49 protein-coding genes and 4 pseudogenes (1 of these 53 running past the window's edge) are annotated in these 56338 nt (G+C 37.1%); 20 read left to right on the top strand and 33 right to left on the bottom strand.

Annotation, left to right across the window (positions count from 1 at the left end; all coding sequences use genetic code 11):
* The 5 genes from lptC to purB all read left to right on the top strand — a co-directional run.
* Positions 1-143: LPS export ABC transporter periplasmic protein LptC (gene lptC, locus RICGR_RS08160; RefSeq protein ID WP_420806109.1), on the top strand; the 143-nt coding region annotated here is incomplete at its 5' end.
* Between the two features lie 9 nt (positions 144-152).
* The gene (gene lptA / locus RICGR_RS07265; RefSeq protein ID WP_006034684.1) at positions 153-674 is read left to right on the top strand and encodes a lipopolysaccharide transport periplasmic protein LptA; all 522 of its coding nucleotides are present in this window, start codon (positions 153-155) and stop codon (positions 672-674) included.
* On the top strand, positions 667-1392 hold the full coding sequence (gene lptB / locus RICGR_RS07260; protein WP_006035684.1) for an LPS export ABC transporter ATP-binding protein: 726 nt from the start codon (positions 667-669) through the stop codon (positions 1390-1392). The genes lptA and lptB overlap by 8 nt, the downstream gene beginning before the upstream one ends.
* Positions 1393-1602: 210 nt before the next feature.
* Entirely contained in the window at positions 1603-1938 is a 336-nt protein-coding gene (gene hpf, locus RICGR_RS07255; RefSeq protein WP_006034658.1) for a ribosome hibernation-promoting factor, HPF/YfiA family, read from the top strand.
* 20 nt (positions 1939-1958) lie between these two features.
* Complete coding sequence (gene purB / locus RICGR_RS07250; protein ID WP_006035407.1) at positions 1959-3329, top strand: adenylosuccinate lyase; 1371 nt, start codon at positions 1959-1961, stop codon at positions 3327-3329.
* Positions 3330-3348: 19 nt separating this feature from the next.
* Here purB and clpB read toward each other — a convergent pair whose 3' ends face one another.
* Positions 3349-5955: an ATP-dependent chaperone ClpB gene (gene clpB / locus RICGR_RS07245; protein WP_006034805.1), complete on the bottom strand. Its 2607-nt coding sequence runs from the start codon at positions 5953-5955 to the stop codon at positions 3349-3351.
* A gap of 243 nt (positions 5956-6198) precedes the next feature.
* On the opposite strand from clpB, the gene RICGR_RS07240 reads away from it, so the two are divergent.
* Both RICGR_RS07240 and RICGR_RS07235 read left to right on the top strand, forming a co-directional pair.
* On the top strand, positions 6199-7158 hold the full coding sequence (locus tag RICGR_RS07240; RefSeq protein ID WP_006034901.1) for a S49 family peptidase: 960 nt from the start codon (positions 6199-6201) through the stop codon (positions 7156-7158).
* Positions 7159-7250: 92 nt separating this feature from the next.
* The gene (locus tag RICGR_RS07235) at positions 7251-7643 is read left to right on the top strand and encodes a type IV pilin protein (RefSeq protein WP_006035672.1); all 393 of its coding nucleotides are present in this window, start codon (positions 7251-7253) and stop codon (positions 7641-7643) included.
* Positions 7644-7966: 323 nt separating this feature from the next.
* Here the strand turns inward: RICGR_RS07235 and RICGR_RS07230 are convergent, their stop codons facing one another.
* The 6 genes and pseudogenes from RICGR_RS07230 to RICGR_RS07205 form a co-directional block, all read right to left on the bottom strand.
* Positions 7967-9220, bottom strand: coding sequence for a hypothetical protein (locus tag RICGR_RS07230; protein ID WP_040615672.1), 1254 nt, complete (start codon positions 9218-9220; stop codon positions 7967-7969).
* 76 nt (positions 9221-9296) lie between these two features.
* A pseudogene (locus RICGR_RS07765) lies at positions 9297-9551 on the bottom strand (transposase); the annotation flags it as partial.
* 106 nt (positions 9552-9657) lie between these two features.
* Positions 9658-10446 (bottom strand): TauD/TfdA family dioxygenase, encoded by a 789-nt coding sequence (locus RICGR_RS07220; protein ID WP_006035107.1) that lies wholly within the window; start codon positions 10444-10446, stop codon positions 9658-9660.
* A gap of 69 nt (positions 10447-10515) precedes the next feature.
* Positions 10516-11736 carry an IS256 family transposase gene (locus RICGR_RS07215; RefSeq protein WP_006034785.1) on the bottom strand — a complete coding sequence of 407 codons (1221 nt, stop codon included), beginning with the start codon at positions 11734-11736 and terminating at the stop codon, positions 10516-10518.
* Between the two features lie 437 nt (positions 11737-12173).
* On the bottom strand, positions 12174-15146 hold the full coding sequence (locus RICGR_RS07210; RefSeq protein WP_006034889.1) for an inverse autotransporter beta-barrel domain-containing protein: 2973 nt from the start codon (positions 15144-15146) through the stop codon (positions 12174-12176).
* Between the two features lie 206 nt (positions 15147-15352).
* Entirely contained in the window at positions 15353-18868 is a 3516-nt protein-coding gene (locus tag RICGR_RS07205; RefSeq protein WP_006035620.1) for an inverse autotransporter beta-barrel domain-containing protein, read from the bottom strand.
* A gap of 851 nt (positions 18869-19719) precedes the next feature.
* Between RICGR_RS07205 and RICGR_RS07200 the strand changes: the two genes are divergently transcribed.
* On the top strand, positions 19720-21057 hold the full coding sequence (locus RICGR_RS07200) for a hypothetical protein (protein ID WP_006035382.1): 1338 nt from the start codon (positions 19720-19722) through the stop codon (positions 21055-21057).
* 34 nt (positions 21058-21091) lie between these two features.
* Here RICGR_RS07200 and RICGR_RS07195 read toward each other — a convergent pair.
* Positions 21092-21397 (bottom strand): annotated as a pseudogene (locus RICGR_RS07195) (integrase core domain-containing protein); the annotation flags it as partial.
* A gap of 69 nt (positions 21398-21466) precedes the next feature.
* On the opposite strand from RICGR_RS07195, the gene RICGR_RS07190 reads away from it, so the two are divergent.
* From RICGR_RS07190 to RICGR_RS07165, 7 genes and pseudogenes are all read left to right on the top strand, one after another.
* Positions 21467-21769, top strand: a complete 303-nt coding sequence (locus tag RICGR_RS07190; protein ID WP_006035826.1) for a transposase — start codon at positions 21467-21469, stop codon at positions 21767-21769.
* A complete protein-coding gene (locus RICGR_RS07185; RefSeq protein ID WP_006035121.1) occupies positions 21769-22377 on the top strand; it encodes a DDE-type integrase/transposase/recombinase in 609 nt (202 codons plus the stop codon). Before RICGR_RS07190 ends, RICGR_RS07185 begins: the two co-directional genes overlap by 1 nt.
* Before the next feature lie 73 nt (positions 22378-22450).
* Positions 22451-22669, top strand: a complete 219-nt coding sequence (locus tag RICGR_RS07180) for a transposase (protein WP_050764048.1) — start codon at positions 22451-22453, stop codon at positions 22667-22669.
* 97 nt (positions 22670-22766) lie between these two features.
* Positions 22767-23231, top strand: coding sequence for an IS3 family transposase (locus tag RICGR_RS07575; RefSeq protein ID WP_240992252.1), 465 nt, complete (start codon positions 22767-22769; stop codon positions 23229-23231).
* 72 nt (positions 23232-23303) lie between these two features.
* A complete protein-coding gene (locus RICGR_RS08155; RefSeq protein WP_081441729.1) occupies positions 23304-23549 on the top strand; it encodes an integrase core domain-containing protein in 246 nt (81 codons plus the stop codon).
* Between the two features lie 416 nt (positions 23550-23965).
* Complete coding sequence (locus RICGR_RS07170) at positions 23966-25945, top strand: hypothetical protein (RefSeq protein ID WP_040615258.1); 1980 nt, start codon at positions 23966-23968, stop codon at positions 25943-25945.
* Between the two features lie 116 nt (positions 25946-26061).
* A pseudogene (locus RICGR_RS07165) lies at positions 26062-27092 on the top strand (IS481 family transposase).
* 156 nt (positions 27093-27248) lie between these two features.
* Here RICGR_RS07165 and RICGR_RS07160 read toward each other — a convergent pair.
* The 13 genes and pseudogenes from RICGR_RS07160 to RICGR_RS07100 all read right to left on the bottom strand — a co-directional run bounded on the left by RICGR_RS07160 (position 27249) and on the right by RICGR_RS07100 (position 38137).
* A pseudogene (locus RICGR_RS07160) lies at positions 27249-28461 on the bottom strand (IS256 family transposase).
* Between the two features lie 17 nt (positions 28462-28478).
* Complete coding sequence (locus tag RICGR_RS08000; protein ID WP_006034729.1) at positions 28479-28676, bottom strand: hypothetical protein; 198 nt, start codon at positions 28674-28676, stop codon at positions 28479-28481.
* Positions 28677-28699: 23 nt separating this feature from the next.
* Positions 28700-28993, bottom strand: coding sequence for a transposase (locus RICGR_RS07150; RefSeq protein ID WP_006035399.1), 294 nt, complete (start codon positions 28991-28993; stop codon positions 28700-28702).
* 131 nt (positions 28994-29124) lie between these two features.
* On the bottom strand, positions 29125-29796 hold the full coding sequence (locus RICGR_RS07145) for a DUF4304 domain-containing protein (RefSeq protein WP_006034807.1): 672 nt from the start codon (positions 29794-29796) through the stop codon (positions 29125-29127).
* Positions 29797-30206: 410 nt separating this feature from the next.
* Complete coding sequence (locus RICGR_RS08150; RefSeq protein WP_081441717.1) at positions 30207-30368, bottom strand: leucine-rich repeat domain-containing protein; 162 nt, start codon at positions 30366-30368, stop codon at positions 30207-30209.
* Positions 30369-30767: 399 nt separating this feature from the next.
* The gene (gene ispH / locus RICGR_RS07140) at positions 30768-31718 is read right to left on the bottom strand and encodes a 4-hydroxy-3-methylbut-2-enyl diphosphate reductase (RefSeq protein WP_006035965.1); all 951 of its coding nucleotides are present in this window, start codon (positions 31716-31718) and stop codon (positions 30768-30770) included.
* 138 nt (positions 31719-31856) lie between these two features.
* Positions 31857-33077, bottom strand: a complete 1221-nt coding sequence (locus RICGR_RS07135; protein WP_006034785.1) for an IS256 family transposase — start codon at positions 33075-33077, stop codon at positions 31857-31859.
* Positions 33078-33085: 8 nt separating this feature from the next.
* Positions 33086-33835: an ankyrin repeat domain-containing protein gene (locus tag RICGR_RS07130; RefSeq protein WP_006034925.1), complete on the bottom strand. Its 750-nt coding sequence runs from the start codon at positions 33833-33835 to the stop codon at positions 33086-33088.
* A 24-nt stretch (positions 33836-33859) separates the two neighbouring features.
* Positions 33860-34255 (bottom strand): response regulator, encoded by a 396-nt coding sequence (locus RICGR_RS07125; RefSeq protein ID WP_006035024.1) that lies wholly within the window; start codon positions 34253-34255, stop codon positions 33860-33862.
* 187 nt (positions 34256-34442) lie between these two features.
* Complete coding sequence (gene ubiB / locus RICGR_RS07115) at positions 34443-36095, bottom strand: ubiquinone biosynthesis regulatory protein kinase UbiB (protein ID WP_006035231.1); 1653 nt, start codon at positions 36093-36095, stop codon at positions 34443-34445.
* Complete coding sequence (locus tag RICGR_RS07110; RefSeq protein WP_240992250.1) at positions 36095-36691, bottom strand: ubiquinone biosynthesis accessory factor UbiJ; 597 nt, start codon at positions 36689-36691, stop codon at positions 36095-36097. Before RICGR_RS07110 ends, ubiB begins: the two co-directional genes overlap by 1 nt.
* Positions 36688-37434 (bottom strand): bifunctional demethylmenaquinone methyltransferase/2-methoxy-6-polyprenyl-1,4-benzoquinol methylase UbiE, encoded by a 747-nt coding sequence (gene ubiE / locus RICGR_RS07105; RefSeq protein WP_006034671.1) that lies wholly within the window; start codon positions 37432-37434, stop codon positions 36688-36690. Before ubiE ends, RICGR_RS07110 begins: the two co-directional genes overlap by 4 nt.
* Before the next feature lie 124 nt (positions 37435-37558).
* Positions 37559-38137, bottom strand: coding sequence for a hypothetical protein (locus RICGR_RS07100; protein WP_006035917.1), 579 nt, complete (start codon positions 38135-38137; stop codon positions 37559-37561).
* 119 nt (positions 38138-38256) lie between these two features.
* On the opposite strand from RICGR_RS07100, the gene typA reads away from it, so the two are divergent.
* From typA to acnB, 3 genes are all read left to right on the top strand, one after another.
* On the top strand, positions 38257-40071 hold the full coding sequence (typA, locus tag RICGR_RS07095) for a translational GTPase TypA (protein ID WP_006034798.1): 1815 nt from the start codon (positions 38257-38259) through the stop codon (positions 40069-40071).
* Between the two features lie 110 nt (positions 40072-40181).
* Positions 40182-41561 (top strand): glycine--tRNA ligase, encoded by a 1380-nt coding sequence (locus RICGR_RS07090; RefSeq protein ID WP_006035396.1) that lies wholly within the window; start codon positions 40182-40184, stop codon positions 41559-41561.
* A gap of 99 nt (positions 41562-41660) precedes the next feature.
* Positions 41661-44213, top strand: a complete 2553-nt coding sequence (acnB, locus tag RICGR_RS07085; protein WP_006035198.1) for a bifunctional aconitate hydratase 2/2-methylisocitrate dehydratase — start codon at positions 41661-41663, stop codon at positions 44211-44213.
* A 55-nt stretch (positions 44214-44268) separates the two neighbouring features.
* Here acnB and RICGR_RS07080 read toward each other — a convergent pair whose 3' ends face one another.
* Positions 44269-44985, bottom strand: a complete 717-nt coding sequence (locus RICGR_RS07080; RefSeq protein ID WP_006035971.1) for an SDR family NAD(P)-dependent oxidoreductase — start codon at positions 44983-44985, stop codon at positions 44269-44271.
* 96 nt (positions 44986-45081) lie between these two features.
* Entirely contained in the window at positions 45082-46026 is a 945-nt protein-coding gene (locus RICGR_RS07075) for a LysR substrate-binding domain-containing protein (RefSeq protein WP_006035349.1), read from the bottom strand.
* 266 nt (positions 46027-46292) lie between these two features.
* Here RICGR_RS07075 and RICGR_RS07070 point away from each other — a divergent pair, with 266 nt between their 5' ends.
* The gene (locus tag RICGR_RS07070) at positions 46293-47687 is read left to right on the top strand and encodes an amidase (protein WP_006034768.1); all 1395 of its coding nucleotides are present in this window, start codon (positions 46293-46295) and stop codon (positions 47685-47687) included.
* A gap of 69 nt (positions 47688-47756) precedes the next feature.
* Entirely contained in the window at positions 47757-48212 is a 456-nt protein-coding gene (locus RICGR_RS07065) for a host attachment protein (protein ID WP_006035101.1), read from the top strand.
* 42 nt (positions 48213-48254) lie between these two features.
* On the opposite strand, the gene glmU is transcribed toward RICGR_RS07065, so the two are convergent.
* The 10 genes from glmU to RICGR_RS07015 form a co-directional block, all read right to left on the bottom strand.
* Positions 48255-49625, bottom strand: a complete 1371-nt coding sequence (gene glmU, locus RICGR_RS07060; protein WP_006034870.1) for a bifunctional UDP-N-acetylglucosamine diphosphorylase/glucosamine-1-phosphate N-acetyltransferase GlmU — start codon at positions 49623-49625, stop codon at positions 48255-48257.
* 104 nt (positions 49626-49729) lie between these two features.
* Entirely contained in the window at positions 49730-50161 is a 432-nt protein-coding gene (locus tag RICGR_RS07055; protein WP_006035885.1) for a F0F1 ATP synthase subunit epsilon, read from the bottom strand.
* 15 nt (positions 50162-50176) lie between these two features.
* Positions 50177-51583 carry a F0F1 ATP synthase subunit beta gene (gene atpD / locus RICGR_RS07050; RefSeq protein WP_476705461.1) on the bottom strand — a complete coding sequence of 469 codons (1407 nt, stop codon included), beginning with the start codon at positions 51581-51583 and terminating at the stop codon, positions 50177-50179.
* Between the two features lie 22 nt (positions 51584-51605).
* The gene (gene atpG, locus RICGR_RS07045; RefSeq protein WP_006035381.1) at positions 51606-52466 is read right to left on the bottom strand and encodes a F0F1 ATP synthase subunit gamma; all 861 of its coding nucleotides are present in this window, start codon (positions 52464-52466) and stop codon (positions 51606-51608) included.
* A gap of 7 nt (positions 52467-52473) precedes the next feature.
* Entirely contained in the window at positions 52474-54018 is a 1545-nt protein-coding gene (gene atpA / locus RICGR_RS07040) for a F0F1 ATP synthase subunit alpha (protein WP_006034778.1), read from the bottom strand.
* A 15-nt stretch (positions 54019-54033) separates the two neighbouring features.
* Positions 54034-54570 (bottom strand): F0F1 ATP synthase subunit delta, encoded by a 537-nt coding sequence (locus RICGR_RS07035; protein WP_006035079.1) that lies wholly within the window; start codon positions 54568-54570, stop codon positions 54034-54036.
* Complete coding sequence (locus RICGR_RS07030; protein ID WP_006035692.1) at positions 54570-55040, bottom strand: F0F1 ATP synthase subunit B; 471 nt, start codon at positions 55038-55040, stop codon at positions 54570-54572. The genes RICGR_RS07035 and RICGR_RS07030 overlap by 1 nt, the downstream gene beginning before the upstream one ends.
* Before the next feature lie 25 nt (positions 55041-55065).
* A complete protein-coding gene (atpE, locus tag RICGR_RS07025; protein WP_006034871.1) occupies positions 55066-55371 on the bottom strand; it encodes a F0F1 ATP synthase subunit C in 306 nt (101 codons plus the stop codon).
* Between the two features lie 27 nt (positions 55372-55398).
* Positions 55399-56211: a F0F1 ATP synthase subunit A gene (atpB, locus tag RICGR_RS07020; RefSeq protein WP_006035417.1), complete on the bottom strand. Its 813-nt coding sequence runs from the start codon at positions 56209-56211 to the stop codon at positions 55399-55401.
* Between the two features lie 8 nt (positions 56212-56219).
* Positions 56220-56338, bottom strand: the end of a protein-coding gene (locus RICGR_RS07015) for an ATP synthase subunit I (protein WP_006035416.1). The gene runs 289 nt beyond the window's last position; 119 of the gene's 408 nt are visible here — the last part of the coding sequence; its start codon lies beyond the right edge, outside the window — the gene reads right to left on this strand; the stop codon is at positions 56220-56222.

Raw genomic sequence — 56338 nt, 5'->3', positions numbered from 1 at the left:
TAGCGGATACGTCCGCACCGGTTCGCATCACGCGGATGAACCAAGTCATCCATGCGGTAGGACTCCATGCTAATTTCAATACCAAAACAATTCGACTTTTATCTCAGGTAAAGAGTCAATTCATGCCCGAAAAAAGTAAATGAGGTTTACTCTTGAATGCACTTGAACAAAAAATATTTAAAATAAAGAAAGCTTATTTATTGTTCGTCAATCTATCGATCGTGTTTTGCCTGTCGACTGTTGCTTGCGCACACTCCAATGATCTTGCTTATTTTGAATCGGATAGTGTGACCTATAATAATAAAACGAAACAAGGCATTTATCGAGGACATATTAAACTGACCCAAGGTTCAGCCGTCCTCACTGCAGATTATGCGACCAGTTATTTCGATCAAAATGGCCAAATTAATAAGATAATCGCCATAGGAAATCCAGCGCGATATCAAGCGTTTATATTTCCTCATCGTCCTCAATTAATCGCTACCGGAAAAACGATTTATTATTATCCAAAAAAAGAGTACTTAGAAGCCATAGGAAATGCTGAAATGGTACAAGGAAAAAATCATTTTAAAGGGTATCAAATTAATTACGATTTTAAAACGAAAACGATCGGTTCTCCTTTATCACCAAAAGGACACACTCAAATTACAATAGCACCCTTGAATCATGAATAAATTAAACGCTATCCATTTAACGAAACGGTATCATTCACGTATTGTTGTCGAAAATGTTTCGCTTGAATTAGAAACCGGAGAAGTGATTGGTTTACTCGGCCCCAATGGCGCAGGAAAAACCACAAGCTTTTATTTAATTGTCGGTTTAGTGACCTGCACACAAGGAAAAATTTTACTCAATAATCAGAACATTACGCATTTGCCGATGCATGCTCGCGCTAAAGCAGGGATTGGTTATTTACCACAAGAACCTTCGATATTTCGCAAATTAACCGTGGCTGATAATATTCTTGCTATTCTTCAATTACGTCATGATTTATCAAAAGAACAACGCAAACAACACCTTGAAAATTTACTTCGCGAGTTTCATATTACACCTATCCGTGACACGCTAGGCATTCGTTTATCCGGCGGTGAACGCCGGCGTGTCGAAATAGCGCGCGCTTTGGCGATGGAACCCAAATTTATGCTATTAGACGAACCTTTTGCAGGAATCGATCCGATTTCTGTTGTTGATATTAAACGCATGATTATTCACTTAAGCCAACGGGGTATAGGCGTTTTGATTACCGACCATAATGTCAGAGAAACACTCGCGATTTGCAAACGGGCTTATATCGTGAATGAGGGAAAAACAATCTATGTAGGCACACCACAGGAAGTATTGAAGAATCAACGGGTCAGAGAAATTTATTTAGGACATGAATTTGATCTATAACCTTAATAATAAATACAAGGCAAAATTGGTTTAATTTTTAATCAGTTTTTACAAACCAACTCATTTTGACGCTCATTTTTCATAACACGCAATCGATTTAAAATGGATCGATAACGCTCACCCTCTCCACAGGAGAGCCTAATCTAAGGTATAATCGGGTGGGCATTTTTTAGAACATTATTTAAAACAATTAATTATAAAGAGGGCCTTATGCAAATTACGATTACAGACGATGGCATTAAAGTGACCGATGCTTTAAAACAATATATTTTAGATAAATTTAAACGACTGGAACGTATAACGCATAAAACCTCAACATTACATATTACTTTAAGTCTTGAACATCTAGATCAAGTCGCTAAAGCGTTAATGCATACCCATGGTAATGAATTTTATGCCCGTGCTAAAAATGAAAATCTTTACACGGCTATTGATGAATTAATTGATAAAATAGAGCAGCAAATCAATAAACATAAATTAAAAAGTAAAGAAAAACGACATGATCGATCCGAAAAATATGATCCAGAGGGATCCGAAGAACTGTAAATAAATTTATCGAGGCCTTTGTGCAACTTAATTCTTTAACTGCGATTTCCCCAATTGATGGACGTTATTCTGATAAAACCGATAGTTTGCGTTGTTTATGCAGTGAGTATGGTTTATTTTATTTTAGAGTATTGATTGAAATACGTTGGCTACAAACATTGGCTCATGAACCTCATATCAAGGAAATTCCAAAGTTTTCCTTAAAAAGCCAACAACAATTAGAGGCTATCATTGAAAAATTTAGTTTGAAAGATGCTGAAAAAATTAAAACGTTAGAAAAAACGACGCGGCATGATATTAAAGCCGTCGAATATTTTTTAAAGGAAAAATTAACTAAAATCCCTTCATTAAAACCTATTCGCGAGTTTGTACATTTTGCGTGTACCTCAGAGGATATCAATAACCTGTCTTATGCCTTAATGCTCAAGGAAGTACGTACTCAACATTTATTACCCGCTATTCAAAAACTGATTACGTGTTTAAAAAAATATGCACATCGCTATGCATCACACCCCATGCTTAGCCGCACACATGGTCAACCGGCTGTACCGACCACCATGGGTAAAGAATTGGCCAATTTTGCGAATCGTTTAATCGAACAAAAAAAATTATTGATGGCTATTAAACTACGCGGTAAATTTAATGGTGCGATTGGTAATTATAATGCACATCGAATTGCTTACCCTGATATTAACTGGCCTGCACTCAGCAAAAAATTCGTAACCCGTTTAAATCTAGATTGGAACGCATATACCACCCAGATTGAACCACATGACACGATTGCGGAATACTGCGACAATTTAAAACGAATCAATAACATATTCATAAATTTAGCCGCTGATTGTTGGGGTTATATTTCTCTCGGTTATTTCAAGCAAAACACCGAACCTGGTGAAATAGGTTCTTCGACAATGCCTCATAAAATTAATCCTATCGATTTTGAAAATGCAGAAGGAAATCTCAGTTTAGCAAATAGTCTTTATCAACATTTTTCCAGAACCTTGCCTATTTCCCGCTGGCAGCGAGATTTAAGAGATTCAACATTACTTCGCAATCTAGGATCAGCGTTCGCATACACGCTAATCGGCTATAACAGTTTATTATGTGGTTTAAAAAAAATTTCCGTTGATGACACAAAACTTTTGGAAGATCTGAATCAGCATTGGGAAATACTGGCCGAAGCCATACAAACCGTTTTAAGACGTTATTCCGCTAACCTGCCTTATGAGCAATTAAAACAATTAACCCAAGGAAAAAAGGTTGATCAAAAAATGCTTCACCAATTTATTAACGATTTAAAAATACCCAATCATGCTAAAAAAAGACTACTCCAATTATCTCCGACCAATTATTTAGGTTATGCAACAGAATTGGCGCAATCCATTGGATAGTTTTATCGTTGTTTATTTTTTATTTCCTCATTTTTTGACGTTGTTTTTTTGCGGTTAATTTTATTTTATCGTCACTATAATCCACAAAAATTTTGTCCCCCGGCAGAAATTTTTCTTCAAGCATTTCCTTGGCAATGGGGTTTTCCAATTCTTGCTGAATCGTCCGTTTTAAAGGTCGTGCGCCATAAACAGGATCGTAACCCATTTTAGCAATATGGTTTATGGCAGCTTCGCTCACTTCTAAGTGTAAGTCTCGTTCACCAAGACGTTGACGGAGGCGTTGTAATTGAATTTTTGTAATCGAATGAATTTGTGTTTCATTTAAGGCATGAAATACAACCACTTCATCAACGCGATTAATAAATTCAGGTCGAAAATGTTGCGCAATGATATCCATTAATGTACTTTTTAAAGCGGCATAGTCCTGCTTTGAAGTAAATTCTTGAATAATTTGCGATCCTAAATTCGATGTCATAACAATCACTGTATTTCGAAAGTCGACGGTACGTCCATGACTATCGGTTAACCGACCATCTTCTAATACTTGTAATAAAATATTGAATACATCCGCATGTGCTTTTTCAATTTCATCCAAAAGCACCACAGAATAAGGCTTTCGACGCACTGCTTCAGTAAGATAGCCGCCTTCTTCGTAACCCACATAGCCTGGAGGAGCACCAATTAACCGTGCGACCGAATGTTTTTCCATAAATTCGGACATGTCTAAACGCACCATCGCCTCATCGGAATCAAATAAAAATCCTGCTAAAGCTTTGCACACTTCAGTTTTACCCACACCCGTAGGTCCTGAAAAAATAAATGATCCGATGGGACGATTCGGATCAGAAAGTCCTGCGCGAGACCGCCGAATGGCATTGGCTACCACAGAAATCGCTTCATCTTGACCCACCACCCGTTTATGGAGTGCGTCTTCCATCTGTAATAATTTTTCTCGTTCACCCTCGAGCATCTTCGCAACAGGGATACCGGTCCATTGTGAAACAATTTCTGCAATTTCTTTCTCGCTTACCTTATTGCGTATTAAAGCGGGTTGTTCTTTTTTTTCTATTTTTTGAGCGGCCACTAATTTTTTTTCTAAAGCAGGAATATGGCCATATTGGAGTTCAGACATTCGATTCAAATCGCCCGAACGGCGTGCTTTTTCTAACTCAAATTGAGCCTTTTCCAGTTCACTTTTAATTTTTTGCTCGCCTTGTAAGGTTGCCTTTTCAGCTTTCCAAATCTCATTCAGATCGGCATATTTTTTTGAAAGTTCAGTAATCTCATTGTCTAAATTTTTCAATCTGATTTTGGAGGATTCATCGGTTTCTTTTTTGAGTGCTTCTCGTTCAATTTTTAACTGAATTAATCGCCTATCTAATCGATCTAATTTTTCGGGTTTAGAATCAATTTCAATTCGAATCCGACTCGCCGCTTCATCAATCAGATCAATGGCTTTGTCCGGTAAATTTCTATCTGAAATATAACGATGCGATAACGTTGCGGCCGCAACAATAGCAGAATCCATAATTTCGACGCCATGATGAATTTCATAACGTTGCTTTAAACCCCGTAAAATAGCGATCGTATCTTCAACATTCGGCTCATCAACCAGAATTTTTTGAAAACGACGTTCTAATGCAGCATCCTTTTCAATATAGTTTCGGTATTCATTTAATGTCGTTGCACCAATACAGTGTAATTGACCTCTTGCTAAAGCAGGTTTTAGCATATTCCCCGCATCCATAGCCCCTTCCGCTTTCCCTGCCCCCACCATGGTATGCAACTCATCAATAAATAAAATAATTTGCCCTTCTTGCTTTGCAAGTTCATTTAATACCGCTTTTAATCGCTCTTCAAATTCACCACGATACTTAGCCCCCGCAATCAATGAACCGATATCTAAAGCCAGTAAACGTTTATTTCTTAATCCTTCTGGAACTTCGTGATTAACAATACGTTGAGCAAGCCCTTCCACGACAGCCGTTTTACCCACTCCAGGTTCACCAATAAGAACCGGATTATTTTTGGTTCGTCGTTGTAACACTTGAATGGTTCGACGTATCACATCATCTCGACCAATCACCGGATCTAATTTTCCTTGTGACGCTTGTGTTGTCAAATCAATGGTATATTTTTCTAAAGCCCCTCGACGACCTTCCGCTTCAGGATCATTCACGGTCTCGCCACCTCGTATATCCTTTATTGCTTGTTCAATCATTGTTTTATCAGCACCTGCTTTCCTTAATAACTCACCTAAAATACTTTTATCCCCCACTGCGGCCAATACAAATAATTCACTGGATAGATACTCATCCTGTCTTTGTTGTGCAAATTTATCGGTTATATTCAATAAACGAGTAAAATCTTTAGAAGGATAAATTTCACCTGGTGTTGAAGTTTCTACGCTCGGCAAGTGTGCGATTGCTTCATCTACACTTTTCGTTAATTGATTTAAATTAACGTTCGCTTTACTTAATAGAGGCCTCACCGTACCCTTTTCTTGTCGTAATAAAGCAGACATCAAATGAATAGGTTCAATAAACGCGTTATCATGCCCTATTGCGATTGATTGCGATTCGGCCAACGCATTCTGAAATTGACTTGTTAATTTATTAAGACTCATATTACCCCTCGAATGATCATTCAATTGGATGACTGTCTTCTCAATAGTTTAGTCTAATTCGGAAAAATCAAGTCAACTCTGGAAAAATTTCAGATCATTCTAATAGAACATCAATACCCAATACCACTGCACAAGTCGATGAATAGAAAGTCAATGATTCATTTTTAGATCAATATGTCCCCTGTCATAAAAAAGAGGTAAACTAAGCGAATTTACCTATTTAACGTTTCAGCAGGGGTTTATATGGCAGAAGAATTATTAAGTGATCCAACGTGGCAACGTAAAACCCTGGAAAAATTACTTTTTGAGGCCTTAAAAGAACAACGACGTAAAAGACGATGGAACATTTTTTTTAAATTTTTACTTTTTTTGATTTTTTTAAGCTTTTTGCTTATTTTATGGCCATCAACGCCTAACCTTCCAACGACTTCTAAAGCCAAAGCACACATTGGACTTGTTGATATCAAAGGGATCATTAACGATAACTCAGCGGCTAATGCGGACAATGTTATAGAAGGTCTACAAAATGCCTTTGAGGACAAAAATACCCGTACCGTTATTCTTCGCATTAATAGTCCCGGTGGAAGTCCAGTGCAAGCCGCACAGATCTATCATGAAATCCGTTATTTACGTCATCAATATCCCAAAACCAAGCTCTATGCGGTCTGTGATGATCTGTGTGCATCGGCGGCTTATTACATCGCCTCTGCAAGTGATCGTATTTATGCGAATCCCTCAAGTCTCGTCGGATCAATTGGTGTTTTAATGGATGGATTTGGTTTTGTAGAGACGATGAAAAAAGTCGGCGTCGAACGTCGTTTATTAACCGCTGGCGATCATAAAGGTTTTTTAGATCCATTTTCACCAGAAAAATTAGATGAAAAACGGATTGCCGAACGTATGCTTGCCAATGTTCATCAGCAATTCATTCATGCGGTTAAACAAGGCCGCGGAAATCGTTTAAAAAATAATCCTGAATTATTTTCAGGATTAGCCTGGACCGGCGAGGAGGCATTACCTTTAGGGTTAATCGACGGTTTTGGAGATTTAAATAGTTTATCCCGTGAATTAATTAAAAATAAAAACATTGTCGATTACACGGTTAAACCCGGCCTTCTACAACAACTTTCTGATCGTATTGGCGCGGCGTTTGCACAACAACTCAGTACGAATCTGGGCATTTTACCTCATGGATTTCGTTAACAAAAAAATACAATCCGTTTTTGATAAATAACTTGTATAAACTCTTTTATTATGTTTATTTTTATAATAAAGCATAATAAGGAGTTTATAGCGTGAATACTGCTGGATTTACTTTATTTGAATTACTGATCGTCTTAGTGATAATCGGCATCTTAACGACTTTCTCCACCCCTATTTACAGACATTTGGTAAAAAAAACGCGTCGTAGCGAAGCAAAAATTGCCTTAATTAATCTTGCTCAACATATGGAAATTTACTATCTTGAAAATAATAATAGTTATGAAAAAGCCAGTTTTAGCAAACTCCATTTAAAGAACATGACTGAAAAAAAATTTTATCAACTCACTTTAAAAAGTACCTCTAATACGTATCAACTATCCGCCAAAGCACAATTTACTGATCCAGAATGCTATCTTTTTATGCTGAATCAATTAGGTGAAAAAACCAATAAAGGCAGTGGCTCAAGTCAATGCTGGTCAGCTTAAATTTCCGCACATTTCATTTACTCATTTACTACGAATGTGCGTTTAGCTGCTATATTTTACTAGAAATCCTTGGGAATTAAGGCCAATGCTGGCTATTATTTTTAGGTTAAAAAATAATCTTTACCTTAGTAAAAATAATTTGTTATTTAATTAACGCATTTTACCATTAAAATACAACTAATTTAACCCCTCATCGCATTTGAGTTAGAATTTTCAGAAAATTTCAAATGATAAAAAATAAGTGTTTTATGATTGAAACTCTTGAACTGCTATTATATTTTCTGTGAATATATCTCATCCAGATTAACAAAAAAATGTAATATTCAATTATTGTAATTTAAAGAAAATGGTATAAAAATAGTAGTATCACCTTGTGCGATATTTATAATTGATTTAGAAGAACCTCTTAAAAGACCTGGTCCTAAAAAAATATTATTAAAACTAAGTATTGTGCCAACCAGGTACAAATTATAGTAGTTTTTGTTGAAAATATTATTTGTAATTGGCGATGAATCACTTAGAAACCGAAAAAATGGTTGATTAACAAATGGTTGGGCAATATATTCAAGTCTTTTATTACTTAGTATGTCATGCATTTTGGTAGAGTGATCCTCTTTACCGATAATCATACCTTCGCCTTTACCCGCCGTATTCTTTTTTAAAACCCAGTTTTTCATACTAGATTTAATATTATGTATAATATCATTATTTAAAATATAAGTGGGGATAATATAGCTCGTTAATCTATTATATTTTTCAAGAGAAATGTAATTAGACATAATTGTTCTATTTGACAATATGGATAAAAAACGTTTGTCGTGTACTATGAATATCGTTCTTATATCATTAAAATGAGTTTGTTGGATTATTTCGTTAAGTAAACTTGGTTTTAATTTAAGTAATTCCTGTTGATGTAAATTAAGTATCATCTGAACACATTTTTTTTTATTTTTAAATAAAAATTTAGGTGAAGATATCAATTCAACTTTTAAATTTGAAAATATTTTTTTTCCTACAGTTTTTAATAAGAAAATATCTAAACTTTTTTCTTTATTAAAAATAATATGAATAGAATGTTTAAAATCAAAAAAATTCTCGAAGATGTCCAAATTTTTTATTTTATTTACATTTAGAAAAGAAAGCTCAATTTCAAATTTTTTGAATATTTCATCTGATAAGCATTGAGAAAGAACAAATGCATTCAAAGGAAATCTAGCATTTATTTCACATATTTTAATTTGATAGTTCTTATCTAAAACAAAATCAGGACGAATAAACCCTATTTCATACGGCTTATCTTCTAATGAGTGTAATAAATCAAGTGTTTTATCATCTAATGCAATAATCTGCTGTAGAGAGGGATCTATAAAAAAATTACTTACTATTTTTGGTATTACTTCTATAAGTAATGAATGACAATCCTTTAATTGAGAAAATAATTGTTTATCAAATAATAACGGATAAGGATTGATATTTAAGGAATCAAAACATATAGGAGTATAAAGTTTATTCAAATTCTTTATTAAAGTATGTTTGTCTCTTTGAAGATGACAACAATTTATTAAAGGATTAGGCATAAAATGATTTATAGATAACATAGATATATACTTTCTTGAGTCTGCAAGAACATTTGTGTAAATTAGCTATGGTGCCTATTCTGTCACCAAATTCGATAGTAAAGCGAGCCAAAGCAGGCTTCCAATCGCGGATAGGCATAGTCCATTTTTTAGCAATAATTTGCATCGCCAAATAAATTTGTTTAAATGCCGCTTCATCTGAGGGAAAAATCCGTTTATTTTTTATAAATTTCCGTAAAGTCATATTCAGTGATTCTATCGCATTGGTAGTATAAATCACCTTACGAATTTCAGTGGGATAGCCAAAAAATGGAATGACATTTTCCCATGACGTGAGTCTGTAAATAAAATTGTGTAGTGCGCCATGAAGCACTACACAAAATGGTTTACAGACTCACTTTCTTTTAATAAAAAATTCTAATTTCACTTACTAATAATTAGCCACGAAAAAAACGAATACGTTGCAAGTGCCTCCTCGAATCTTTTACATGGGTTCTTGCATGCAGAAATCTTTTATTATTTAGTATAAGTATTTGATCATTTTTCAATGTAAGTTTCCGGCTATATTGTGGAAAATAAATTAAATTTTCTAATTCTTCTATTGCCTTTAATTGTTTAAAAGTGAGGCTATCTAAATCAATAATTTCACGGCGAAATCGTATATTACAATTAGCATCAATAATACATGCTTGTATACAACTTTTTCCCTTAAAAAACTCGTGCGGCACCTTTATTGTTACAGGAAAATTTTGTAATACTTTGAGAGTTTCTTTAGATAAAGAATTAAGTAATATTTTACTATCAACAATTAAATTGTTACCTCCCATTTTTTGATCTGCATGTAATACATATAGTGCAAAATAATCAGGTACATTTTCTTCATAGGAACAATCAGTATGAAAGTGAAATTCATAATCTTTATGTGATCTAGGCAATTGTTTTTTATTTTCTCTCGATATCTTAATATTCCATATAAAACTATCTTTTTCATTATGAGTGTGCAAAATACCTAAACTTTGAATAAGTTGTTTGAAAGTAAAACTATTATCTCGGTAATTTAAAGAAAAAATACAGATACCATATTTATCTAGTAGATCTGCACAATTTTCATAAGAAATACTTATAGAATTTTTTATTTGAAAATAACAAGGAAGAGGAAGTTCTAGTTTAGGACATCTGTTAAAAATTCTTTCCAGATTATGTTTAGATGACCGTAATTCATTCATAAAATAATTTTTTAAAATAAAACTTAAACTTTATTTGAGAGTGTTCACAAAACTGTGTCATTAATAATTTTATCGTAACTGTAAATTTAATCTGCCATCAAAAAATATCTGTAGTTGAGAGGCAATTAAGGCCCAATTATGCAGGGGCTGGTACCACTTTTCTAGTATTTTTTGACAGGCACAGTAAATTAATTTAAGTAAGGCATTTTCACTAGTAAAAGCGCCTTTATTTTTGGTATATTTACGCACTTGCCGATGAAACCCCTCCACTATATTCGTTGTGTAAACAATACGTCGTAGCTCTTCTGGGTACTTAAAATACTGAGACAAACGCTCCCATTGAGTTTGCCAAGACTTAATCACAGCAGGGTATTTTTTACCCCATTTTTCATCAAGCTCCAATAGGCGATGCTCGGCTAAATCCTTGGAGCTCGCACGATAAACCAATTTTAAATCAGCCATAAAGGATTTTTGATCTTTGCTGGTCACGTACTTTAATGAGTTACGGATTTGATGAATCACACAAAGCTGAATTTCTGTCTGGGGGAAAACCTCAGCAATGGCTTCAGGAAAACCCTTTAATCCGTCAATGCTAGCAATGAGAATATCCTCAACTCCGCGAGCGCACAAATCATTTAAAACGTGTAGCCAGAAACGAGAACCTTCATTTTCAGAAAGATACAGCCCTAAAATTTCTTTACGACCCTGATTGTTAACACCCAAAACCGAATAAAAAGCACGACTACTGACTTTTCCTTCAATACGCACCTTAAAATGCATGGCATCGAGAAATACGATGGGATACACAGATTCTAACGGTCTATTTCGCCATTCCGTTATAACCGGCATTAATTTATCGCTTATCAAGCTAATTTTAGCGGCTGAAACCTCAAGACCATACATATCCGCCAGATGTTCTTGGATCGCCTCATAGCTCATCCCAAGTGCATACAATGACAGTATTTTGTTATCTAAGGACTCGTTTAAAACCGTTTGACGTTTCTTAACCATTTGTGGTTCAAACGTTCCTAAACGGTCTCGGGGTGTTTCTAGCTCAAAACTTTCTGTCCCCGTTTTTAATAACTTACTGGTTTTTCCATTGCGTCGATTTGAGATATCCGTTGCTTTAGATTCTGATAAATGAGCGTCTATTTCCCCCTCTAACGATGCTTCGATAATTTGTTTTATTAACGGCGTTAATATTCCATCTTTTCCTGTTAACGATTCTCCTGATTTTAGCCGTGCTATCGCTTCAGCTTCAAATTCTTTACTGAGTATGGCTTGTTTCATGTCAACTCCTAAAATTGTTGATTTAGTTTAGCGTTGACACAGTTAATTGAATACTCCCCTTTATTTTAAGAAAAAAATGAATTTATTATTTACAGATTTACTCCTTTCTTATTTTATAACATTGAAGCTTTACGTTTAATCTTCAATGGCAATAATCATCAATGTTTTTATCGAAATAAATGTGTATAGAGCAATTGTTTACTTTCTGTTAAGTAAGAAACAAAGCAATGATTATAAAGTTGTAGTAAATAAATGAAATCTTTTACTTCTTTGTGCTGAAGCAATTAATATCTCTAGAACCTATAATCATTTGTCTATCCCACCGTATTACGACCGCTACCGCTATAGTTAGAAGGTGGTCAGACCTCTTCTACAATAAAAAGCCCTCTAAACATGAAGAAGAGGTTTTATTTATTCTGTTTTTATTCTGCTCTCTTTTAACAATTTACTGATCGTCCATTTAGCGTACAGGTGTTATTAGTTGATGTTATGGGGCCACCCCGTGGAACAACTGGGCCGCTGCGCCCCTCACTAGTAGTATTGCCGCCCTTCACATTGATTTTTGATCCTTCTATAGTAAACACGCCGCTTGTACGTTCAGTTGTAGTCGCCCCCCGAGAGGTGCCAGTAGTCGGGCTCGACACATTTATAATTAAATCTTTTGCTCTCACCGCACCAGATCCAGCCCGGTTCTTGGCTATCCCATTAAGTTCTGCATTAGGAGGAATACCAGGCCCAGTAACATCAATCCTAGTGCCACTTATGTTAATAGTACTAGTTCCTGGACCAGAAATAATCGCACTTGCGCGATTATTTCCCACAGTAAAATGACCTCCAGTAACTGTAACCTGACTTCTATCTTGAACCTCTAATGCTCGGTTGGGCGCCGTGATTATGGTATTGGTTAACTCACCCTTACTCGTTTGTTTGAACCAAGCGCCTCTCCCACCTCCGCTTTCCACTTGTATTTGTGTTCCATTCATTTTAATAACAGCAGGGCCATCTGCTGAAAGCCCTAATGCTTGTCCTGCTGGAGCATTTGCCATCAGTTTGCTACTGCCTATGTTAACCTCTCCAGCACTTGTTTTGGAAAATGCAGTAATATTAGTATCTCCCATAGCACTTATAATATTTTCGTCACCTAGTGTGAAAGTTCCTGTTCCTTCATCAGAAATTCCTATTGTACCTTCACCTCCTATTGCATCCACTGAAAAGTTATCCGCCAACGTGATATCACTAGTGGATCCACTGTTTCTTGAAATTCCCAAAATTCCAGAAGAACCAACTGCATTTACTGTGATTGAACCTGCACCTGTTAGTTCAATAGGTCCACTTCCTCCGACGTCAAGTCCTCGCGTTCTATTACCCCCCGACACATTAATCTTTGTTCCCTTGAGTTCGACGTTGCCGCTACTCGTGCTCGTGGTTGAAAACCCTGTGGCCGCGGCTTGTCCATTTCCATCTACCGTGATTGTGCCTGCCTCTGTTTTAATAGCACCACTTCCTGAGGAAAGAACTCCTTGAGCTGAAGTACCACCGATCACTTCAATTTTAGGATTTCTAGCTGTGTAACTTCCCTCTCCCTCGGTGAGTACCCCAATAGGATTGGTTTGGCCATCGACCTTAATTTGTGTTTCATCCAACATTACAGGGGCAACGCTGCTTGTAAGCGTATGAATTCCTATGGCTTGACCGCCAGTCGATTTCACATTAATTGCACTGCCTCCACTAAAGTTGACTGCACCGCTACCACCACTTGAATAACCAACCGCACTGCCCGTCGCATCTACATTAATTGAACTTGCTCCACTGACAGTCACTTCGCCCTCTCCAGTAGAACTCACTCCAACCAAACCATCTTCTCCTGTTACATTAACTGAGCTTTGATTAGTAAGATTAATAAGTCCACTACCCGTTGACTCAATACCTGAAACAGTACCATTGATCTCACTCGCATTACTGATCAAGCTAGTAGCCTCAGAAAATCTTACTCCTGTAGAACCAAAAACCTTACTTTTGTCTAACGTTGTTTGTGCACTGCCTGTCAGCTCTACTCCGGTCACGTATGGAGCTTCTGCACTTCCAATCTCGCTGCCATTAATCAATACGTTACCGTTTGGAGCACCACTGATGCCGATGGGGGTACTAGGCGTCGGAGCAAGTTTCATATTATTTACACTATTATTGCCTTCCATGATAAGTCCTCCACTCAGCGTAGAAATCGGAGTCCCTGGATACGAAGTAAGACTTTGTCCGGCCCTGATCGTGACCGGGTTGCTTCCTCCAGGAACATCTAACGCCGTGTATGTCCCTCCCAAAAAGTACATCTTCGTGTTTGGAAGATAACCGGATAAGGTTTGCGTAGCTTCGTTAGTTAGATCAGTGGGGCCACAAGGATTCTCATAGGTACAATTACCCAAGGTCAAACCCACCCCGCCATTATTAGGCGTACCGGTTTGGCTAAAAAAAGCATTAATTCCTGGAATTTCTCCACCAGGACCTCCATTATCACCGTCGCCTCCATCTCCATCGCCCCCATCACCTATCGTACGTACTAGCTTTCTTTTCATTTGACTCGGAAACGCCGCCGAACCCCCTAATTCAGCTAAATTACGCTCTAATGGATCAGTGATTCGTTCTTCTATGGAAGGATCGCTACGATGGACGTGCGTACCTCCCAATTCAACCCCTAACCCTAAAGAACCCACACTACGCCGTAACTTATCGTACGTATAACTAGCAAAAACTTTCACATTTCGGTTCGCCCAATATTCTAAGCCCACTGCTCCACCTAAAATATTTTTTGTTTCTGCTGGACTAAAAAAATAACTACCTACAAAAGCTTTTAAAGGTGTTTTAGGAAAGAGTTGGTAACCCAGTTTCACATCACCACCATTTCCCACATTTTGGGTTACATCAAATAGGTTATAAACTGCCGAATGGCCACGAAATCTAACAAACTCTAAATCAGTTCCAACAACTTTACTCCGATTATCCATAACAAAATACCCATTAAGATGGGCATCCCAACGAGAACCTAAGGCTTCTATCCCTGGATTCATTGTCCATATACGCACATTATTATCCATTCGATTATATTCACCAAAAAGATAACCACCTAATATCGCTGAACCATTTTGAATCCAGCGATACCCTAACCCTAAATCTCCATGACCTTCCCAATTACTTCCTGAAGTTAATGCAGGATCAATATAAAAGTTATGCTGAGCATCTCCTACTAAAGGCAGCATCGCATCAGCCTGACCCACAACATATTTCGTACTACCATAAACGTTTCCCGAAAAACGAGCCGGTATAGGTAGAACTTCTGCATTCGCTTTTAAAAGTATTGAACTAAATCCTATTGCAAGGGTAATAAAACAACATTTGTTTATACCTTTACTTTTCATTAGGAGCTCCTTTACATAGCAAGAGGGACAAAGTCCTGATAAATCAATCCACCAAAGGCTAACTGATTTTTATAAACATTATTAATAGTGAATAGTAGCCTTATTTAATAGTATGATTGAAAAAATTTATCAACTATTAGCTGATTTGTCCTAGTTATAAAGAAGACTGCAAAACATAAATTTGTTTCTGACTATTCTGTTTAAACTTAAGAGTTACAATTTACTGATCGTCCATTTAGCGTACAGGTGTTATTAGTTGATGTTATGGGGCCACCCCGTGGAACAACTGGGCCGCTGGGCCCCTCACTAGTATTGCCGCCCTTCACATTGATTTTTGATCCTTCTATAGTAAACACGCCGCTTGTACGTTCAGTTGTAGTCGCCCCCCGAGAGGTGCCAGTAGTCGGGCTCGACACATTTATAATTAAATCTTTTGCTCTCACCGCACCAGATCCAGCCCGGTTCTTGGCTATCCCATTAAGTTCTGCATTAGGAGGAATACCAGCCCCAGTAACATCAATCCTAGTGCCACTTATGTTAATAGTACTAGTTCCTGGACCAGAAATAATCGCACTTGCGCGATTATTTCCCACAGTAAAATGACCTCCAGTAACTGTAACCTGACTTCTATCTTGAACCTCTAATGCTCGGTTGGGCGCCGTGATTATGGTATTGGTTAACTCACCCTTACTCGTTTGTTTGAACCAAGCGCCTCTCCCACCTCCGCTTTCCACTTGTATTTGTGTTCCATTCATTTTAATAACAGCAGGGCCATCTGCTGAAAGCCCTAATGCTTGTCCTGCTGGAGCATTTGCCATCAGTTTGCTACTGCCTATGTTAACCTCTCCAGCACTTGTTTTGGAAAATGCAGTAATATTAGTATCTCCCATAGCACTTATAATATTTTCGTCACCTAGTGTGAAAGTTCCTGTTCCTTCATCAGAAATTCCTATTGTACCTTCACCTCCTATTGCATCCACTGAAAAGTTATCCGCCAACGTGATATCACTAGTGGATCCACTGTTTCTTGAAATTCCCAAAATTCCAGAAGAACCAACTGCATTTACTGTGATTGAACCTGCACCTGTTAGTTCAATAGGTCCACTTCCTCCGACGTCAAGTCCTCGCGTTCTATTACCCCCCGACACATTAATCTTTGTTCCCTTGAGTTCGACGTTGCCGCTACTCGTGCTCGTGGTTGAAAACCCTGTGGCCGCGGCTTGTCCATTTCCATCTACCGTGATTGTGCCTGCCTCTGTTTTAATAGCACCACTTCCTGAGGAAAGAACTCCTTGAGCTGAAGTACCACCGATCACTTCAATTTTAGGATTTCTAGCTGTGTAACTTCCCTCTCCCTCGGTGAGTACCCCAATAGGATTGGTTTGGCCATCGACCTTAATTTGTGTTTCATCCAACATTACAGGGGCAACGCTGCTTGTAAGCGTATGAATTCCTATGGCTTGACCGCCAGTCGATTTCACATTAATTGCACTGCCTCCACTAAAGTTGACTGCACCGCTACCACCACTTGAATAACCAACCGCACTGCCCGTCGCATCTACATTAATTGAACTTGCTCCACTGACAGTCACTTCGCCCTCTCCAGTAGAACTCACTCCAACCAAACCATCTTCTCCTGTTACATTAACTGAGCTTTGACCTGTTAGTTCAATAGGTCCACTTCCTCCGACGTCAAGTCCTCGCGTTCTATCACCCCCCGACACATTAATCTTTGTTCCCTTGAGTTCGACGTTGCCGCTACTCGTGCTCGTGGTTGAAAACCCTGTGGCCGCGGCTTGTCCATTTCCATCTACCGTGATTGTGCCTGCCTCTGTTTTAATAGCACCACTTCCTGAGGAAAGAACTCCTTGAGCTGAAGCACCACCGATCACTTCAATTTTAGGATTTCTAGCTGTGTAACTTCCTTCTCCCTCGGTGAGTACCCCAATAGGACTGGTTTGGCCATCGACCTTAATTTGTGTTTCATCCAACATTACAGGGGCAACGCTGCTTGTAAGCGTATGAATTCCTATGGCTTGACCGCCAGTCGATTTCACATTAATTGCACTGCCTCCACTAAAGTTGACTGCACCGCTACCACCACTTGAATAACCAACCGCACTGCCCGTCGCATCTACATTAATTGAACTTGCTCCACTGACAGTCACTTCGCCCTCTCCAGTAGAACTCACTCCAACCAAACCATCTTCTCCTGTTACATTAACTGAGCTTTGATTAGTAAGATTAATAAGTCCACTACCCGTTGACTCAATACCTGAAACAGTACCATTGATCTCACTCGCATTACTGATCAAGCTAGTAGCCTCAGAAAATCTTACTCCTGTAGAACCAAAAACCTTACTTTTGTCTAACGTTGTTTGTGCACTGCCTGTCAGCTCTACTCCGGTCACGTATGGAGCTTCTGCACTTCCAATCTCGCTGCCATTAATCAATACGTTACCGTTTGGAGCACCACTGATGCCGATGGGGGTACTAGGCGTCGGAGCAAGTTTCATATTATTTACACTATTATTGCCTTCCATGATAAGTCCTCCACTCAGCGTAGAAATCGGAGTCCCTGGATACGAAGTAAGACTTTGTCCGGCCCTGATCGTGACCGGGTTGCTTCCTCCAGGAACATCTAACGCCGTGTATGTCCCTCCCAAAAAGTACATCTTCGTGTTTGGAAGATAACCGGATAAGGTTTGCGTAGCTTCGTTAGTTAGATCAGTGGGGCCACAAGGATTCTCATAGGTACAATTACCCAAGGTCAAACCCACCCCGCCATTATTAGGCGTACCGGTTTGGCTAAAAAAAGCATTAATTCCTGGAATTTCTCCATCGCCCCCATCACCTATCGTACGTACTAGCTTTCTTTTCATTTGACTCGGAAACGCCGCCGAACCCCCTAATTCAGCTAAATTACGCTCTAATGGATCAGTGATTCGTTCTTCTATGGAAGGATCGCTACGATGGACGTGCGTACCTCCCAATTCAACCCCTAACCCTAAAGAACCCACACTACGCCGTAACTTATCGTACGTATAACTAGCAAAAACTTTCACATTTCGGTTCGCCCAATATTCTAAGCCCACTGCTCCACCTAAAATATTTTTTGTTTCTGCTGGACTAAAAAAATAACTACCTACAAAAGCTTTTAAAGGTGTTTTAGGAAAGAGTTGGTAACCCAGTTTCACATCACCACCATTTCCCACATTTTGGGTTACATCAAATAGGTTATAAACTGCCGAATGGCCACGAAATCTAACAAACTCTAAATCAGTTCCAACAACTTTACTCCGATTATCCATAACAAAATACCCATTAAGATGGGCATCCCAACGAGAACCTAAGGCTTCTATCCCTGGATTCATTGTCCATATACGCACATTATTATCCATTCGATTATATTCACCAAAAAGATAACCACCTAATATCGCTGAACCATTTTGAATCCAGCGATACCCTAACCCTAAATCTCCATGACCTTCCCAATTACTTCCTGAAGTTAATGCAGGATCAATATAAAAGTTATGCTGAGCATCTCCTACTAAAGGCAGCATCGCATCAGCCTGACCCACAACATATTTCGTACTACCATAAACGTTTCCCGAAAAACGAGCCGGTATAGGTAGAACTTCTGCATTCGCTTTTAAAAGTATTGAACTAAATCCTATTGCAAGGGTAATAAAACAACATTTGTTTATACCTTTACTTTTCATTAGGAGCTCCTTTACATAGCAAGAGGGACAAAGTCCTGATAAATCAATCCACCAAAGGCTAACTGATTACTAAATATAAAACTGTTTTTAATTTAGTTGCCAATTAAAAATTACAATAGAACTATTTATTAATGATTAATTCATTATTGAATTTCTTAGAGAAATATATTGAGGGAATATTAAGAGATAAAATGAAAGCTTATAAAATAAACCGCAAAATTACAGAAAAAATAAACTTAGACTTAATAGGGTCGATGCTAATTGAAAAAATTTAGCAACACAAAGCAAACACTACCCAAAGCACCGTTGAACGTCATGGATGTTGAATTACACGACATTTTGGGTACCGAAAATGTAATATTCTCACGCGCTGTAATCTAATTGTATCGTACATCTTATTCTTAATTCCATTATGTTATTATAAAAAATGAGAAACAAAATCACTATCAAAAACGATTGAATCAACTTAACGCTATTTCTCTTATTAAGCATCGTCCTAACTCCACATTTAAATATTACTGTATGCTAAGATTCAATTTATTTAAACTTTGTGCATAACTATAGGATTCTATTTTTTAGCAGTAATTTCTGTAGCTAAAAATGCTACAGAAAAAATCATTATAAAATTTTACATAAAAAAATGTAATAGAAATTATAACGCGATATGTTAGGATATAATTTAAATTAATAAGATCAAATTTAATATATTGACTTTTTCGGATCAGTGGATCAATATTTACGGTCAATAAAAATTCTAAGTCATTACAACTCTTCTCACAATTAAAACATTCTAAAGATAATAATTAAAAATAGATTCTTTTTTAATTTTCATTAAATGGGTTAATTTAGTTATGCCAGAGACAAGCTTGGATGAGTTTAAAGTTTCAGAAGTTACTTGGGGAGAAATAAAAAAAGTTATTAAAGAAACAAATGTGGAATTATTTAATTGTATTCAAAAAATAAAACTTCAAAAGAAACCAAATTTTATTAAGGTAGTTTACCCCTATGGCTCTACTTTAGTAAATAATGGTGAACTTAGTGTATACAGTTACGTTAAAAAAACAAATGTGTCTATCAGTTTAGTAAATAGCTCTTTAAAAGATAAACTTTCCTACGCCAGTGTTCCATTGGGTTTACTCCTAAATAAAGCAATAGAGGTTTATTGTCCCTTTAACAAAAACCGTGTCATTCCTTTAAAATTATTAATGCCCGGACAATTATTTGGCTTACAAGAGATTATGCAAACTATTTACGATTATAAAGAAAAACCAAATTTTAGTATTAATAGTGGCGCCCGTTCCATATTTTTAGTGCCTAAAATAGCTAATAAAGGCGGGTATAGTAGGCTTAAAAAATATCTAAATATGCAGTTAGATCCTCCTATTTCTTTATCTGATCATTGGGGTATTTTTACATCTATTAGTAACCATCCGAATTATATTAACCAATGGAATAACCAGGTGTTATTTTTTACTAAAAGCTGGTTTGAAGAAGTTAATTGCACTAACCCTAACTGGTTTCCTTTTTTTAACTTTTTATCTAAAGCTTATCATAATCAATTAACTCCGGGGTATAGTAATTTTTACAATTTTGAACTGACATGGCAAGAATTTATGACTGCTATTGGTTGTAGAAATTTAAAGCCTCGCCCCTATATATTAAGTACTGCAAAACATTTGCTTGCTATAGCTGTCGGTTTATTACCTGGTTTTTCTTCAGCGAATTTAGAACAAATTATTGCACCAACTAAAATTCTTAAGGAAATTTTTATTGATATTTATAAGCTAAAATACTTACCTACTATAATGCATCCATCCTATTTTAATATTCAAAAAAATACCCCTCTTTACTATTCGCTATCCTTTCCTTCGATTTTAGAAGGGTTACCTATGAACAAGGAACCTCGAGATATTTTAACCGATCAGCGAGAGCTAAAAATTTTATTTGATACAATAAAGAATAATTCTTCTCATTACAAACAAAAATTTCCACGAATATGTCAGTTGTTTGATACCGTAAACTACAACTTTTATCATAACAATATCGATGCCTATAAAGAAATAGGTATTGCGTTAGAAATAACAAAAGGAGCTTCAGACTTACTTTGGGATCAATCTCTATTTCCAAATAAAGATTTTTGCTACACTTCGAGTTTTTTAAATGGCTGCATAAAAATCTCTAAAAAATAAGCTTAAGAAAATAACTAAGGTTGACAGCCTAATTTTAACAAGAAAGTTTAATTTTTAGAATTTCATAAGGAGTTTTACCTTTTAAAGAACCATGAGGTCGTTGGTAATTATAAAAATTTTCCCATTCACGAATTTTTTTATCTAAATCGACGTCGTTTTTATAGTTAAGCATTTGATAAAACTCTTCTTTATCAATCCCATGCGAACGCTCTACTTTACCATTGAGATGAGGCATGGCTGGTTTAATATAAACATGCCTCATGCTTAAATCTTCGACATGCCAATGGAATTTGGCTTGAAATTCATGGCCATTATCCGTTTGAATGGTATGGATACGGTAAGTCTCCCCTATACTGCCGCAAGTAAGAAATAGAGTTTCTGTTAAATTAATAACCAGCGGAGATTCTAAATGAAGAAGAAAAAATTTACCGAAACGCAAATAGTCACGATATTAAAAGAAGGGGAAGCGGGTATTCCGATTACCGATTTATGCCGAAAATATGGAATGGGCCAAAGCACGTACTTTGCTTGGAGATCAAAATATGCGGGTATGAGTGTTACGGAACTTAAACGCTTAAAACAGCTGGAAGATGAAAATCTTCGATTAAAAAGGATGTATGCTTCATTAAGTTTAGACCATGAACTTTTAAGGGAGGTCCTCGAAAAAAAGTTAGGCGTGGATGTCAGCGAAGAATTATTGCGCAAGAATTAGTGGCGGCCAAACAAATTAGCATCAATCGTGCTTGCCGTGTAGCTCGAATTAATCGTATAAATTTCGATTACAAATCGAGGCTAACTCAAGCCAATGAAGCCATTAAAGCATTATTAAAACAATTATCGACTGAACATCCACGGTATGGATTTAAAAAGCTATTTCAAATGATAAAGGCCCAAGGTTATATGATAAATCATAAAAGAGTTTATCGCTTGTATTGCGAATTACGATTAAATCTCAAACGAAAGAATAAAAAGCGATTGCCTTCTCGCTTAAAGCAATCGCTTAGGCAGCCGATGTACTTAAATGAATGTTGGTCATTAGATTTTATGAGCGATGCTTTATTTACTGGAAAACGCTTACCTACAGTCAACGTCATTGATAATTATAACCGCGAAGGATTGGGTATTGAAATTGGATTCTCAATGCCTGCACAGCGTGTGACACGATGGCTTGATACTATTACCGCTATCAAAGGTTATCCCAACGTTATTCGGGTAGATAATGGCCCAGAGAACTTGTCAAAACACTTTCTTAGTTGGGCAAAGCAACATCAAGTGATTGTTCAATATATACAGCCTGGAAAAACTGCTCAAAATGCTTAGGTAACCCTCCCGTAAAATACCCCAACCATTAAATAGAGTTTTTTGGTAAATTACTGACCAGGAGAGTTAACAAATGAAGAAGAAAAAGTTTAGTGAATCACAAATTATCACCGTGCTGAAAGAGTATGGAGCGGGAGTTCCAGCGGTTGAATTAGCCCGTAAATATGGAATTGGAGAAAGCACAATTTATACGTGGCAAACAAAATACGGGGATATGGAGCTATCGGAATTGAAGCGCCTACGTCAGCTAGAAGATGAACATACCCGTTTAAAAAAATGTATGCGACCTTGAGTATGGATCATGAGTTACTTAAGGAGGTGCTTGAAAAAAAGTACCACGTGGATCTGAGCGGCGTGAAATCGTAGATGAGTTGATAGTTAACTATAGCGTGAGCATCAGTCAAGCGTGTCGCGTTATCACGATGGATCGTAAAACTTATCGTTATAAACCTAAGAAAAAATCAGGTGACCAAATGATTGAGTCGTTATTAAAAAATTATTCTGCTGAGTATCCAACCTACGGATTTGGGAAATTATTTAATTTAATTCGGCTTAAAAATTATCCCTTTAATCATAAACGAGTTTATCGAATTTACTGTGAATTAAAGCTTAATTTAAAGATAAAACCAAAAAAGCGTTTAGCCCCTCGAACCGCTATTAAATTACAGCAACCTGAGGGTATCAATCAATGCTGGTCGTTAGACGACATGAGCGACGCTTTAGTCAATGGGCGACGCATTCGTACAGCAAATATCATTGATGATTATCATCGCGGTGGATTAGGAATATTAGTGGCTTATGGTTTACCTTCCAAGCGGATTACCCGATGGTTGGATCAACTCGCCATGAAATAGGGCTACCCTCAGCGTATTCGAGTGGATAACGGCCCAGAAAATATTTCACGTCACTTCCAACAATGAGCGAAAATACAGGGGATTGAAATTCAATATATCCAACCTGGAAAACCCGCACAGAATGCATTTATCGAAAGATTTAACCGAACTTATCGTGAAGCTGTTTTAGATAGGTATTTATTTCGAAATATACAAGAAATACAGAACATAACTGATAACTGGCTTAAACATTACAACGAGGAAAGACCCCATGAAGCTTTAAATAATCAAACACCCATATACTATTTTCAATCCCTAAACAAAAATTACTCTATTTAAAAACTGGGGGAAGTTTGGGAGGTTTACAGGGAGACTTACCTAGAACTGTGTGTCAGATGCAGAGGGATAGTTGCAGCCTAAATAAGTCGCGTGATGTGAACATTTCGGGCACATGATGGCTGAAATTTTTGAGCATAGACTCGCATGTTCTGAAAAAGCGGAATATTTGAGTAGATATTAAGTTGCTTTTTTTTCTCTATAAAATTTGTATTGAATAAACCGTTGTAATTTTATCTTATGATAGGAAAAGAAGAATCACTATAATAAATGAAGGTCGTTATTAGAGAGGGCATGATAAATCTTACAGAAATCTACTAGGGAAACTTAAAAAACGTATTAAATATGTTTGATTACAAAATGATTGTACAGAATGGTTTAGTTCATTAATAGCGTTCTTACTGGATTCTAGAAATACTTTGCTAGAAGCTAATAATAAGCGAATTATTGCTAGTGGTGAATTAAATCCATTACTTTACCTAGCAGAGCAAACATTGTTTAAACAGATGGGGGGTATAACTTCCATTGAACGGCTTTACCTAAGGGGGATTACAGAAATGCATCTTAAAATAGGAGAGAATATAATGCGAAAGAGTAAAATGACTGTTTCTTTAACAAATAATTTAGACCAGCCCTTGGCGGTTATTAATGTGACGGATTCTGAGCAATTGCCTTATAGTGGTATATTAAGCTACCTTTCAACAACAGAAGATAAACAAATCATCGCAAACAGAGAAACAAAATCAGTCATTTTACCCTCGGGAACTCAAACAGAACCCATAACACTTTGGTTACTGATTATAGTAGATCCAAAGTTCTTAAACCCATATAAGTACGTGGTTATACAACTTCCTTTGAGAGATGGGGAGATTCCACCGATTACTGTATTAGAGGCTGATGCTGAAGAGATGTCATCTGCTTTTGAATTTATACAATTTTTGCAAGTAAATAGCCTTTCAACGACCACAGAAAACTTTTATAAGTGTTTACAAGCGATTCAGATAGCATCAGAAGATAAAGTATTAGACATATCTGCTTTAGATCAATGTATTCATACTGCTTCAGGAAATAATAACTTAAGCTTTTTCGCAGTTGTTTTTTATTTTAGTTATATAGTTACGTATCCTTATCAGTATATTTTTTCTAGTTTAAACGCATCTGGAAAGAAATGGGGAGAAAGTATTCAATTTCACGTTTATCAAGGTTCTACACTAAACCAACAAGACAGTATGATAATAGCTGGTAAAAAGTTAGGTATTATTAAAATGGAGCCTAATTCTGATGTACCGGGAAGCGATCTGGCTGATTTAAATGATTATAACGGAGGTTATAAATTTACTTATTTGGATTATTCACAAACAGTTTCACTTTCCTATTCGAATATGCAATTGTCAAATAATTTTTCGATCGGTAATAACCCGTTGATTACTGTCCTTTTTTCATATCAGTTTGAAAGATTTATTACCAAAGATATCTCTGATAACCGCTTAACGGTACTTTTATTAGGGGCAATAACAAACCTAAATGTATTTTCTACATTTCTAGAGCCAGCTAAATTTCCTATAAACAGTGATGAATCTCCTGAAACTTTTTGTTATGTCGATGTGATCGTTGGATTGATTCTCAGAATTGCTGTATCAACCTTAACAATTGGAGAATCAATCTATACTTGGTTCTTTGTTAAGAAAAAAAAGGAAATCGAGTTGAAAAATATAAGTGACCAAGCTACACAAATTTGTACCGAGCCCACTACTGAAGATGTTGCAACAGCAACAAACAGCGCTAATGATGCAGGAGCAGCGATAGAAGAAATAATACGCAGAGAGAGAGAAGTCTTACTGGATGGAGTCAAAAGCAAAGATGAGGTGACCTCTATTCCGGACACAGCCTCAAAAGGTATCGAATCTTTGTCAGCGATTAGAGCAAATGCGTCTGCTGAAATTACAGTAGCTTCGCTTATAAAAGGCGAAATAGCTTTATCACAAAATTATAATTCTATTGCAACAGAAGTCAAAATTGGTGGTGTGACGCCAGAGTTGTCTGAAGCAAATGCAGCTATCAATAACGAATATAGAAGTTCGCGAATGGTAAGGAAAGAACTCGGTAACCTTATAAAGGCAAGAAATGTATCACTTTCTATTATACGAGATTCAATACAAAACGCTAATGTTACTTCAGTCAATAATGTAAAAACAGTACAAGGCACTCAAACGACTATAAATACACGAGGGATTCAATTAAAAAATATAATGAACCGAGCGACAGAAGTTCAGATTAATAATGCACGAAAAGTCAGCAAAGCCTTTTCAGCTCAAGCGAAAGCTATGACTAAAGATTCTCAGTCAAAAAGTGAAGGAATAGAAGAAGAATTTATACCAGAAAAGATTCCAAAGAAATAGAATGAATTGGATTAGTTTAGATGAGATCGTACAAATAGCTTGAAAAAGCGAGAGTTTCCGGTTTTGATAGAAGTGCAAAAACTTTGACTCAAAACTTAAAAATAGAGGAAACTCTCATGTTACATACTACGGATAAAATTATTAAACATAAAGTGGGACTGCTTAATTTGGCAGAAGAACTAGGTAACGTATCAAAAGCCTGCCAGGTAATGGGACTCTCTCGAGATACCTTTTATCGTTATAAGTCTGCAGTTGAAGAAGGCGGTGTGGAAGCTTTGTTTGAAAAGAGTCGCCGGCAACCTAATTTAAAAAACCGGGTGGACGATAAAACGGAAATTGCTGTTGTGAACTAATTGCTTATCCAGCGCATGGCCAACACAGAGCCAGTAATGAATTACGCAGGGAAGGTATTTTTGTCTCGGGAAGTGGCGTACGAAGTATCTGGGTCCGCCACTCATTGGAAAATTTTAAAGCACGTTTGAAGGCCCTGGAAGCCAAGGTAGCTGAAGAAGGTATCCTTTTAACAGAAGCACAAATTGTTGCGCTTGAACGGAAAAAACATGACGATGAAGTGTCTGGAGAAATTGAGACAGCTCATCCAGGTTATCTAGGTTCACAAGATACTTTTTATGTCGGTACGCTAAAAGGAGTGGGTCGTGTCTATCAACAAACCTTTGTTGATACCTATAGTAAAGTTGCTTTTGCTAAACTTTATACGACGAAAACCCCGATTACAGGGGCTGACTTATTAAACGATGAGGTATTGCCTTTTTTTGAGGCACATCATTTGCCTTTATTAAGAATTCTAACGGATAGAGGTACAGAATATTGCGGTAAAACTGAACATCATGATTACCAGCTTTATTTAGCGCTTAACGATATTGATCACACAAAAACTAAAGTTCGATCACCTCAATCCAATGGCATCTGCGAACGTTTTCATAAGACGATTCTACAGGAGTTTTATCAAGTAACTTTTCGGAAAAAACTTTATTCCAGTCTAGAAATGTTACAAAATGATCTAGACGAGTGGCTTGATTTTTATAATAATAAACGCACTCATCAAGATAAAATGTGTTGTGGGAGAACACCCGTAGAAACACTTGTTGATGGGAAACAAATCTGGAAGGAAAAGTTTATTCACTAAACTTCACCTGACAGTCACTTCTTAAAAGCCGGTCACTGTACGATCAAGTTTGAGCTAATACACATGAATACATGAATTTAACCGAGTTATGTTCTGTATTTCTTGTATATTTCGAAATAAATGAGCCTGTAAACGGATTTGTGTAAACGCGCTGTTTTAGGAGAACCTGCCCTCGAATTCGATAGCGAATCGATTCATAGCCACTCTCCAATCATGCAAAGACATAGTCCACTTTTGGGATGCCTTCTGTATCGCTAAATAGACTACTTTTAATGCGGATCGGTCACTAGGAAAAATTTTACGGTTATTAATCGATTTTCTAATAACACGATTGAGTGATTCAATGGCATTTGTTGTGTAGATAATTTTACGTATTTCATCAGGATAATCGAATAGGGTTATAATATTGCTCCAGTTCTTATGCCAGGAACGACTGATCGCTGGATATTTTTTATCCCATTTCTCACTAAAAGTGAGAAGGGCTTCTTCTGCTTGTTCAATGGAAATAGCACGATAAATAATTTTAAGGTCAGCGGCAACGGCTTTCATGTCTTTATAGGGCACATAGCGTAACGAATTACGAATAAGATGCACAATACATAATTGAATTTTAGTATTGGGAAATACCGCATTAATGGCATCTGGAAAGCCGGTTAATCCGTCAACACACGCAATAAAAACATCCTTCACACCACGATTATTTAACTCGGTTAATACCGATAGCCAAAATTTAGAGCCTTCCGTTTCGGCTATCCACAAGCCAAGTAATTCCTTCTGGCCACGGCAATTAATCGCTAATGCCAAATAAATCGATTTATTGATAACACGTTTATCTTGATGACACTTAATAACGATGCAATCTAAGTAAAGTATCGGATACACCGTTTCTAATGGACGATTCTGCCAAGCGTTAACCTCGTCAATAACCGCTTCAGTGACCTTGGAAATTAAACTGTGCGATACTTCTGCGCCATACATTTCTTTAAAACGTAGCCGCAATATCGCGGGTGGTCATACCTCTGGCATAAAGAGCCAAAATTTGTTCGTCAAATTCAGTGATGCGTGTTTGCCCTTTGCGAATAAGTTGAGGTTCGAATGTACTATTTCGGTCACGTGGCGTACTAATTTCAACTTCACCGAAATTACCCTTTAGGCTCTTAGAAGAATAGCCATTACGACTATTTCCTGTATTCTTTCCTTCAACAGCATGCTTTTGATAACCAAGATGCTCATCTAATTCAGCATCCATCGCACGTTCTACGGTGAGTTTTAGCAAGTGCTTGCTTAGCGCCGCTCGATCTTTTTCAGTTTTGATTGATTTCAACAATTCATCCAGTAATTTTTTATCAATAGTAAATTGTTGTTCCATTGCTTAGTCCTTATTTATCAGCTTCGCTTATGATTAAAGGGATAATTTTTAAGCCGAATTAAATTAAATAATTTCCCAAATCCGTAGGTTGGATACTCAGCAGAATAATTTTTTGATAACGACTCAATCATTTGGTCACCTGATTTTTTCTTAGGTTTATAACGATAAGTTTTACGATCCATCGTGATAACGCGACACGCTTGACTGATGCTCACGCTATAGTTAACTATCAACTCATCTACGATTTCACGCCGCTCAGATCCACGTGGTACTTTTTTTCAAGCACCTCCTTAAGTAACTCATGATCCATACTCAAGGTCGCATACATTTTTTTTAAACGGGTATGTTCATCTTCTAGCTGACGTAGGCGCTTCAATTCTGATAGCTCCATATCCCCGTATTTTGTTTGCCACGTATAAATTGTGCTTTCTCCAATTCCATATTTACGGGCTAATTCAACCGCTGGAACTCCCGCTCCATACTCTTTCAGCACGGTGATAATTTGTGATTCACTAAACTTTTTCTTCTTCATTTGTTAACTCTCCTGGTCAGTAATTTACCAAAAAACTCTATTTAATGGTTGGGGTATTTTACGGGAGGGTTACCATATAAGATAAAATAAAATTTCAATTTTTTAGGTAAATATTTGCTTTCACATTTTCTTTAATTAGAAGCTAATTTTTTATCCATTTCTTTCTTAAGCTGATCATAATGCCTTTTTAACCCCATAAGCTCTGGACGCCATTCTAAGTATTCTGCTAATTTATTCATAACTATCTTTAATTTTTCTTTTTCGTCATTAAATAAAAGCAAAACTGAAAGTTCTTTGAAAAGATGTTTTTTACCCTGTCTTACTAGAGGAAACCATAGCTCTATTAACTGCTGATCCGTGATATGGCTATCTATATATGGAATAGCAAACTCAATAATCAACTCGCTGATTTCTTGAAACATTACATCAACATCTGTTTTGTCGTCATAATGCCACCATTTATCATCCCCATTTAACCATTTTTTGTCTTTTTTTCGATAAACATTTTCTTTAGGAACCAAATCACCAACTCTTGTTTGACAATGGTAATCACCAAATAAAGGATATTCTTTTACTTGCTTTTGCTTAAATTCAGCTAAAAAAAATTCTGCTAATACCCTCGAATAAATAGCCACGTTAATGGTAAATTTAGAAAATTCCTCTCTATTTCTTTGAAAATTGATTATTCCAATATTTTTTTTTGGATTTCTTTTATAAAAACTATTACCTCTCAAAATAAAACCCTGTTGTTTCATTAAGGGTCGCATTAGCTTCAATAAACGATTAAATATTTCTGAATACATTTTTTAATTTCTCCTTCGCTATACACAACAATTTTTACAGTTACTCCATTTAGCAAGGCATCTCAGATACTTACTCAGTATTATTTTATTTCCTACCTAAGCAGTTTTCATTCTTGGATAAGAACCCTGTATCTAAGAAATAGGCACTACGAAGGTATCCATATGAAACTGAGTTCTCGCCTCAACTGAAAGTATTAGTGTTTTAGAATCCAGTAAGAACGCTATTAATGAACTAAACCATTCTGTACAATCATTTTGTAATCAAACATATTTAATACGTTTTTTTAAGTTTCGCTAGTAGATTTCTGTAAGATTTATCATGCCCTCTCTAATAACGACCTTCATTTATTATAGTGATTCTTCTTTTCCTATCATAAGATAAAATTACAACGGTTTATTCAATACAAATTTTATAGAACCAATTTGACCAAGTTACTTAAGGGAGAAATATCAGTAATTAAATTATGAGAAATATCTATTTCGACTAATGAATCTAAACCTTTAAGTGGCGAAAGATCGCTGATAGAGTTAAATGAAAAATTGACATTGGTAATATTTTTACAGTATTCCATACTACCTAAATCGAAAATTTACTGATTGGCTGCATCAAGTCGTCCGATGTAAGTGGTGTATCCAAAGTTTGATGTAAAATTTTATTTAATTGGGGGTCTTTGATTAAGCTATCATCATGTTTCATGGTAATCCTAATTAAATTACATAAAAAACTATGATTTATTTATAACTACTTTTTTTCTTTTAACACCATACAAAATTTACCCTATTTTTTAGTAGGGGATTTTTTTTAGACAATAATGGGCATAAAATTTTTATCTATTATAGCAACCCTTAAATTTATACTTTCAGATTAAAAAGAAGATAACGGGAAGAAGGAAGCGAGTTAAATGCGCAAAAGATTGTACAAACCATTACAAGCGAGCGGTGTAAGGTATTCAGAATTAGGGTTATAGGAATCAGTCAATTGAAATTCTTAACGGTCGTGGAAGCGCAAAAGCAACGTTTTCCTTTCTACCCATTAATTCTTCAACCGGACATTTTTGCCACGTAGGAAATCTTTTTATCTGTTTGACAACTTCTTGCACTAAAAATTCTGGCGCAGAAGCCCCTGCAGTAATACCAATCGATTTTTTCCCAATGAACCAATGGGCTAGAATATCTTTCGCAGAGTCGATTAAATAAGCGGGTTTTCCTAGCCGTTCTGCTAATTCTTTCAATCGATTCGAATTCGAACTATTCACTGAGCCTAAAACGAAAACTATATCACATTGCTGTGTTAATTCTTTAACGGCTTGTTGACGATTTTGAGTCGCATAACAAATATCTTCTTTTTTAGGTGTAGAAATTTTAGGAAAACGCGCTTTCAATGCCTTTACAATCACTTGTGTATCATCCAGTGACAAGGTAGTTTGAGTCACATAACTCAATAAAGAAGGATTTTTAACGTTTAATGAAGCAATATCGTCAAGATTTTCCACTAAATAGATTCCACCGCGAGGATTATCATAATGTCCTAAACTTCCTTCAACCTCAGGATGATCCGCATGACCAATTAAAATGCATTCCTGACCTAAACGATTGTAACGTGCCACTTCCATATGTACTTTAGTCACTAAAGGACATGTCGCATCAAAAATTTTTAAATTGCGTTGTTTAGCTGCTTCTCGAACAGAGAGAGAAACACCATGAGCACTAAAGATAGCGGTTGCACCCATGGGTATTTGTTGGATGTGTTCTACAAAAGTAACGCCTTTTTGTTGTAATTCAGCAACAATCATTCGATTATGGACGACTTCATGACGTACATAAAGAGGCCTTCCAAACAAATGTAATGCCCTTTTGACAATTTCAATAGCGCGATCAACACCGGCACAAAAACCTCTTGGATTCGCTAAAACAATTTTCATATCAAGGTTCTTAAATAAAAAATAAGTTTGGACAGTGTACAAAATAAACTGAGATTTTCGTAACAAAAAAAGAGCTCTTTCTAAACATTAATTTTTGCATAACATGAGAGTGTTCACAAAACTGTGTCATTAATAATTTTATCGTAACTGTAAATTTAATCTGCCATCAAAAAATATCTGTAGTTGAGAGGCAATTAAGGCCCAATTATGCAGGGGCTGGTACCACTTTTCTAGTATTTTTTGACAGGCACAGTAAATTAATTTAAGTAAGGCATTTTCACTAGTAAAAGCGCCTTTATTTTTGGTATATTTACGCACTTGCCGATGAAACCCCTCCACTATATTCGTTGTGTAAACAATACGTCGTAGCTCTTCTGGGTACTTAAAATACTGAGACAAACGCTCCCATTGAGTTTGCCAAGACTTAATCACAGCAGGGTATTTTTTACCCCATTTTTCATCAAGCTCCAATAGGCGATGCTCGGCTAAATCCTTGGAGCTCGCACGATAAACCAATTTTAAATCAGCCATAAAGGATTTTTGATCTTTGCTGGTCACGTACTTTAATGAGTTACGGATTTGATGAATCACACAAAGCTGAATTTCTGTCTGGGGGAAAACCTCAGCAATGGCTTCAGGAAAACCCTTTAATCCGTCAATGCTAGCAATGAGAATATCCTCAACTCCGCGAGCGCACAAATCATTTAAAACGTGTAGCCAGAAACGAGAACCTTCATTTTCAGAAAGATACAGCCCTAAAATTTCTTTACGACCCTGATTGTTAACACCCAAAACCGAATAAAAAGCACGACTACTGACTTTTCCTTCAATACGCACCTTAAAATGCATGGCATCGAGAAATACGATGGGATACACAGATTCTAACGGTCTATTTCGCCATTCCGTTATAACCGGCATTAATTTATCGCTTATCAAGCTAATTTTAGCGGCTGAAACCTCAAGACCATACATATCCGCCAGATGTTCTTGGATCGCCTCATAGCTCATCCCAAGTGCATACAATGACAGTATTTTGTTATCTAAGGACTCGTTTAAAACCGTTTGACGTTTCTTAACCATTTGTGGTTCAAACGTTCCTAAACGGTCTCGGGGTGTTTCTAGCTCAAAACTTTCTGTCCCCGTTTTTAATAACTTACTGGTTTTTCCATTGCGTCGATTTGAGATATCCGTTGCTTTAGATTCTGATAAATGAGCGTCTATTTCCCCCTCTAACGATGCTTCGATAATTTGTTTTATTAACGGCGTTAATATTCCATCTTTTCCTGTTAACGATTCTCCTGATTTTAGCCGTGCTATCGCTTCAGCTTCAAATTCTTTACTGAGTATGGCTTGTTTCATGTCAACTCCTAAAATTGTTGATTTAGTTTAGCGTTGACACAGTTAATTGAATACTCCCCATAACCTCGCCGTTCCAGAATATTCACTGGATTTTTATTCATTATTTTTTTAGAAAGCCTATCCACAACAAAAGAATTAACCGTTTTATAAAAATGGGAATTATTAACATTGGAAGGTCTATTTTTAATAAGCTTAGACCATCGTTCCTCAAGTATTCGTTTAGGTAACGTCGGTAAGGCAATGTTTTTAAATAAATTCAGTTGATTATTTAAAAGATCTCTAAATTCTTTCATTGAGTAACAGTTCTTAGCTGCGCTGATTAAAGCATTCGCTCTTTTTATATGTTTCGCTGGCACACGATAAAATATATTTCTATCCAAATAATTTTTTTTCAAATATGTTATAAAATCATTAATATAGAGATCTAATTTTTGATCTTCATCGATTGCATTGTTTCCTTCAATAATCGATTTTGTAATTTCACGGACCGCTTGATGTTGTTTTAGATTATACGCCAGTTGCAAAGGCGACTGCTTCTCTTTGTTCCAGCTAATAACAGCTTTATTTTGTAATAAGAAAATAATCAGATTAATGTGGTTTCCTCTTACGGCGTAGTGCAACGCTGTATTACCGTCTTCATCTTGTAAATTTATATTTAATTTTTTTTTACCGAGCCAATACTCCAATAATTGGACATCTCCTAGATTCGCTAACACAAATAAACAACCTATTTCCCAATTGGAATTTTCTTTTTGCATTTTTACCTCTTTCATTTATGTTTTTTAATAATATAATCGTTGTCGTTCTATTTTTTTCAATAATATCAAAAGCAATTCTTTAGAGATAGGTTTATAAAAAAAATCATAGATACCTTGCTTGAAAGCCTCACACCGTTCTTCTTTGCTGGCTTCGCCAGAAAACAAAATCAACGGAATATTCAGTTTTTTCAACTGCATTTGTGCCCATAATTGTAAACCATGGAGTCGGGGCATCACGCGATCGCTTAAAACAACAAAAAATCGATCCGGGTGTTGCTGTAAATAATTCCACGCACGTTGCCCATCTTGACAGGCGACATACGCATAGTGAGCCTCCTCTAAATAATGGGTTAATAATTTTAGATTTAATGGGTCATCATCCACAAGTAATATCTGTTTCGGATTTGGTTTTATTATCATTTGACTTCAGATTAAATAATTTTGAAGAAAAAATTTTAATACACTTATTCCATGAAAAATAGAGATCTTTAAAAATACCATTGATATATCGAGGTCCAAATAATAATAAGGCAATCAAAAAAATAAAAAAAAATGATATTAAATTTAATCCCAAAAATTTCATAAACCGTCCTTGTTTAAAATTAAATTAATCTATTTTTTTTATTTTTTTCACCGTTATTAAAAATAATCCGACACACCCTAAGGCGATAATCCATTGATAAATTGGCGTTAAATAAACGTTTTTGTTCATCCAGTTCAACATAACCCAAACCATCCCGGTTATAGCGATCCCTAAACTAATAAACCAAAAAGATTTTTTAGTCGTTTGTTTTTTCTTTTTTTCTGCACAATAAAGACAGTTTGACTTCTTTTTATGACGTAATTCAAGCATTACTTGGTAGATTAAATTGGGAAACTCAGGAAGCTTCTCCAGCCATAAAGGAGCATATTCCCGAATTTTTTTAAAAAAGATCGTGGGCCCCACTTGTCGACGTAACCAGTGTTCTAAAAAAGGCTTTGCGGTACTCCATAAATCTAATTCTGGATACAATTGGCGACCTAAACCTTCAATATTAAATAACGTTTTTTGTAAGAGTATTAATTGAGGTTGCACCTCCATATTAAATTGTCGTGCGGTTTGAAATAATCGTAAAAGTAACTGACCAAACGATATTTCCTTTAAAGGTTTTCCAAAAATAGGTTCACAAACCGTACGAATTGCGGCTTCAAACTCGTTAATTCGAGTGTTTTTGGCAACCCACCCCGATTCAACGTGTAATTGCGCGACGCGACGATAGTCTCTATTAAAAAAAGCAACTAAATTTTCGGCAAGATAACGTTGATCTTCAGAACTTAAACTTCCCATAATACCAAAATCAACACCGAGATATTGAGGATTCTCCTTTTCTTTAGGTGACACGAAAATATTTCCCGGATGCATATCCGCGTGAAAAAAACTATCTCGGAAAACTTGCGTAAAAAAAATTTCAACGCCTCTTTCAGCTAATTTTTTTAAATGAATTCCTTGTTTTTTTAAAGCCGATAGATCAGAAATTGAAATGCCATAAATACGCTCCATGACTAAAACATGATGTGACGTATAAGGCCAATAAACTTCTGGAATATAAAGCAAATCCGAATTTAAAAAATTACGCCGAAGTTGGGAAGCATTCGCTCCTTCACGCAATAAATCTAATTCATTTTTTAAACACGCTTCAAATTCTGCTACAATTTCACGCGGTCTCAGTTGTTTGGCTGGCCGAAAGCAACGTAAAGACAACGACGCTAAAACATATAATAAATCAACATCTCGACTAATTTTTTTATAAATTTTTGGGCGTAAAACTTTAACGACAACGTCTTGGCCCGTAATTAATTTAGCCGCATGAACTTGTGCAATGGATGCAGATGCCAACGGAACAATGTTAAATTCAGAAAATACCTCACAAAGAGGCTTTTTCATATGGGTTTGAACCATTGATTTTGCTTGTTCTCCAGAAAAAGCAGGAACTCGATCCTGCAATTTCGCTAACTCATCCGCAATATCCAGCGGAATAAAATCGCGCCGAGTCGATAACGTTTGACCAAATTTAACAAATATGGGGCCTAAGTCTTCGAGTGCACATCGAATTCTTTTCCCTCGCGGTATTTTTTTATTCACTTTCCAATAGGGATTGAGATAAATAAGAAAACGTAAATGACGAAATACGTGTAGAGAAAAGATGAGTTCATCCAGATTATACCGAAAAAGAACAAAACCTATTTGCATTAAACGAGCTAAACGCGCCATTGACTTCATCATGCACCCTTTTTTTCCAATCTTTGTATTCGAGCCTCTAATCGGGCACAATCATCACGTAACTCATCAATATCAGAAAAAAAAACCTGCAGCTCTTCAGTGGATATCAACCCCTTTATTTCAGTCTGGAGATAATTTGTCAAATTTTCGCTTAGATTTTTCACACTTTCTCTCGCCCAGCGACGTATTGCCTTAAGAAGCTGTATCACCGGATAAGCGGCTGTATCTCCTAAAATTTTGGCTAATTGTTCTTCCCAGTCCATTTCTAGATTTAAAAAAAACGCCCTAAATTGCATTCCAAATGCCATATCACCCGAGACTTGCAGAGGAATATCGATAAGCGCTTTATTCTTTGAAAAAATCAAACGTAAAAAATCAAACGTTGAACCGCGTAATACGAGATCCGCAGGTCCATTATAAATTTTACTTAAGGAAATTGAATCGGATTTAAACTGCCAGTAATAGGTTAAAGGACCCCATTCTATCTTTATGACCTTACCGGATAATTGTCGTAACTGTTCTTTAGACTCAGGGTCTAGATTAAGATAGCAATTAAGGAATGCTTCTTGAATAGACAATAGGTTATTGTTACTCAAAATTTCCACGCTCGATGTAATGCCACTATTCCCCCACTGAGATTATAATATTCACATTCATCAAATCCTGCCGCGAGAATAATACTTTGAAGTGTTTCTTGATCAGGGTGACGACGTATTGATTCGACTAAATAACGGTAACTGGCTTCGTCATTGACAATCCATTTCCCCAACTGAGGCAAAACGTTAAACGAGTAGCGATTGTACAAAACCTCTAAAAAACCTAATAGCGGTTTAGAAAATTCTAAAACAAGTAATCGTCCACCCGGTTTTAAAACGTGATACATGGATCGGAGCGCCCTTTCTTTATGGGTTACATTACGTAATCCGAAAGCGATGCTTAAACAATCAAAACTCGCTTCCGTGAACGGTAAATACTCACCATCCGCTTGAATTGTTATTACTTCTGTTAGACCTGCATTAAGGAGTCGATCACGACCTTTGTTTAACATCGTCGCATTGATATCTAACAAAATAGCCTTGCCTTTTGGACCCACTTGCTGAGCAAATGTCCTTATCAAATCACCTGTACCTCCCGCCACATCGAGTACACACTCTCCTTTGCGAATTTGGGCCAATTGCATTGCAAATTTTTTCCATAACCGATGCAATCCCAATGACATCAAATCATTCATCACGTCATATTTTTCAGCGACAGACTGAAAAACTTCAGCGACTCGATTGTTTTTTTCAGTCACTGGAATCGTCTGATAACCAAAATCGGTCGTTAAAAGTTCATTCATTTGATGATAATGAAAAAAGTTCGTTATTTAATGATTCTATCTTAACGAGCTCATTGATTTTGAGCAAGAAAACGACGTTCAATTCATTCAGAAATTTTAAAGGATGTTCAATACCCCTGTACGGCTAATGTTTTAGACGTGATTCAATAAAAGTTCCAGGGAGAGTAGTATCAGTATATCGACGTAAAACAGTTAATGCATGTTGGCTTTTAACATCCGTCCATAGTTCAAAGGCTTGTAACGGTGTCCATTCATGGATGGGGTCACTCAGCCCACGAATAACATGTAAAATTTCCATCAAACTCACAAAACCGTAACTTAACGCATTATAAAGGGAAGCAGAACGTGCTTTGGATAGATGAGCCACCTGAATATAAGCCGTTTGACCTAATTCAATAAAATATTTAATTTTAACATGTTTTTTTTCAGCCTGTTCCGGAAAAAATCCAGCAAATAATAAGCATTTATCGCCCACCTCGCGCAAACAATCGCGTTGTCTGGCATATTTTTCATTCATCCCTGTTAGAAACTCTTTCGCTAAAATAGAACGGGCGATATCCGGCCTTTGATTATAATGGCCCAATAAAAAAACCAAATAACTTTCAAGTTCATTATTTAATCTGAGATGACTGCTCGATTCCGCTTCTTTTACTAAGGATTGCCATTGAGCTGTCATCGTTGGTTGCAATAAAAACACACCCATGATAAAACCCCTCAGTATTGAATTGTCTTCTTTTAGTGTAGATGACGCTAGCAAAAATGGCTTGTTTTGCGTTATTATGCACTCTTTTTGAACGACCTCATCACTAATCCTAAATTGTTATGATTCAAACCATACGTAATATTGCTATCATCGCCCATGTTGACCACGGAAAAACCACGCTCGTGGATAAGTTATTACAACAATCCGGCACACTGTCCAGCCGAGCAGCAACCGTGGATCGTATTATGGATAGTAACGATTTAGAACGTGAACGCGGTATTACTATCCTTGCAAAAAACACATCGATAACATGGCAAGGTTATCGTATTAACATTGTCGACACCCCGGGCCATGCTGACTTCGGTGGGGAAGTAGAACGTATTTTGTCCATGGTCGACTCCGTCTTACTCCTTGTTGATGCGGTCGACGGACCGATGCCTCAAACCCGATTTGTGACCCAAAAAGCGTTTGCCAAAGGCTTAAAACCTATTGTTGTTGTTAATAAAATTGATAGGCCAAGCGCCAGACCCGATTGGGTCGTTAATCAAGTATTTGATCTATTTGATAGGTTAGGTGCAACGGAAGAACAACTTGATTTCCCCATTATCTATGCGTCCGCTTTGCAGGGTTATGCGACATTGGATCTTAAAAATCCGAGTTCCCATTTGGATCCATTATTTGAAACCATTATTAATAAAGTCAATCCTCCCAGAGTCGATCCAGAGGGAGGTTTTCAAATGCAAATTACGACACTGGATTATTCGAGTTATGTCGGCACCATTGGTATTGGTCGTATTCAAAGAGGATGTGCCCAAGCGAACATGCCGGTTACACTCATCGACCGAGAAGGAAAAACGCGATCGGCACGTATATTACAAATTTTAGGTTATCACGGTCTAGAACGTATTGAAATCGAACACGCACAGGCTGGAGACATTGTCGCTATTACGGGTATTGATACGTTAAATATCTCCGATACTTTATGTGATCCTCATTTTGTAGAAGCGTTACCTGCATTAATTGTCGATGAACCCACGATGAGCATGACCTTTCAAGTCAATAACTCGCCTTTTGCAGGTAAAGACGGGAAATTTGTTACGAGCCGACAAATTAAAGAACGACTGGATAAAGAACTCCTTCATAACGTAGCACTTAAAGTCGAAGATACGGACGATCCCAATCGATTTCGCGTCTCGGGTCGCGGAGAACTGCATTTATCAATACTCATTGAAACCATGCGTCGCGAAGGATATGAGCTCGGTGTCTCTCGTCCTGAGGTGATTTTGAAAGAAATAGACGGTGAGCTGAAAGAACCCTATGAAAATCTCACGGTCGATCTAGAAGAGCAACACCAAGGTCCTATTATGGAAAAATTAGGAAGTCGGCGTGGTGATCTCCTTGATATGATAGCGGATGGAAATGGACGTGTCCGATTAGATTATAAAATACCGACACGTGCTTTATTTGGTTTTCGTACAGAATTTTTAACGGCGACTTCCGGCTTAGGGTTAATGCATCATGTTTTCTGTCATTATGGTCCCCTAAAAAAAGGAACCCTTGCGAGCAGAGTCAATGGTGTCCTTGTCGCAAACCAACTCGGTAAATCAACTGGATTCTCTTTATTTAATTTACAAGAGCGCGGAAAATTATTAATTGGACCGCAAACCGATGTCTATGAAGGAATGATCGTTGGCATTCATTCGCGTGATAATGACTTAGTTGTGAATGTGGTGAAAGGGAAACAACTGACCAACGTCCGCGCATCTGGTTCCGATGAGAATATTATTTTAACGCCCCCCCTCACATTTTCTTTAGAACAAGCACTCGAGTTTATTGCAGATGATGAGTTACTCGAAGTCACCCCTCATTCCTTGCGCCTGCGAAAAAAATTTTTAAAAGAGCATGAGCGTAAACGTTCCAGCCGAGATGCCTAAGCAACATTCTCCTTAGGCTTCATTAAATTTTAAGAGTCCTATCTCGACTTATAAAAGCTGTTGTATACTTCTTATGAAAATTTATTTTAAACCTATTTTGGGACATTAACGTGGCGGCAAAAAACCTAGAAGAAATCGTTTCCTTATGCAAACGCAGAGGATTCATATTCCCTAGTGCCGAAATTTATGGCGGTCTACAAGGTGTCTATGATTATGGCCCCCTCGGTGTGGAACTAAAAAACAATCTGAAAATGGCCTGGTGGAAATCTAATGTTTATGAACGTGATGATATCTATGGTTTAGACTCTGCTGTTTTAACGCATCAAAAAATTTTTTATTATTCTGGCCATGAACGTACTTTCGCTGATTTATTAGTCGATTGTAAACAGTGTAAAAAACGCTGGCGTTTTGATCATCTTAAAAAAGGACAATGTGAAACCTGCGGTTCAACCCAGCTTACAGAACCGAGGACCTTTAATATGATGTTTAAAACGACGATAGGGCCTCTCGAAGACTCCAATGCATTTGCTTATTTACGCCCTGAAACGGCGCAAGGAATATTTACTAATTTTAAAAATATAATGGATTCGATGTCACCAAGATTTCCTTTTGGTATAGCCCAAATAGGTAAAGCATTTCGAAATGAAATTACCCCTCGTAATTTCATTTTTAGAGTCCGAGAATTTGAGCAACTTGAAATTGAATTTTTTGTTAAGCCGGGTGAGGATGAAAAATGGCATCACTATTGGGTTGAATCCCGTTTAACCTGGTGGAAAAATCAAGGGTTAAATCCTCAAAGATTAAAATTATTAAATCAAAACGCTTCTGAATTGGCACATTATGCAAAAGCAACCACGGATATCCTTTATAAATTCCCACATGGATTTGAAGAGTTGGAAGGAATTTCTAATCGTACGGACTATGATTTAGGTTCGCACACACAAGGCCAAAATGGATTAAATATCCATGCTAATATCTCCGTTAATAAGGAAAGTATCGCAAAATTATCTGTGCAGGATCCGCCAGGTTCCCATTTTATACCTTACGTGATTGAACCCTCGGCAGGATTAGACAGAGGCGTGCTCGCACTACTGACCGAGGCTTACGAAGAGGAAACATTGAAAGACGGAAAAAAACGTTTCGTATTAAAAATACAACCTCATCTCGCTCCCGTCAAAATCGCTATTATCCCGTTGAAAAAAAATGATAGTGGCTTAGTCGAAAAAGCAAACGTACTGAAACACGCTATACAGGTTTTAGGTTTAGGCCGCATTGCCTTTGAAGATACTGGAAATATTGGAAAAAGTTACCGTCGCCATGACGAAATAGGCACTCCGTTGTGCATTACGATTGATTTTGACACGATAGGTAAAAGCAAAAATGTTGAAAATCATGACACCGTCACGGTCCGTTATCGGGATAGTATGGAACAAACACGTATTCATTTATCTGAACTTGAAAATTATATAAAAAACTACTTTTCTTATTAATTGTTGATTCTATTTCTGACGTAATAAGTGCAATTACTTACTTATCTTACGGTAAACGCGTATAATAGCGCTATTATTAAACAATAAACGAGGGACATTGTGTCTTCATCTCATTCCAATTTTTTAACGACTTATCGAGCCCATAGCCAGCAACGTGCGCTTCAAGGACTCCCTCCGCTTCCTCTGGATGCAATGCAGGTTACTGCCTGTATTGAACTCATTAAAAATCCTGTTTTTTCACAAGAAGCAGAATTTTTAATCCAATTATTAGCTGAACGAGTCGGACCAGGAGTCGACCCCGCAGCGTATGTAAAAGCCGGATTTCTTGCCGCTTTAGCAAAAGGTGAAATCAATTCACCTTTTATAACGCCTCTTTTCGCGACAAAACTCCTCGGAACCATGTTAGGTGGATACAATGTGCCTGTTCTTATTGAATTACTTGATAATAAATCGGATGAATTAGCACAGACATCAGCCGAGCAATTGGCGCATACTTTATTAATATTTGATGCCTATCATGATGTCATCACAAAATCCAAACAAGGCAATCGTTATGCGCAAGAAGTGGTTGACGCGTGGGCCAATGCAGAATGGTTTCTTTCTAAGCCAGCGCTTCCAAATAAGTTGACGTTATCTATTTTTAAAGTCGGCGGTGAAATCAATACGGACGATCTTTCCCCGGCGACTGAAGCATGGAGTCGTCCTGACATCCCTTTACATAGCTTAGTGATGTTACGTAATCGTATGCCCAATGCATTAGAAATTATCCAGGAATTAAAACAAAAAGGGCATCCTATTGCCTTTGTTGGTGATGTTGTTGGTACCGGTTCATCCCGCAAATCCGCCATTAATTCTCTCTTATGGCATATTGGTTATGCAATTCCTTTTATCCCTAACAAAAATCGTGGGGGAGTTATTCTTGGTAGTAAAATTGCGCCTATATTTCGAACCACTGCTGAAGATTCCGGTGCATTTCCTATCGAAGTTGATGTCAGTCAACTTCAGATGGGTGACATTATCCACCTCTATCCTTACGAAGGACGAATTGAAAATGAACGCTCTAAAGAAGTTGTGCATTTCACACCGAATTTCACACTGATGGATGCCGTACGTGCAGGCGGTCGAATTTCTCTGATTATTGGTCGTTCATTGACGGATAAGGTACGAACGACGCTCTCTTATTCTCTTTCTAACGCATTTAATCGACCTGAAATAATGCGCCCAAATAAACAACGGTTTACGTTGGCTCAGAAAATAGTCGGCAAAGCGTGTGGAATAACCGGTGTGAGTCCCGGAACCTATTGCGAACCCAAAATGACAACGGTCGGTTCACAAGATACGACTGGACCGATGACAAGAGATGAACTTAAAGAATTGGCTTGTCTTGGGTTTTCAGCTGATCTTGTCATGCAAAGCTTCTGTCATACCGCCGCTTATCCAAAACCTGTCGATATCGAAACTCAACATAATTTACCTAATTTTTTTTCTTCTCGCGGTGGGATTGTTTTAAACCCAGGTGATGGGATAATCCATTCTTGGCTTAACCGAATGCTTTTACCGGATACAGTGGGCACAGGAGGAGATTCACACACCCGTTTCCCTATCGGAATCAGCTTCCCAGGTGGCTCCGGTGTGGTTGCTTTTGCAGCAGCCATGGGGGTAATGCCTATAACAATGCCAGAGTCCGTATTAATCCGATTTACTGGTGAAATACAACCGACGATTACCCTCCGTGATCTCGTTAATTCAATCCCCTATATTGCTTTACAGCGAGGCTTACTGACACTGGAGTGTAAAAATAAAAAAAATATCTTTTCAGGTAGAGTATTAGAAATCGAAGGTTTACCTCATCTTAAAGTTGAACAAGCGTTTGAATTGGCAGATGCATCTGCTGAACGTTCCGCAAATGGTTGTACGGTACGTTTAAGCAAAGAGCCGATTATTGAATATTTAAATTCCAATATCGCTCTTCTTAAATGGATGATAAAAAAGGGTTATCAGGATATTCGGAGCTTAACCCGCCGAATTGAGGCAATGGAAGCGTGGCTCAAAAATCCCACTTTATTAGAGCCGGATCCCGACACTGAATATGCTGAAATCATTGAAATCGATCTCAATCAGATCAAAGAGCCTTTATTAGCGTGTCCCAATGATCCAGACAATATCAAACCATTATCTGCCGTCTCACAAACAAAGGTTGACGAGGTATTCATTGGTTCCTGCATGACCAATATCGGACATTACCGCGCAGCAGGCAGTTTACTAAAAACCCTTAATAACCCTTTACGGACCGTATTATGGATAGCACCACCCACTAAAATGGATGCCCATCAATTAATGCAGGAAGGCTACTATGCTATCTATGGACGTGTAGGCGCACGAACGGAAATGCCCGGTTGTTCTTTATGTATGGGAAACCAAGCCAGAGTACATAATGGCGCAACTGTCGTTTCTACCTCCACTCGAAATTTCCCAAATCGTATGGGAAAAGAGGCTAATGTCTATTTAGCTTCAGCGGAATTATCTGCAATAACCGCAATTTTAGGCTATATTCCGAACGTCGATGAATATAAAGAAAAAATGAAATTTATTGATACGATGCACAAAAACATTTACCGCTATTTGAATTTTGATAAACTCGCCGGTTATTAAACATTTCTAATAAACAGTAATTTTTAAAAAGCGTGAGCATTAAGGACCTTCATTCTTATAAATTAAACCGTTTAAAAATTTTTTCCGGTATACACTGAATAAAGAACATAATAAATCTCCACACTGTGGGGATATACACACTTTCTTTATTTTTATCCAATGCATTTATAATTTTAACGGCTGTTTTTTTCGGATTTGCCGCTAACCTCAGCGGATATTTTCCACCAAAAACCATTTTAGTATCAATTAACCCTAATTTAACCGTTAATACTTTTATTTTAGAAAGATGCAACCGATTACGTAATCCTTGTAAATAAGCCGTTAATCCTGCTTTGCTTGCACCATAAGTATAATTGGGTTTGCGTCCTCTATCTCCTGCAACGGAACTTAGCCCAATAATAAAACCATCTTCCTTGCTATTGAGGTAATCGGCAAATAACTCAAGAAAAGTAATCGGCCCTGTAAAATTAGCGTTAATGACTTTCTGATAATCTAATTGATCAATCAACCCCACAGCCATTAATACTCCATCAATAAAACCCATTTTATGAATGACGTTCTCAAAAAAAGAAGCATGTGAATCAAGTTGCGTAATGTCAAAAAAAGAATAATGCACATTGCTATTAAACCGAAGTTCAAGATCGGATGCAATGCGCTTTAGCTCCTCAACATCTCGACTCGCCAGAAAAAGCGTGCAGTGTCTCGACGCAAAAATCTCACTACACGCTCTTGCGATGGAAGAAGTAGCACCTAAAATAAGTACAGACTGCATAGAAATAAAAAAGCTTCACCCATTACTTTATACTCTATAATATACCCGATACGATAATAGGCTATTTAAAAATAATCAATAATTATTATCTAAAATCTAGGTATTTGCTTTTTTTAAAAATTCAGAAATTATTGTAGACTGATACTTTTCTTTATGTATCAAAATATGAAACTCTCGACTTAAGTTTAGAAATGGTATTTTTAATTCCACTAAACTTTTATTTTTTAAAGCATCTTCAACAACAAATCGGGAGAGACAACTTATTCCTAAGCCCGCTTGCGTTGCTTGTTTTAGGGCTTCGGTATCATCCAATTCCAAAAAAGGACGAATTTTTCCACCCATTTTTTCTTCTAATTTTCCACGAATACTCGAATTTTGTTTTCTTAATAACCAACGTGCATTAACAACATCCGACAATGTTAATTTCTTTTTTTTACTTAACGGATACTTAGGCGCAGCAACAATAACCAATTCGTCTTTTTTCCAAGGATAGGTATGAACTTTATCTGAAAAACAATTTGCTTCTATTAAAGCGATATCGATGTTAAAAGCAAATAATTTTGACAATATGGCTTTAGTCGTTGCTATTTTAAGATTGATTTGAATATTTTTATACGACTGGGTTAGTTCAGAAATAAGTTTAGGTAATAGATAATTACCGATTGTTTTACTTGCTCCTATAAATAATTGACCGGATAACGCTTTTTTTTTATTGTTTGCCATCATATCTTTGAGTTCTGAGATTTGCGATATAATGCTACTTGCTTTGGGTAACAACACTCTTCCTCGCTCGTTTAAAAATAATTGTTTACCGTGTCTATCAAATATATAACCCTTTAATTGTCCTTCTAGTGCGGCAAGTGCCATACTACAAGCTGATTGAGACAAATACATTTCTTTTGCAGCATGACTAACATTCCCTGTCTTAGCAATTGCGACAAAAACTTCAAGTTGTTTTAGAGTAATACGCATAGCTTTTAAATAGTCAATAATGGAGTTTTCAATAAAATAAATTAAGTAATCTATAATACCGGAATACACACGCGATGACTATGAGCATTATTAAAATCAAACACTATAAAAACAATTAAATTTTTTGAATAACCATTTCTTACATCACCAAAATTTTTGTAACCTTATGTTAGAAAAAATAGGCCTTGCATTTAATTGTTTATATCACTGAAAACAGCTTGCAAGAAACCAAGTAATCTTTTAGGCTACTTATAATTAAACGTTCTTATTCCATTATTTATTTTTAAAAAATAGAATTTTTTGAGTGATAAGAAATAATATAGAATCATGAGTCAATGCTTTACTTTTTATCTGCAAGAACATTAACTACATTAATTAAAGAAAAAGAAATTTCTTGTGTTGAAGTTATTCACGCTTTCTTAGATCGTATTCAACACGTAAATTCTAAACTTAATGCACTTATTCAATGTGAAAATCCCGAAGTAATTTTAGAAAAAGCGCGTTTAGCGGATAAAAAATTATCTAAAAATCAACCCCTCGGTCCTTTACATGGTGTCCCTATTACGATTAAAGATTGTTGTAAAGTCAAAGGATTTACGAACAGTAAAGGAAGCTGTGGATATTCTGTATTCGCTCGAGAAGATGCCACTGCCGTTGCTCGATTAAAAGCGGCCGGTGGAATTGTTTTAGGTATAAGCAATGTCCCGGAATTCAATATTGCCTACGAAACGGATAATGATCGTTATGGCAAGACATTAAATCCTTATGATTTAAGCCGTACACCGGGCGGAAGTAGCGGCGGGGAAGCAGCGATTATTGCGGCGGGAGGCTCCGTTATTGGTCTTGGTTCAGATGGTGCAGGAAGCATTCGCCAACCGGCTCATAACACCGGTATCGTCGGTTTAAAACCCACGCGCGGCTTAATTCCTCGTTCAGGATTCGTACCCTCTGATGGTAGCGGCTTATCGCGATCATTAATAACGTTTGGTCCTATGGCACGATTTGTAGAGGATATTGTTTTAACATTACCGTTATTATCGGGACCTGACCCGACTGATCCAGATGCCATGCCCATTTCTATTCCAAAAGCTCCCATCCACTGCAAAAATTTACGCGTAGCTTTTTATTCAGATAATGGGATTGTCTCTCCTTGTCAGGCCACATTACAAACAATTAATCAAGTCGTAGAGGGTTTACAAAATGAAGTAAAAGACATCGAATATCAATGTCCCCCTTATTTAAACGAACTGTATACCTTGATTACAGAAACATTTATTTTAGGTGGCGATAGAGGACTTGGATTAAAAAATCTAATTAAAAATTTGGGTATTAATAAACCTTCAAGGCTTTTAAAAGAATTTTTAGCCATTGCTCGTCAATGCGAATTTTCTATTACTGAATTACATCGACGCTTGCGACGTATTGATGAATTACGTATTTCTTTAGAAAAATTTTTTATTCCCTATGACATCATACTCTGCCCTGTTGCTGCAACGCCTGCAAAATTACTTGGTCGTTCTTTTATTGAAGGCCATGATTTTAGTTATCTGAGCCTTTACAATTTAACAGGCTGGCCCGTTTTAACCCTACGTTGTGGTTCTTCTAAGGAGGGTTTACCAATAGGTGTGCAAATTGTTGCTAAACCCTGGCATGATAATTTAGCACTTATGATTGGACAAAAACTAGAAGTTTTATGGGGTGGCTGGCAGAAACCCGATTTATTCTCTTAAGATCAGCAAAAAACGCCTATCGCCTATGAACCCCTGCTATACTTAAAAACAGACTTAAGGGGAAGTTAAATGATTTGGGTGATTCGCTTAAATAGTAGTTTATGTCATGTTCATTCTTACGAACCTAAAAATCACACATTAAGTTTATTAAAAAATTTTGAAAACCCGAGCGCTAAACTAAAAGAAAGCGATTTAGTTTCAGATAGACCCGGTCATTATCAAACCATGCATTCTGCAAAAGGCGCCTATGAACCACCAACGAGCCCTCACGAAGCAGAGCTTGATCAGTTTACTAAAAACATTGCTCATTTTTTAAAAAAAAGCTTAGATAACCATCAATACACTCAGCTTATTTTATGCGCTGCCCCTCATGCGGGTGGTATTTTACTGAACCATCTCGATAAACAGGTTACGCACGTCTTATTAGTTAATATCAAAAAAAATTTTGTTGGTGAAGACGATGCGGTACTTATTAACTATTTAAAAGAAAATTGGTGGGATATTATCCGTTCCAATAAAATCTAAGTGCACCCCAAAAACCACTAAAATAGGCACGTTTCTAATGATTTAGCTTCTTTTTTTTCGCGGGCGTTTCCAGTTTGAAACGGTTTTTATCTCAGCTCTATTTAACGTTAATTTTCCCGCAGGAATATCTTTATTTAAGGTCGATCCAGCCCCTATTGTTGCGCCTTTTCGTATGCGAATCGGTGCAACTAAGGCCGTATTAGAGCCAATAAACACATCATCTTCTATTTGTGTTTGATGCTTCACGGCTCCATCATAATTACAGGTAATAGTCCCTGCGCCAATATTGACATTTTTGCCTATATTCGCATCACCGATGTAACTTAAATGATTAATTTTAGTTTCTCGTTCTATCTGACTTTCTTTAACTTCAACAAAATTCCCTATATGAACATTCTTTTTAAGTTCTGTTCCAGGGCGAATACGGGCGTAAGGCCCAATAATGCAGTTATCACCAATCACGGCATCTTCAATGAATGAATAAGGTTTAATCTCAACATTTTTCCCAATTTTGACATTTTTCAAAATGGTATGTGGACCAATAAAACTATTCGCGCCTATTGTATTTTTTCCTTCTAAAATAACGTCGATGTCAATGATGACATCCTTTTCAGCAACTAATTTTCCACGAAGATCAAATCGGTTGGGGTCGCGTATTGTCACACCGGATAACATCAGTTTTTCAGCAGCAGATTGTTGAAAAAAACGTTCGAGTTTTGCTAATTGTACCCGATCATTGACCCCTTGCATTTCACCATCAATAGTGAGCGGTAGCGTTACTATTTCTATCTTCTCCTCTACAGCCATTGTAATAATATCCGTTAAATAGTATTCGCCTTGGGCATTCATTTTTTTTATTTTAGGTAACCAACGCCTTAATAATTTTACAGGGACGTAAAAAATTCCACTATTTACTTCTTTTATCTTTTTTTGCTCTGGAGTCGCTTCTTTTTCTTCAACAATTTGAATGACTTTTCCGTACTGATCACGTAAAATACGTCCTAAACCAAAAGGGTGTGTCGTTGTTAACGTAATTAAACCCATTTGATGCGTGTTGGTTGTATGCAGTAATTTTTGTAATGTTTTTAAACTGACTAAAGGCGTATCACCTAATAATATTAATAGTTGACTTTCATCTTGTTTAATTTCTAGAAGTGCTTGAGCAACCGCATGACCGGTGCCTAATAATTCCGTTTGCTTAACCCAATGAACCGCTAAATGACCTAAACAATCAAGAACTTGGTTTCCACCGTTTCCATAAACCACATAGATATTATTAGGATTCAAACCTTTAACGGTCTCAACAATATACTGCAATAACGGTTTATCGGCTAATTTATGTAATACTTTGGGCAAAGTAGAATGCATACGCTTTCCATGGCCTGCTGCTAAAATAATGACATCTAATTTCATGTTTTCAAATCAAGCCTATTTTAAAACCATTACTTTGCCGGATTATCTATTTAATCTTAATTACTGTAAAAAATAAAAATTTCCTTCTATAATTTTTAACAGAATTAAATTCTACTGCCTAATTTTTTCTTTAATTTAGAAATAACCTGTAATTGGGCAACTGCTTGCGCTAATTCTGCTGTCGCTTTTGCGTAATCAATATCCGATTGTTTGTCATTTAATATTTTTTCTGCATGTTCTTTTGCTTCTAATACGGCCAACTCATCTAAATCTGCTGCCCGTATAGCCGTGTCAGCCAATATGCTAACCATTTGTGGTTGAACTTCTAAAATACCACCCGAAATGTACAGTATTTCATCCTCTCCTTCCGGTTTTACAATGCGCACAGAACCCGGCTTTAACGCGGTTAATAATTGGGTGTGACCCGGATAAATACCAAGCTCGCCTAATAAACCCACCGCGATGATGTGCGTTGCTTCACCTGAAAAAATCTCGACTTCAGCGCTAACAATCTCAATCTGCATTGTTTTCATCATGACATTCTCATAAATCTACAAGGCTTTTGCTTTAATTTCCACTTCATCGATACTTCCAACCATGTAAAACGCGAGTTCGGGATAATCATCAAACTCACCATTTAAAATCGCTTTAAAACCACGAATTGTCTCTCTAAGGCTGACATATTTTCCTGGAGATCCGGTGAATATTTCAGCAACAAAAAAAGGCTGAGATAAAAAACGTTGTATCTTTCTAGCCCGCATAACCGTCAATTTATCGTGCTCTGATAATTCATCCATACCTAAAATAGCAATAATATCCTTTAACTCTTTAAACCGCTGCAATGTTTTTTGTACCGCCCGCGCAACGTCATAATGTTCTTGCCCAACAATCAACGGATCCAATTGACGGCTATTCGAATCTAACGGATCTATTGCTGGATAAATACCCAGTTCAGCAATTTGGCGTGATAATACGACCGTTGCGTCGAGGTGTGCAAAAGTCGTTGCGGGTGAAGGATCGGTCAGATCGTCCGCTGGAACATAAACCGCTTGAATAGAAGTAATAGAACCTGTTTTTGTTGACGTAATACGCTCTTGTAAAGCACCCATTTCTGCGGCTAAGGTTGGTTGATACCCCACAGCAGAAGGCATACGTCCTAATAATGCAGAGACTTCGACGCCAGCCAAGGTATAGCGATAAATATTATCTATAAATAATAAGATATCGCGACCTTCATCACGGAAATATTCGGCTACTGTCAAACCTGTTAATGCGACGCGTAAACGATTACCTGGCGGTTCATTCATTTGACCATAAACTAATGATACTTTATCTAACACGTTGGATTCTTTCATCTCATGGTAGAAATCATTACCTTCCCGTGTTCGTTCTCCAACACCTGCAAATACAGAATATCCACTATGTTCAATCGCAATATTACGTATCAATTCCATCATGTTAACGGTTTTACCAACACCTGCGCCGCCAAACAAACCAACCTTTCCACCTTTAGCAAAGGGACAAAGTAAATCAATGACTTTAATCCCTGTTTCAAGTAATTGCTCATTCACGGCTTGTTCAGAAAAAGTGGGGGGCTTGCGATGAATCGGTAAACGAATTTCTTCATGGATAGGACCTGCTTCGTCGATAGGCTTACCTAATACATCCATGATTCGACCTAAAGTCTGCTTCCCGACAGGCACACTAATCGGTGCTTTGGTATTCATGACTTTTGTTCCACGCTTTAAACCATCGCTCGTACCCATCGCGATAGTTCGTACAATACCGTCACCTAGCTGTTGTTGGACCTCTAACACTAAATCATGGCCATCAACGGTTAACGCATCAAAAACTTTGGGAATCTCGCCTCTTGGAAATTCGACATCGATAACGGCACCAATAATTTCGACGATAGACCCAATGGGTTTGATTGACTTCATCATAAGATTACTCTTCATTATTTATTCATATAAAATTTATCTAAACAGCTTCAGCACCCGCCACTATTTCAGCTAATTCTTTGGTAATAGCAGCCTGACGCGCTTTATTATAAGCTAACTGTAAATCATTTATTAATTCACCGGCATTATCTGTCGCGCTTTTCATCGCGACCATCCTGGCCGCTTGCTCGCACGCAGTATTTTCTACTACGCTTTGATAGACTTGTGATTCAATATAACGTGTCAGGACTAATTCCAATAAGGGCTTCGCATCCGGCTCATAAAGATAGTCCCAACGATAATTAATTTCTGATTTTTCAGAAGGTAAAATAGGTAATAAGGATAGCTTCTGTGCTTTTTGCGTCATCGTATTAATAAATTCATTATAAAAAATAGTTACGCTATCTAATTTATTTTGTTTATATGCATCCAATAAAACTTTAATAACACCAATTAAATCGTGTAATTGTGGTGTATCCCCCAAATGACTGGCCTGTGCAACAATATGACCACCGACACGTTTAAAAAACGCTTCTCCTTTTCCGCCGATAATCGCCAAATCGACATCCATCCCTTTAGATTGACATATTCGAAACTCTTGTAAAACTAACTTCAGTAAGTTGGTATTCAATCCACCGCACAAGCCTTTATCGGTTGTAATGATAAGAAAGCCAGACCGTTTTAACTCCCTCATTTGTAAATAGGGATGTTTATATTCGGCATGACTACTTGCAACATGATTGACTAAATCAAGCATTTTATGCGCATAGGGCCGGGAAAGCGTCATACGATCCTGTGCCTTTCTCATTTTACTCGCAGCGACCATCTCCATGGCTCGGGTTATTTTCTGAGTCCCTTTAATGCTCGAGATTTTACCACGTATTTCTTGCGCAAAACTCATCAGTTGATCACCACGTTTGTGTCGTTTTAAAGGCAGTAATAGCACGATTTAACGCGTTCACTATCGTCTCATTATAATCGTCTTTTTGATTAATTTGTTCTAAGCAGGCCATTTCTTCTGAATGCATATAAGCTAACAACCCTTCAGAAAAAGCGACTATTTTAGTCAATTCAATATCATCTAAATAACCTTTATCCACAGCAAACAACAACACAGCCATTTCAGCAACACTTAACGGCGAATATTGCTTTTGTTTTAAAATTTCAGTAACACGCTGCCCCCGTTCAAGCTGTTTACGGGTCACTTCATCTAAATCAGACATAAACTGCGAGAACGCAGCAAGTTCGCGATATTGAGCTAAACTTAAGCGAACACCTCCACCTAATTTTTTTATAATTTTGGTTTGTGCCGCGGAACCTACTCGAGAGACCGATAAGCCGGCATTAATTGCAGGGCGTATCCCCGAATTAAATAAATCAGTTTCTAAAAAAATTTGACCATCTGTAATGGAAATAACATTGGTCGGAACAAAAGCTGAAACATCTCCCGCTTGCGTTTCGATAATGGGTAAAGCGGTTAACGAACCTGTTTTTCCCTTTACACGGCCATTCGTCGCTTTTTCGACAAACGCTTCATTAACTCGCGCTGCGCGCTCAAGCAAACGTGAATGTAAATAAAAAATGTCTCCTGGATAAGCTTCTCTACCTGGTGGACGTCTCAATAATAATGATATTTGCCGATAAGCCCACGCTTGTTTTGTTAAATCATCATAAATAATCAGTGCATCTTCACCTTGGTCACGAAAATACTCTCCCATCGCACATCCCGCATAAGGAGCAATAAACTGTAATGCGGCAGAATCAGCCGCGTTGGCGGAGATAATAATCGTATGTTTTAACGCATCTTGTTCTTCTAACTTACGCACGACAGCAGCAATCGATGACGCTTTTTGGCCTATCGCCACATAAATACATTTTACGCCCGTGTCTTTTTGATTAATAATTGCATCAATGGCCAAGGCCGTTTTTCCTGTTTGTCTATCGCCTATAATTAATTCGCGCTGACCACGACCGATAGGTACCATACTATCAATAGCCAATATTCCTGTTTGCAGCGGTTGCGAGACACTTTGACGCCAAATAACACCGGGCGCAATTTGTTCAATCGGCGATTTTTTTTCAGTTTCAATAGTTCCGCGACCGTCGATAGGATGCCCTAAAGCATTAACAACCCGACCTAACAACGCTTCGCCGACCGGAACTTCCAAAATACGCCCGGTACATTTAACCGTTTGACCCTCACTTAATCCTTCATAGTCTCCTAAAACAACCGCGCCGACAGAATCTCGCTCTAAATTTAAAGCAAGTCCATAACATTGAGATGAAAACTCAATCATTTCGCCCAGCATTACGTCATTCAAGCCATAAATACGTACAATCCCATCACGCAGGCTGACAATAGTTCCTTCTGTTCGCGTTTCTGTAGAAATATCAAATTTCTGAATACGTTCTTTGATTATTTCATTAATTTCAGATGTGGTTAATTGTTGCATAGCCTATACCGCCCCTTAATTCACTAATATTGCATGTAAGCGTTCTAATTTGCCACGTACAGATCCGTCGATGACTAAATCTCCGACTCGAACGATCAATCCACCCAATAAACTTTTATCAATGCGATGGGTTAATTTTATATGACGCTGTAACCGCGCGGATAATTTTTTTTCTAATGTTTGTTCTTCCAGTTTAGTTAACGGTACAGTGGAAAAAGCATAAGCGCTAACTTCCTTCGCTTCTCGAGCCTTATATTGCTTAAATAAATCTTCAACCGTTGGAAGTACTAATAATCGTTGATTAACCGCCATCAGTTTTAAAAAGTTTTTCCCAAAAGGGAAAATAACTGGCTTACATAATTCCAACAAACATTCATAGGCCATTTTTTTATCGATACATGGATTTTTTAATAGCGTTTGCATCGACTTTTCTTTAATAACACGCACAGCCTGCTTAAGTAAAAGAGACCACGCGGACAGGTCATTTTTATCCAGCGCACAGTGAAATGCTGCTTCGGCATAAGGTCTAGCAATGGATACGAAATCAGTCATTAAATTTCTTCCAACGATTGTTTAACGAGGGCATGCTGAGCAACACTATCCAGCGATTGCGCCAAAATTTTCTCCGTGGCTATAATCACTAAATTAGCAACTTCCGCACGCAATTTCTGTTGTGCAGCCTGCCATTCTTGTTGGATGTCAGCTCGAGCTATCGCTAATAACCGCTCATTTTCGAGTCTTATTTGTTCCTTAGACTCTTCAGACAATTGGTTAGCGCGTTTATTCGCTTGTTCAATAATATCAGCCGCCTCGTGTTTCGCTTTCTGTAAATATTCATTGGCCTTTAATTGAGCTAATTCTAAAGCCTGTTGCCCACGCTCTGCAGCCGCTAAACCCTCAGCAATTCGTCGTTCTCGTTCTTTCATTGCGTTGAGTATGGGTGGCCATACAAACTTCATGGTAAACCATACAAAAACAGAAAATGTAATTAACTGGCCTAATAAAGTTATATTAATTTCCACAATATTTTCTCAAGTTTATTATCATTTAGCCTGTTATTGGCTTAGACACCAATTTCAATACTTCGCTTAAAAATGGATTTTTAGCAAAAATTAAATAAAGTCCCATTACAATAGAGATCGCGGCAAATGCATCCACTAATCCCGCCATTAAAAACATACGTAACATTAACATTGGCGTTAATTCAGGCTGTCGTGCGACCCCTTCCAAAAATTTTCCGCCTAAAATACCAAAACCAATCGCGGTCCCTAATGCCGCTAAACCCACTAATAAAGCCGCCGCAATGGCCGTTAAACCTTGGACATTAGCAACTACTTGCGCAACTTCTACCATTTTTATATCCTCTCTTTTATTAATAAATCATTCATGGGTTTGTTCTTGGCCATGCGTTTCATGCGCCATGCTTAAATAAACGATAGTTAACATCATAAAAATAAAGGCTTGAATCACGATAATTAATATGTGAAACACCGCCCAAACACCACCAAAAGTCCACTGTAACCACCAGGGCAACAACGCTACCAAAATAAAAATTAATTCTCCGGCAAATAAATTTCCGAATAACCGAAGTGATAAGGATATAGGCCTTACCAATTCTTCTAATAAACGAAAAATGATATTGATTGGAAAAAGATAGGGGCCAAATGGAGAAACCAACATCTCTTTACTAAGTCCCTTCAGTCCTTTAATTTTCAAATTATAGTAAACGATTAAAATAAACACTGCAATTGACATGCCAAATGTCGTATTCGGATCAGCCGTTGGTACAGAGCGAAAATGGCTCACGCCAACGAACGATAAGATTGTTGGCAAGAGATCAACGGGAAGTAAGTCCATAAAATTCATTAAAAAGACCCAAACAAAGATTGTCAACGCTAAAGGAGCAATTAATTGACTCGATCCATGAAAAGATTCTTTTACGGTTTTATCGACAAATTCAACGAGAATTTCAACAAAATTTTGTATTTTACCCGGAATCTCTTTGCTGGCAGTCATCGCTACCCAGCGAAATAATACTAAAAAAGCGATGCCTAATACAGCGGAGAGAACGAAACTATCGAGATTTAAATTCCAAAAACTTCCCTTCCCCGAAAAAGTGAACGTTTTTAAATTAAAACTAAGATGTTCAAGATGGTGCTGAACATAATTGGCTGAGCTGTGTTCACCATTCATAATAAACCCTATAAACCCTTTTCGCTTTTAATAATGAACAATAACCAAAATAGTAATTGGGAGACTATATAAGCAAGAAACAAGACAGGAACATTTATTGATAATACTTTAATGATCATTAAGAAAA

It is taken from the genome of Rickettsiella grylli (assembly GCF_000168295.1).
Lineage (GTDB): Bacteria > Pseudomonadota > Gammaproteobacteria > Diplorickettsiales > Diplorickettsiaceae > Aquirickettsiella > Aquirickettsiella grylli.
The sequence above is the reverse complement of the archived record's forward strand: the minus strand, read 5'-3'. Positions and strand labels throughout refer to the sequence as shown.

Excerpts from the sequence above, each read along its gene's own strand:
- lptB (WP_006035684.1), top strand. The coding sequence starts at position 667 with ATGAATAAATTAAACGCTATCCATTTAACGAAACGGTATCATTCACGT.
- hpf (WP_006034658.1), top strand. The coding sequence starts at position 1,603 with ATGCAAATTACGATTACAGACGATGGCATTAAAGTGACCGATGCTTTA.
- clpB (WP_006034805.1), bottom strand. The coding sequence starts at position 5,955 with ATGAGTCTTAATAAATTAACAAGTCAATTTCAGAATGCGTTGGCCGAA.
- RICGR_RS07240 (WP_006034901.1), top strand. The coding sequence starts at position 6,199 with ATGGCAGAAGAATTATTAAGTGATCCAACGTGGCAACGTAAAACCCTG.
- RICGR_RS07230 (WP_040615672.1), bottom strand. The coding sequence starts at position 9,220 with ATGCCTAATCCTTTAATAAATTGTTGTCATCTTCAAAGAGACAAACAT.
- RICGR_RS07220 (WP_006035107.1), bottom strand. The coding sequence starts at position 10,446 with ATGAATGAATTACGGTCATCTAAACATAATCTGGAAAGAATTTTTAAC.
- RICGR_RS07215 (WP_006034785.1), bottom strand. The coding sequence starts at position 11,736 with ATGAAACAAGCCATACTCAGTAAAGAATTTGAAGCTGAAGCGATAGCA.
- RICGR_RS07210 (WP_006034889.1), bottom strand. The coding sequence starts at position 15,146 with ATGAAAAGTAAAGGTATAAACAAATGTTGTTTTATTACCCTTGCAATA.
- RICGR_RS07205 (WP_006035620.1), bottom strand. The coding sequence starts at position 18,868 with ATGAAAAGTAAAGGTATAAACAAATGTTGTTTTATTACCCTTGCAATA.
- RICGR_RS07200 (WP_006035382.1), top strand. The coding sequence starts at position 19,720 with ATGCCAGAGACAAGCTTGGATGAGTTTAAAGTTTCAGAAGTTACTTGG.
- RICGR_RS07190 (WP_006035826.1), top strand. The coding sequence starts at position 21,467 with ATGAAGAAGAAAAAATTTACCGAAACGCAAATAGTCACGATATTAAAA.
- RICGR_RS07180 (WP_050764048.1), top strand. The coding sequence starts at position 22,451 with ATGAAGAAGAAAAAGTTTAGTGAATCACAAATTATCACCGTGCTGAAA.
- RICGR_RS07150 (WP_006035399.1), bottom strand. The coding sequence starts at position 28,993 with ATGAAGAAGAAAAAGTTTAGTGAATCACAAATTATCACCGTGCTGAAA.
- RICGR_RS07145 (WP_006034807.1), bottom strand. The coding sequence starts at position 29,796 with ATGTATTCAGAAATATTTAATCGTTTATTGAAGCTAATGCGACCCTTA.
- RICGR_RS08150 (WP_081441717.1), bottom strand. The coding sequence starts at position 30,368 with ATGGAATACTGTAAAAATATTACCAATGTCAATTTTTCATTTAACTCT.
- ispH (WP_006035965.1), bottom strand. The coding sequence starts at position 31,718 with ATGAAAATTGTTTTAGCGAATCCAAGAGGTTTTTGTGCCGGTGTTGAT.
- RICGR_RS07135 (WP_006034785.1), bottom strand. The coding sequence starts at position 33,077 with ATGAAACAAGCCATACTCAGTAAAGAATTTGAAGCTGAAGCGATAGCA.
- RICGR_RS07130 (WP_006034925.1), bottom strand. The coding sequence starts at position 33,835 with ATGCAAAAAGAAAATTCCAATTGGGAAATAGGTTGTTTATTTGTGTTA.
- RICGR_RS07125 (WP_006035024.1), bottom strand. The coding sequence starts at position 34,255 with ATGATAATAAAACCAAATCCGAAACAGATATTACTTGTGGATGATGAC.
- ubiB (WP_006035231.1), bottom strand. The coding sequence starts at position 36,095 with ATGAAGTCAATGGCGCGTTTAGCTCGTTTAATGCAAATAGGTTTTGTT.
- ubiE (WP_006034671.1), bottom strand. The coding sequence starts at position 37,434 with ATGAATGAACTTTTAACGACCGATTTTGGTTATCAGACGATTCCAGTG.
- RICGR_RS07100 (WP_006035917.1), bottom strand. The coding sequence starts at position 38,137 with ATGGGTGTGTTTTTATTGCAACCAACGATGACAGCTCAATGGCAATCC.
- typA (WP_006034798.1), top strand. The coding sequence starts at position 38,257 with ATGATTCAAACCATACGTAATATTGCTATCATCGCCCATGTTGACCAC.
- RICGR_RS07080 (WP_006035971.1), bottom strand. The coding sequence starts at position 44,985 with ATGCAGTCTGTACTTATTTTAGGTGCTACTTCTTCCATCGCAAGAGCG.
- RICGR_RS07070 (WP_006034768.1), top strand. The coding sequence starts at position 46,293 with ATGCTTTACTTTTTATCTGCAAGAACATTAACTACATTAATTAAAGAA.
- RICGR_RS07065 (WP_006035101.1), top strand. The coding sequence starts at position 47,757 with ATGATTTGGGTGATTCGCTTAAATAGTAGTTTATGTCATGTTCATTCT.
- glmU (WP_006034870.1), bottom strand. The coding sequence starts at position 49,625 with ATGAAATTAGATGTCATTATTTTAGCAGCAGGCCATGGAAAGCGTATG.
- RICGR_RS07055 (WP_006035885.1), bottom strand. The coding sequence starts at position 50,161 with ATGATGAAAACAATGCAGATTGAGATTGTTAGCGCTGAAGTCGAGATT.
- atpD (WP_476705461.1), bottom strand. The coding sequence starts at position 51,583 with ATGAAGAGTAATCTTATGATGAAGTCAATCAAACCCATTGGGTCTATC.
- atpG (WP_006035381.1), bottom strand. The coding sequence starts at position 52,466 with ATGAGTTTTGCGCAAGAAATACGTGGTAAAATCTCGAGCATTAAAGGG.
- atpA (WP_006034778.1), bottom strand. The coding sequence starts at position 54,018 with ATGCAACAATTAACCACATCTGAAATTAATGAAATAATCAAAGAACGT.
- RICGR_RS07035 (WP_006035079.1), bottom strand. The coding sequence starts at position 54,570 with ATGACTGATTTCGTATCCATTGCTAGACCTTATGCCGAAGCAGCATTT.
- atpE (WP_006034871.1), bottom strand. The coding sequence starts at position 55,371 with ATGGTAGAAGTTGCGCAAGTAGTTGCTAATGTCCAAGGTTTAACGGCC.
- atpB (WP_006035417.1), bottom strand. The coding sequence starts at position 56,211 with ATGAATGGTGAACACAGCTCAGCCAATTATGTTCAGCACCATCTTGAA.